At 38.3% G+C, this 57,671-nt stretch carries 49 protein-coding genes (1 of these 49 running past the window's edge); 24 read left to right on the plus strand and 25 right to left on the minus strand.

All coding sequences use genetic code 11. The features are described 5' to 3' along the window. Both Q0037_RS03875 and Q0037_RS03880 read right to left on the minus strand, forming a co-directional pair. A partial coding sequence (locus tag Q0037_RS03875) for a hypothetical protein (protein ID WP_297515726.1) occupies positions 1-210 on the minus strand: 210 nt, incomplete at its 3' end. Between the two features lie 10 nt (positions 211-220). Next, complete coding sequence (locus tag Q0037_RS03880; RefSeq protein WP_297515729.1) at positions 221-1,849, minus strand: hypothetical protein; 1,629 nt, start codon at positions 1,847-1,849, stop codon at positions 221-223. Positions 1,850-2,255: 406 nt separating this feature from the next. Here Q0037_RS03880 and Q0037_RS03885 point away from each other — a divergent pair, with 406 nt between their 5' ends. Beyond that, positions 2,256-2,978 carry an outer membrane beta-barrel protein gene (locus Q0037_RS03885; protein ID WP_297515733.1) on the plus strand — a complete coding sequence of 241 codons (723 nt, stop codon included), beginning with the start codon at positions 2,256-2,258 and terminating at the stop codon, positions 2,976-2,978. Here the strand turns inward: Q0037_RS03885 and Q0037_RS03890 are convergent. From Q0037_RS03890 to Q0037_RS03910, 5 genes are all read right to left on the minus strand, one after another. Continuing rightward, the gene (locus tag Q0037_RS03890) at positions 2,973-3,578 is read right to left on the minus strand and encodes a hypothetical protein (protein ID WP_297515736.1); all 606 of its coding nucleotides are present in this window, start codon (positions 3,576-3,578) and stop codon (positions 2,973-2,975) included. The two genes, Q0037_RS03885 and Q0037_RS03890, sit on opposite strands and share 6 nt — an antisense overlap. Positions 3,579-3,604: 26 nt before the next feature. Next, positions 3,605-5,071 carry an RNA polymerase factor sigma-54 gene (gene rpoN, locus Q0037_RS03895; protein WP_297515739.1) on the minus strand — a complete coding sequence of 489 codons (1,467 nt, stop codon included), beginning with the start codon at positions 5,069-5,071 and terminating at the stop codon, positions 3,605-3,607. A gap of 44 nt (positions 5,072-5,115) precedes the next feature. Further along, positions 5,116-5,490, minus strand: coding sequence for a GxxExxY protein (locus Q0037_RS03900; protein ID WP_297515742.1), 375 nt, complete (start codon positions 5,488-5,490; stop codon positions 5,116-5,118). A 92-nt stretch (positions 5,491-5,582) separates the two neighbouring features. Next, positions 5,583-7,016: an asparagine--tRNA ligase gene (asnS, locus tag Q0037_RS03905; protein ID WP_297515745.1), complete on the minus strand. Its 1,434-nt coding sequence runs from the start codon at positions 7,014-7,016 to the stop codon at positions 5,583-5,585. A 36-nt stretch (positions 7,017-7,052) separates the two neighbouring features. After that, entirely contained in the window at positions 7,053-9,473 is a 2,421-nt protein-coding gene (locus Q0037_RS03910) for an MMPL family transporter (RefSeq protein WP_297515748.1), read from the minus strand. Between the two features lie 187 nt (positions 9,474-9,660). Between Q0037_RS03910 and Q0037_RS03915 the strand changes: the two genes are divergently transcribed. Further along, complete coding sequence (locus tag Q0037_RS03915; protein WP_297515750.1) at positions 9,661-11,934, plus strand: cation:proton antiporter; 2,274 nt, start codon at positions 9,661-9,663, stop codon at positions 11,932-11,934. Here Q0037_RS03915 and Q0037_RS03920 read toward each other — a convergent pair. From Q0037_RS03920 to Q0037_RS03935, 4 genes are all read right to left on the minus strand, one after another. Next, on the minus strand, positions 11,923-14,403 hold the full coding sequence (locus tag Q0037_RS03920; RefSeq protein WP_297515752.1) for a DUF5686 family protein: 2,481 nt from the start codon (positions 14,401-14,403) through the stop codon (positions 11,923-11,925). The two genes, Q0037_RS03915 and Q0037_RS03920, sit on opposite strands and share 12 nt — an antisense overlap. A gap of 95 nt (positions 14,404-14,498) precedes the next feature. After that, positions 14,499-15,062: a ribosome recycling factor gene (gene frr / locus Q0037_RS03925; RefSeq protein ID WP_297515899.1), complete on the minus strand. Its 564-nt coding sequence runs from the start codon at positions 15,060-15,062 to the stop codon at positions 14,499-14,501. Positions 15,063-15,077: 15 nt separating this feature from the next. Then, positions 15,078-15,785, minus strand: a complete 708-nt coding sequence (gene pyrH, locus Q0037_RS03930) for a UMP kinase (protein WP_073360840.1) — start codon at positions 15,783-15,785, stop codon at positions 15,078-15,080. A 77-nt stretch (positions 15,786-15,862) separates the two neighbouring features. Next, positions 15,863-16,645 carry a patatin-like phospholipase family protein gene (locus Q0037_RS03935; RefSeq protein ID WP_297515757.1) on the minus strand — a complete coding sequence of 261 codons (783 nt, stop codon included), beginning with the start codon at positions 16,643-16,645 and terminating at the stop codon, positions 15,863-15,865. Positions 16,646-16,716: 71 nt separating this feature from the next. On the opposite strand from Q0037_RS03935, the gene Q0037_RS03940 reads away from it, so the two are divergent. Further along, entirely contained in the window at positions 16,717-17,319 is a 603-nt protein-coding gene (locus Q0037_RS03940) for a thioredoxin family protein (RefSeq protein WP_297515760.1), read from the plus strand. Between the two features lie 11 nt (positions 17,320-17,330). Here Q0037_RS03940 and truB read toward each other — a convergent pair whose 3' ends face one another. Genes truB through Q0037_RS03960 form a run of 4 tightly spaced genes read right to left on the minus strand, consistent with a single transcriptional unit; the run spans position 17,331 to position 20,012 of the window. Beyond that, entirely contained in the window at positions 17,331-18,041 is a 711-nt protein-coding gene (gene truB, locus Q0037_RS03945; RefSeq protein WP_297515764.1) for a tRNA pseudouridine(55) synthase TruB, read from the minus strand. Beyond that, positions 18,038-18,850: an undecaprenyl-diphosphate phosphatase gene (locus tag Q0037_RS03950; RefSeq protein ID WP_297515766.1), complete on the minus strand. Its 813-nt coding sequence runs from the start codon at positions 18,848-18,850 to the stop codon at positions 18,038-18,040. Before Q0037_RS03950 ends, truB begins: the two co-directional genes overlap by 4 nt. A 29-nt stretch (positions 18,851-18,879) precedes the next feature. Further along, on the minus strand, positions 18,880-19,122 hold the full coding sequence (locus tag Q0037_RS03955; protein ID WP_297515770.1) for a DUF3098 domain-containing protein: 243 nt from the start codon (positions 19,120-19,122) through the stop codon (positions 18,880-18,882). Between the two features lie 14 nt (positions 19,123-19,136). Next, positions 19,137-20,012 carry an ABC transporter permease gene (locus Q0037_RS03960; RefSeq protein ID WP_297515773.1) on the minus strand — a complete coding sequence of 292 codons (876 nt, stop codon included), beginning with the start codon at positions 20,010-20,012 and terminating at the stop codon, positions 19,137-19,139. 172 nt (positions 20,013-20,184) lie between these two features. On the opposite strand from Q0037_RS03960, the gene leuS reads away from it, so the two are divergent. The 3 genes from leuS (at position 20,185) to Q0037_RS03975 (ending at position 24,619) form a co-directional block, all read left to right on the plus strand. Further along, the gene (gene leuS / locus Q0037_RS03965) at positions 20,185-23,055 is read left to right on the plus strand and encodes a leucine--tRNA ligase (protein ID WP_297515776.1); all 2,871 of its coding nucleotides are present in this window, start codon (positions 20,185-20,187) and stop codon (positions 23,053-23,055) included. 134 nt (positions 23,056-23,189) lie between these two features. Continuing rightward, a complete protein-coding gene (locus tag Q0037_RS03970) occupies positions 23,190-23,861 on the plus strand; it encodes a hypothetical protein (protein WP_297515779.1) in 672 nt (223 codons plus the stop codon). 68 nt (positions 23,862-23,929) lie between these two features. Then, the gene (locus Q0037_RS03975) at positions 23,930-24,619 is read left to right on the plus strand and encodes a zinc metallopeptidase (RefSeq protein WP_297515781.1); all 690 of its coding nucleotides are present in this window, start codon (positions 23,930-23,932) and stop codon (positions 24,617-24,619) included. A gap of 97 nt (positions 24,620-24,716) precedes the next feature. Here the strand turns inward: Q0037_RS03975 and Q0037_RS03980 are convergent, their stop codons facing one another. The 5 genes from Q0037_RS03980 to Q0037_RS04000 all read right to left on the minus strand — a co-directional run bounded on the left by Q0037_RS03980 (position 24,717) and on the right by Q0037_RS04000 (position 28,100). Beyond that, on the minus strand, positions 24,717-25,001 hold the full coding sequence (locus Q0037_RS03980) for a hypothetical protein (protein WP_297515784.1): 285 nt from the start codon (positions 24,999-25,001) through the stop codon (positions 24,717-24,719). Further along, a complete protein-coding gene (locus Q0037_RS03985) occupies positions 25,001-25,471 on the minus strand; it encodes an Lrp/AsnC ligand binding domain-containing protein (protein ID WP_297515787.1) in 471 nt (156 codons plus the stop codon). The genes Q0037_RS03980 and Q0037_RS03985 overlap by 1 nt, the downstream gene beginning before the upstream one ends. Before the next feature lie 83 nt (positions 25,472-25,554). Further along, positions 25,555-26,931, minus strand: coding sequence for a saccharopine dehydrogenase C-terminal domain-containing protein (locus Q0037_RS03990; protein WP_297515790.1), 1,377 nt, complete (start codon positions 26,929-26,931; stop codon positions 25,555-25,557). Between the two features lie 79 nt (positions 26,932-27,010). Next, the gene (locus tag Q0037_RS03995) at positions 27,011-27,337 is read right to left on the minus strand and encodes a hypothetical protein (RefSeq protein ID WP_297515793.1); all 327 of its coding nucleotides are present in this window, start codon (positions 27,335-27,337) and stop codon (positions 27,011-27,013) included. Between the two features lies 1 nt (position 27,338). Further along, complete coding sequence (locus tag Q0037_RS04000; protein WP_297515796.1) at positions 27,339-28,100, minus strand: DUF3108 domain-containing protein; 762 nt, start codon at positions 28,098-28,100, stop codon at positions 27,339-27,341. A gap of 117 nt (positions 28,101-28,217) precedes the next feature. Here Q0037_RS04000 and Q0037_RS04005 point away from each other — a divergent pair, with 117 nt between their 5' ends. Together Q0037_RS04005 and pckA are read left to right on the plus strand one after the other, a co-directional pair. Further along, a complete protein-coding gene (locus tag Q0037_RS04005) occupies positions 28,218-28,604 on the plus strand; it encodes a DUF423 domain-containing protein (RefSeq protein WP_297515799.1) in 387 nt (128 codons plus the stop codon). 82 nt (positions 28,605-28,686) lie between these two features. After that, positions 28,687-30,312: a phosphoenolpyruvate carboxykinase (ATP) gene (gene pckA, locus Q0037_RS04010; protein ID WP_297515802.1), complete on the plus strand. Its 1,626-nt coding sequence runs from the start codon at positions 28,687-28,689 to the stop codon at positions 30,310-30,312. 125 nt (positions 30,313-30,437) lie between these two features. Here pckA and Q0037_RS04015 read toward each other — a convergent pair whose 3' ends face one another. Continuing rightward, positions 30,438-31,196 carry a uroporphyrinogen-III synthase gene (locus tag Q0037_RS04015; protein WP_073360880.1) on the minus strand — a complete coding sequence of 253 codons (759 nt, stop codon included), beginning with the start codon at positions 31,194-31,196 and terminating at the stop codon, positions 30,438-30,440. An 8-nt stretch (positions 31,197-31,204) separates the two neighbouring features. Next, positions 31,205-31,870, minus strand: a complete 666-nt coding sequence (locus Q0037_RS04020; RefSeq protein ID WP_297515806.1) for a DUF4271 domain-containing protein — start codon at positions 31,868-31,870, stop codon at positions 31,205-31,207. 96 nt (positions 31,871-31,966) lie between these two features. Between Q0037_RS04020 and Q0037_RS04025 the strand changes: the two genes are divergently transcribed. The 3 genes from Q0037_RS04025 to Q0037_RS04035 are packed head-to-tail and all read left to right on the plus strand — an operon-like array spanning position 31,967 to position 34,416. Continuing rightward, positions 31,967-32,692 carry a polyprenol monophosphomannose synthase gene (locus Q0037_RS04025; protein ID WP_297515808.1) on the plus strand — a complete coding sequence of 242 codons (726 nt, stop codon included), beginning with the start codon at positions 31,967-31,969 and terminating at the stop codon, positions 32,690-32,692. 2 nt (positions 32,693-32,694) lie between these two features. Next, entirely contained in the window at positions 32,695-34,029 is a 1,335-nt protein-coding gene (locus Q0037_RS04030; RefSeq protein ID WP_297515811.1) for a dihydroorotase, read from the plus strand. A gap of 12 nt (positions 34,030-34,041) precedes the next feature. Next, entirely contained in the window at positions 34,042-34,416 is a 375-nt protein-coding gene (locus tag Q0037_RS04035; protein ID WP_297515813.1) for a DUF4296 domain-containing protein, read from the plus strand. On the opposite strand, the gene Q0037_RS04040 is transcribed toward Q0037_RS04035, so the two are convergent. Beyond that, positions 34,417-35,427, minus strand: a complete 1,011-nt coding sequence (locus Q0037_RS04040) for an NAD-dependent epimerase/dehydratase family protein (protein WP_297515816.1) — start codon at positions 35,425-35,427, stop codon at positions 34,417-34,419. A gap of 313 nt (positions 35,428-35,740) precedes the next feature. Here Q0037_RS04040 and tyrS point away from each other — a divergent pair, with 313 nt between their 5' ends. Then, positions 35,741-37,039 carry a tyrosine--tRNA ligase gene (gene tyrS / locus Q0037_RS04045; RefSeq protein WP_297515819.1) on the plus strand — a complete coding sequence of 433 codons (1,299 nt, stop codon included), beginning with the start codon at positions 35,741-35,743 and terminating at the stop codon, positions 37,037-37,039. Between the two features lie 115 nt (positions 37,040-37,154). On the opposite strand, the gene Q0037_RS04050 is transcribed toward tyrS, so the two are convergent. Beyond that, entirely contained in the window at positions 37,155-38,438 is a 1,284-nt protein-coding gene (locus Q0037_RS04050; RefSeq protein ID WP_297515901.1) for a nucleotide sugar dehydrogenase, read from the minus strand. Positions 38,439-38,468: 30 nt separating this feature from the next. Then, the gene (locus tag Q0037_RS04055) at positions 38,469-39,827 is read right to left on the minus strand and encodes an OmpA family protein (protein WP_297515822.1); all 1,359 of its coding nucleotides are present in this window, start codon (positions 39,825-39,827) and stop codon (positions 38,469-38,471) included. A 251-nt stretch (positions 39,828-40,078) separates the two neighbouring features. Between Q0037_RS04055 and Q0037_RS04060 the strand changes: the two genes are divergently transcribed. From Q0037_RS04060 to Q0037_RS04115, 12 genes are all read left to right on the plus strand, one after another. Then, complete coding sequence (locus tag Q0037_RS04060; RefSeq protein WP_297515825.1) at positions 40,079-42,979, plus strand: TonB-dependent receptor; 2,901 nt, start codon at positions 40,079-40,081, stop codon at positions 42,977-42,979. Between the two features lie 172 nt (positions 42,980-43,151). After that, positions 43,152-47,057 carry a T9SS type A sorting domain-containing protein gene (locus tag Q0037_RS04065; protein ID WP_297515828.1) on the plus strand — a complete coding sequence of 1,302 codons (3,906 nt, stop codon included), beginning with the start codon at positions 43,152-43,154 and terminating at the stop codon, positions 47,055-47,057. Between the two features lie 107 nt (positions 47,058-47,164). Then, on the plus strand, positions 47,165-48,412 hold the full coding sequence (locus tag Q0037_RS04070) for a glycosyltransferase (RefSeq protein ID WP_297515830.1): 1,248 nt from the start codon (positions 47,165-47,167) through the stop codon (positions 48,410-48,412). Next, the gene (locus tag Q0037_RS04075; protein WP_297515833.1) at positions 48,409-49,866 is read left to right on the plus strand and encodes an MOP flippase family protein; all 1,458 of its coding nucleotides are present in this window, start codon (positions 48,409-48,411) and stop codon (positions 49,864-49,866) included. Before Q0037_RS04070 ends, Q0037_RS04075 begins: the two co-directional genes overlap by 4 nt. Next, the gene (locus Q0037_RS04080) at positions 49,853-50,911 is read left to right on the plus strand and encodes a glycosyltransferase (protein ID WP_297515835.1); all 1,059 of its coding nucleotides are present in this window, start codon (positions 49,853-49,855) and stop codon (positions 50,909-50,911) included. Before Q0037_RS04075 ends, Q0037_RS04080 begins: the two co-directional genes overlap by 14 nt. Next, positions 50,908-52,029: a glycosyltransferase gene (locus Q0037_RS04085; RefSeq protein ID WP_297515838.1), complete on the plus strand. Its 1,122-nt coding sequence runs from the start codon at positions 50,908-50,910 to the stop codon at positions 52,027-52,029. Before Q0037_RS04080 ends, Q0037_RS04085 begins: the two co-directional genes overlap by 4 nt. Before the next feature lie 64 nt (positions 52,030-52,093). After that, entirely contained in the window at positions 52,094-52,783 is a 690-nt protein-coding gene (locus tag Q0037_RS04090) for a class I SAM-dependent methyltransferase (RefSeq protein ID WP_297515841.1), read from the plus strand. A 3-nt stretch (positions 52,784-52,786) separates the two neighbouring features. After that, positions 52,787-53,887 carry an acyltransferase gene (locus Q0037_RS04095; RefSeq protein WP_297515844.1) on the plus strand — a complete coding sequence of 367 codons (1,101 nt, stop codon included), beginning with the start codon at positions 52,787-52,789 and terminating at the stop codon, positions 53,885-53,887. A 5-nt stretch (positions 53,888-53,892) separates the two neighbouring features. Beyond that, entirely contained in the window at positions 53,893-55,083 is a 1,191-nt protein-coding gene (locus tag Q0037_RS04100; protein WP_297515847.1) for a glycosyltransferase family 4 protein, read from the plus strand. Next, a complete protein-coding gene (locus Q0037_RS04105; protein WP_297515849.1) occupies positions 55,080-56,180 on the plus strand; it encodes a glycosyltransferase family 4 protein in 1,101 nt (366 codons plus the stop codon). The genes Q0037_RS04100 and Q0037_RS04105 overlap by 4 nt, the downstream gene beginning before the upstream one ends. A 3-nt stretch (positions 56,181-56,183) precedes the next feature. After that, positions 56,184-57,194 (plus strand): acyltransferase, encoded by a 1,011-nt coding sequence (locus Q0037_RS04110; protein WP_297515852.1) that lies wholly within the window; start codon positions 56,184-56,186, stop codon positions 57,192-57,194. Then, positions 57,195-57,671 carry the 5' portion of a hypothetical protein gene (locus tag Q0037_RS04115; protein ID WP_297515855.1) on the plus strand. The gene runs 678 nt beyond the window's last position, so only the first 477 of its 1,155 coding nucleotides appear in the window; it begins with the start codon at positions 57,195-57,197; the stop codon falls past the right edge of the window.

Here is a 57,671-nt window from a genome sequence, read left to right on the forward strand (position 1 = left end):
AAAACACATTATTTTCATATAACTTATTTTGTGATTCCATGAACCAATAAGTTTTTGTGCATTATTTAAATGGTTTAGCGCCTCATTATAGTTTGATTCACTAAAATATTTTTCTGCATCTTCAAATTCAATTCGTGCTTTAATTTCATTGCTTTGAGAGAAAAGTAATTGGGTTGATAATATGGTCAGTAGGTAAAGAATATTTTTCATAGTATGCTTTTTAATCATTCCAAAAATCAGTCTTATGTTTTTTCGCTGTATTTTGTTTTTGTTTTTCTTTATTTTTAGTCTCCCAAAAATCTGTATCAGCATTCGATTTACTAGAATTACTCGATCTTTTTTTGCCTAAAAAAGTGAATAGTTGAATATTAATATTTGATTTGGTTGCAAAATCAATAAATGCTTTTTGCATTTCAATAGCCTTTGTTTCGTCTGTGTAATAACCAACTATATTCATTTTTTGATTGCATTTAGCACAGTTTTTCTTGATTTCTTGTGATACTGCATTTTTATAGGGCCAAGTATCATCATTTAATTTGTTAATAGGAAATACGTTTGATACAAATGAAGTTGCTTTTTCATTTTGAATACCATTAGAATCTAAAGCATAGGCAAAACAATAAACCGTATTGGTATTTAATTTATGTGATGACAAAGGCAACCCCCCCTCAGGAAAACTTTTAAGCAAGTGCATTCGCATTTTAAGAGTTGCTTCCCATTTTTTTTCCTTAATTTCTTTCTCAATACGTTCTCTTTCAGCTTTTAATTTTTCCTTAGCCTCCCTAGCTTCTCTCTCTGCTTTTGCATCTGCAATTAATGAATTAACTCCAACCGCTAGATCTTTTAATGCTTTTCCACTTTCATCTGCATCTCTGAAATAGTAGTCAGCGTTAGATTGAAAAGCGGCTTTACTGTTATCACTGACAATTAAAGATTGATTACTAATTGCATTATATTGAATTTGAAATGCTTGATTAAGCTCTTCTAACGATTCATAACTCCCATTTAGTTTAGATAAATTTTGTAATTCTTCTTTTGAATTTGTATATGCCTGAGCAGTATAGTAACTGGTTAGCATTAAATTTCCGTCACGTTCAATTTTTTTATTTCGCTCTTCAGTCGCGTTAAAAAAATCTTCGTCTTGTTTTTTTAGGTTATTAATTACTTGTTGCTTTTTGTCATTGAATGCATCTTGTGAATTTATACTATTCGATTTTGAGTTTTCAATTGTGACTGTTTTTGAATTAGAACTTGATTTATTACTGTTTGAGTTTTGAGATTGATTGGTATTTGAATTATTATTAGGTTTAGTTGTGCTAGTACCATTTAATTCCTTAATTTTCTTTTCAATATTTAATTTTTCAAACGCATTAATCTTAACACTCACACTAGATAGCTTTATATTACATTCTTTATTTGCGTCTTGCCGAACAATAACTTTTTGAATAGCACCTATATTCCGGAAGGGTAAGACTTTTGTGCCAGAATTATTACATTGATAACTTACCACTACAATTACCTCTTCAAATTTTTGGGGATTACAAACATTTCCTAACTCAGCATATGAGTAATAACGCGATTTTCCATTATATTCAAAAAAATACCCTTTAGAATCGGGTGACACACTCACAAGTTTAATTTCCCATCCACCCGAATTTAAGGCGCTATTGCGTTCAATTTTTGTGACGCTTACAGTTACGTTGTATGAACTTCCAGCACCCATTGCTTTCCCGTCATGGTAGCCACTTAAATTTTGACTAAATGCTACAAGATTAAAGAAATTGAGTAAAAAAAGAATTATAATAAATTTTGTTTTTAATTTAGTACGTTTCAATATATATGTCAGCATTTTCTTTGTATTTAATAAGAATATTCATTCAAGATTTAAATCAAAAATAATTAAAATTACTTATTGATACATGTATTATAACAAAATTAATATCCACAATATAAACAACTTAGAGTTAATAATATGTTCAGTTATATAGAGGCCGTTTAATAAGCTTAGTATTGAAATAAATGAAATGTTTGATTTCTTGGAATTTTAATACAATGAATTAAATGTATTTGCAATTGTCAATAGTGGGTTTGTTATTAAATTATTTTGGTAATTAATGTTAAAGTTTTCAGAAATATTTTTTTTCTATATCATCTAAAAAGGGCTTTGTTTTTTATTCTTCCTAATTTTATTACACACAATCCATCGTGGGCTTGCTGATTTTTTGTGTAGTTTTGTACATACAAATGGCAACGCCTTGAAAAAGTTTTGGACGTATTTATCTTGGGGGATTTATGGATTCCTATTGCCCTTTTCGCTGCAAGCGCAAGAGGAGCAACCGCTTGAACCTGAAATTAAAGTGGTGGATTCATTGTATCGCGAGGATCAGTTCTATTTTACCTTTACCTACAATAGTGCTGGAAATTTGGACGGCCTGTCTCAAAAAAAATTCTCTCCTGGGATTGGAATTGGATTTTTACGGGATATGCCGATTAATAAAGCGCGAACGTATGCAGTTGCGTTGGGATTAGGGTATAGCTTGGCAGTGTATAATCACAATTTGTACCAGTATCCAAATCTTACACCCAACAGCTCTGCCTATACGTATGAACTTATTTCTGGCGATACTTTTTTTCAACGCAATCGCCTTACACAGCATTTTATTGAAGTCCCTTTGGAATTTCGTTGGCGTGCTTCTACCTTGAGTAGTCACAAATTTTGGCGCATTTACACGGGCTTTAAAGTGAGTTATCTTTTAGCCGATACGTACCGTTTTCAAAACGATGTGCAATCGGTAACGTTTCGCAATAATCCCGATTTAAACAAACTTTTGTACGGCTGTTACGTAACTGCAGGCTGGAATACATGGAATCTATACCTTTATTATGGCCTAAATGCCTTGTATAAAAATGCAGAAGTTAATGGTGCGCCTATGAATTTGCGGAATTTGAATATCGGACTTCAATTTTATATCTTATAACCACGCATACCAAAGCGCCACTTGCGGGACAATACCACAGGCATACCCGATCATCAGCTCCAAAGTGGTATGCGCTTTCATATACAAACGTGAGGAAGCAATTAGTCCCGTGAGTAAAAATAGACTCGCTATCGGATACATGAGATTGATTTGAAAATGGACACTGAGTCCGATCACAAAAAAAGTCAGTGCACTAATCGCGACCATGTGAATACTTGCCTTGAATCGGATGTACAATAAAAGAAAGACAATAAACGTACTAACAAAACCGCCCAGAAAGAAAAAGTAAAGTTCGGGGAAGCGCTCTATCGTAATGCTTTTGTGAATTAAAATAAAGGTGAGTACCATTTGCATTACCAAAGGGATTTTTCGTTGCTGAACCTCCGACATCATGATGGAATCTACTTTCCCAAAGGTGCGCAATAGATAAAAGAACGATAGCGGCAATAAAAAGGTAATAATAACCACCTGAAACAACAATAGAAAGTACTGCTCTTGGGAATAAAATCGTTCGCTAAAGGCAATGTAAACTAGGCTTCCCAAAAGCGGAATGAAAATGGGGTGGAAGAGATAGGAAAAAAAAGGGAGCGTTTTTTTCACAAGTCGGTTGTCATTAGTTAGTTACCCTAAATTTTCTTTCGCATACGTGCCACAGGAATGTCCAATTGTTCCCGGTATTTGGCAATGGTGCGACGGGCAATTGGATACCCTTTTTCTTTTAAAATTTCAGCCAATTGATCATCAGGTAAGGGCTTACTTTTGTCCTCTTCTTCAATAACTGTTTTCAGAATTTTTTTGATTTCCAAAGTAGAAACATCTTCTCCTTGGTCGTTTTTCATGGCCTCTGAAAAGAATTCTTTGATCAATTTGGTTCCATAAGGCGTTTCCACATATTTGCTATTGGCTACACGCGAAACCGTAGAAATATCCAAGCCCACCATATCGGCAATGTCTTTTAAAATCATGGGTTTGATTTTCAATTCATCGCCTTCCAAAAAGTAATCGTATTGAAAATGCATGATGGCATTCATCGTGACAAACAAGGTTTCTTGCCGCTGTTTAATGGCATCGATAAACCATTTGGCCGAATCCAATTTTTGTTTGATAAACTGCACAGCGTCTTTTTGTGCCGCTGATTTATCCCGAGAATCCTTATACGTTTGCAACATTTCTTGATAGTCGCGGGAAACATGAAGCGTAGGTGCATTTCTACCGTTTAAAGTCAATTCGAGTTCGCCATCGACCACGCGAATCATAAAGTCGGGCACAATATTTTCAGTAACTCGGCTGCCTGAAAAGCTCCCTCCAGGTTTAGGATTTAATTTCTCGATTTCGGAAATAGCTTTTTTTAATTGCTCCTGACTGATGCTGTATTTTATGAGTAACTTTTCGTAATGTTTTTTGGTGAAAGCGTCAAACTGCTCGTCGATGATACGCGTGGCCAAAGCAATGGACTCTGTAGGGGTTTTGTGTTTCAACTGCAATAACAAACATTCTTGTAAATCACGCGCTCCCACTCCTGAAGGTTCCAACTCGTGAATGATGGATTTAAGGATCCGCTCTACTGTTTTTTCATCAGTGTAAATACCTTGCGTAAAGGCCATATCGTCGACCATGTCTTGGATACTTCGGCGAAGGTACCCATCGTCGTCTATCGACCCTACAACAAACTCGGCCACCTCCATTTCGGTATTATTCAAAATGAAGGTTTGCAATTGATTGAGTAAATCTTGGTGAAAACTAACCGCAGCAGCCAAGGGAGATTCGCGATCGTCATCGTCGTCACTGTAGTTGTTGGCCGTCAATTTATAATCGGGAATTTCATCGTCGCTGAGGTATTCATCAATATTGATATCGTCGGCTTCAATGGATTCATTTCCGTCGTATTCGTCGTATTCGTCTTGCGGATCAAACTCCTCTTTTTCATACAATTCCTCCTGCTCCGTGCTCCCTTCTAAAGCCGGATTTTCAACTAACTCTTCTTTCAAACGTTGTTCAAAAGCTTGGGTCGGCAACTGAATCAATTTCATCAACTGAATCTGCTGTGGAGAGAGTTTTTGAGAGAGTTTAAATTGTAGGTTTTGTTTTAACATCTAATTTTATTTTTGCCACAAAGTCACGAAGACCATAAGGTATTTTAATTAACAAATCGCTTAATTCCTTGTTTGATAATCGGCACATTAAAATTAATCAAAAAACCAATTTTTTTATTGGTTAATTTCAAATGACTAATGATTTGCGTATCCCAAACAGGGTTTGAAATTTCAACTGCTTTAACTTCTATTATAATGGAATCATTCACTAATACATCTAAGCGTAAGCTTTCCGTAAATTCAATTCCTTTGTAATTGATAGGAACTTTTGTTTGTCTTTTAACATCATAACCACAATTTTTCAACTCAAATTCAAGACATATTTCATATACTTTTTCCAATAGTCCTGGGCCTAATTGTTTGTGGATTAGATAGGCGCAGTGAACTACATCTTTTGCGATTTTTTCCAAATCTTCCATGGCTAATATTCAATTTTAAGGCGTTATACATTTTTCTGAATTTTCATTGGTGTCTTAATGTCTTGGTGGCCAATAAATTTCTGGGTTACGACTTAGAACTCGGCATTTTGTGGTGTACGTGGAAAAGGAATTACGTCACGAATGTTGGTCATCCCCGTAACGAATAATACCAATCGTTCAAATCCTAAGCCAAAGCCCGAGTGGATTGCGGTTCCGAAACGTCGGGTGTCCAAATACCACCACAATTCTTCTTCGGGAATACCTAACGCGTTCATTTTTTCGACCAATACATCCAAACGTTCTTCCCGTTGCGATCCTCCAACGATTTCACCAATACCTGGGAATAATATATCCATAGCACGCACCGTTTGTCCGTCTTCATTCAAACGCATGTAGAAAGCTTTTATTTTGGCGGGATAATCAAACAAAATTACCGGCGATTTGAAATGTTTTTCTACCAAATAACGCTCGTGTTCACTTTGCAAATCTGCTCCCCATTCTTCAATGATATATTGGAACTTCTTGTTTTTGTTGGGTTTTGAATTTTTCAAAATATCAATGGCTTCGGTGTAGGATATTCGAATGAAATTATTTTCCAATACAAAGTTCAATTTCTCCAACAAAGCCATTTCACTGCGTTCGACTTGGGGTTTGTTTTTCTCCTCCTCGATCAAACGTTGCTCCAAGAATTTCAGGTCATCCGCACAGTTTTCCATCGTATATTTAATCACATAACGAATGAAATCCTCGGCCAAATCCATGTTGTCGTTCAAGTCATTAAAAGCGACTTCGGGTTCGATCATCCAAAATTCTGCCAAGTGACGAGAGGTATTTGAATTCTCCGCACGGAATGTGGGTCCAAAAGTATACACCTGACCCAAGGCCATCGCATAAGTTTCGGCCTCCAATTGACCCGAAACGGTTAAATTGGTTTCACGACCAAAGAAATCTTCTTTGAAGTTCACTTTACCATCCTCAGTTCGCGGTGTGCCGTCAAAAGGTAAGGCAGAAACACGGAACATTTCACCGGCACCTTCGGCATCACTTCCCGTGATAATGGGCGCGTTGAAGTAGAAAAATCCTTTTTCATTGAAATATTTATGAACGGCATACGCCAACACTGAACGTACACGCATTACAGCACTAAAGGTGTTGGTGCGCACGCGTAAGTGGGCATTCTCACGTAAAAACTCAAGGGAATGTTTTTTGGGTTGAATCGGATATTTCTCCGCATCCGAATCGCCTAAAATTTCTAATTTAGTGACTTGGATTTCGTATTTCTGACCCGAACCTTGGCTCTCCACCAATATTCCTTGTATATCCAAAGCGGCGGAGGTAGTAATGCGTTTTAAAACAGCTTCAGGGGTGTTTTCAAAATCAACCACACATTGAATATTATGTATCGTCGAACCGTCGTTCAAGGCGATAAATTGCTTGTTGCGAAAGGTTCTAACCCAACCACGAGTGGCTACTTCCATGCCGCCTTTTTCACTTTCTAATAAGGCCTTAATCTTTGAATATTTCATGATGATTTCTTGATTTTCGAGTAAGACAAATATACTTTAATTCTTTTTTTCTTCGAGGGCATCCAATTCTTCATCGGAATGTTCCAAAATGTCAATGGTGGGTTCGATAAACTCTTGCTCGTTGGCCAAGGTTTTGTTTAGCGATAACACCAAGGAGGGCAGCAGCACCAAATTGGATAACATCCCAAAACAAAGGGTAATAGCGACTAATCCACCCAAGGCTACAGTGCCTCCAAAACCTGAGAGCATGAAGACTGAAAACCCGAAAAACAGGACAATCGAAGTATAAAACATGCTGATTCCGGCATCATCAAAAGTCGCAAACACCGATTTTTTAATCTTCCAATCGTTGCGCGATAATTCCAAACGGTATTGCGCCAAAAAGCGTAAGGTGTCATCGACCGACATCCCAAAGGCTATTCCAAATACCAATAATGTAGATGGTTTCAAAGGAATGCCCAAAAAGCCCATCAACCCAGCTGTCATTAACAAAGGAAGAAGATTAGGGATAATGGCCACCAACACCATTTTGACCGAACGGAACATGATAGCCACCAATCCTCCGGTAAGGAAAAAGGCAAACAACAAGGACGATAGAAGGTTGTCTAACAGGTAGTTGGTCCCCTTTTGAAACACCGAAGCCCGTCCTGTAATCACTACATTGTATCGTTCTTTGGGGAAAAGTTTGTCGGTTTTTTGACGAATCTGCTGTTCGATTCCCGGCATTTTTTCACCCGTTTCGTCTTTAATAAACGTTGTAATACGCGCAATCGATTTGTCGTCACTCAAGTAACTTTTAAAGAGATTTTCATTTTTACCTTTGGCGGTGTTTTTGATGTAGGTCGCTATAAAAGGTTCTTCTTGTGCGGTAGGCAATTGAAAATAATCGGGATTTCCATTGTAATAGGCTTGTTTGGCATACTTTGCTACACTGACAATCGAAAGTGGTTTGGACAAATCAGGGATGTCGGTGAGTGTTTTTTCCAATTCCTCAAGGCGACGGAGATTGGTCGAACGCAACGCACCATTTTTCCGTTTGGTGTCAATCATAATCTCCAACGGCATCACGCCATCAAATTCTTTTTCAAAAAAACGTATATCCTCAAAGAAGGCTGTTTTCTTGGGCATGTCTTCGATGATACTTCCCGAAATTTTGATTTCATAAATCCCGATAATGCCAAAAATCAAAAGGATGATCGAAACCATGTAAACACTCAGTCGGTTGTACTTGACGGTGTTGACAATCCACACAAAAAAGCCGGTAAGGTATTCGCGTTCCAGGTGCCCTAAGTGTCTTGGAATAGGGGCAGGGATGTAGCTAAAGAAGATGGGAATCAACAACAAACTCAGCACATACACCGCAATGATGTTGATCGTTGTAAGTACACCAAACTCCTGTAAGAGGACATTGTTGGTGGCCATAAACGTGGCAAATCCAACGGCAGTGGTAATATTGGTCATCAAAGTGGCGGTTCCCGTTTTGGTGATTACCCGTTGCAATGCCTTGGCTTTATTGGCGTGTTTATAATATTCTTGGTGGTATTTATTGATGAAGAAAATGCAATTGGGAATCCCAATCACAATCATTAATGTGGGAACCAAGGCTGTGAGCACAGTGATTTCGTAGCCCATCGCGCCCATGATGCCAAACGACCACATTACGCCGATAATCACAATAATCATAGAGATTAACGTCGCCCGAAACGATCGGAAAAAGAAGAAGAAAATCAATGAAGTAATCAACAAAGCCGCTCCGATGAACAGTCCAATTTCATCCGTAATGGTTTTGGAATTGTACGAGCGAATATAAGGCATTCCCGACACCCGAAGATCGACGCCTGTAGCTTGTTCAAACTGTTTAATCTTATCCGAAAAACGTCCGAGAATGTAGTCTTTACGCGCTTTGGTGTTGACCAATTCTTTTTTCATGTACACGACCGATCGCAGTGTGCTTTTATCTTTGCTGTACAATAATCCTTCGTAAAAAGGCAAACGTTGCGTCAATTCGGCACGCGCTTGTTTCAAATACGCTTCGTCTTGCAGCTGGACTTTATTCACAAAGGGCGCCAACTCAAATTGGGCCAAGGAATCATTTTTCCGCAGGACTTTAAGGTTCTCCAACGAAAGTACAAGTCCGATTTCGGGGTCTTTCGCCAAATTCCCCATCAAAGTCGTATACGCCTCAAAAACTTTGGGAGTAAATAATTTATAGTCTTTGGAACCGATGACAATCACATTCCCTTCTTCGCCAAAAACCTTTAGAAATTGGTTGTAATCCAAATTGACTTGGTCGGTGGCAGGAATCAGGTTGGCCTCGGTATTGGAAAATCGAATGTGTTTCCATTGCATAGCCAATCCGACCGTCAATAAGACAATCCCAAAAATAAATCCCAAACGGTTTCTCAGGATGATGCGAGCAATAATTTCCCAAAATCCAATGCCGAGTAATTTTTTCATAGGCGCAAAAAAGGTGTGCAAAGGTAGTGAAAACCGTTGAAAACAAACGGAGAAGGATGGAATCTTTTCCTTCAAATAAGGGATCACTTTTTTTGTTTTTTGAAATAGAATCTTATTCTTTACTAATAACAAACTTCAAGAAATTAACATACTTTTGTTCTCCAAGCGACAAAACAAGTTTACCCTTATGAAAAATCTCAAAAATTCATTGTTTTATTTAGGTGTAACAGGGGGATTTACCGCCCTTATGTTTTGGATTATTACCCAAGGGAAACAGTTGGAAATTGGCCGAAGAATCATTTCAAATGCTTCTAAAGACACCTTTTTCAATCAGTTTTTAGATGCGATTATTCACAATCTAAAACACCCTTTGGCGATTTTATTATTGCAAATCATCACCATCGTTATTGTAGCTCGTTTTTTTGGTTGGATTTTCCGAAAAATTGGACAGCCTACGGTGATAGGTGAAATCATAGCAGGAATTTTTCTCGGTCCTTCTGTGGTGGGGATGTATCTACCTGAATATTCAGCGATGCTCTTTCCTGTAGAATCTTTAGGGAATCTACAGTTTCTAAGTCAGATTGGCCTGATTCTTTTCATGTTTGTCATCGGGATGGAACTCGATTTGAAAGTGTTGAAAAATAAGGCCAACGACGCGGTAGTGATTAGCCATGCCAGTATTGTGTTTCCTTTTGCGTTAGGGATCGGACTCTCGTATTTCATTTACCATCGATTTGCGCCAGCCGGGGTGGAGTTTTTGGCGTTCAGTTTGTTTATGGGAATTGCCATGAGCATTACCGCTTTCCCTGTTTTAGCCCGTATCGTACAAGAACGCGGTATTCATAAAACGCGCCTCGGAACCATTGTCATCACCTGTGCTGCAGCCGATGATATCACAGCCTGGTGTTTGCTAGCGGCGGTAATTGCCATTGTCAAAGCGGGAACATTTATGAGTTCGTTGTACGTGATTGGAGGTGCCACGCTCTATGTATTGATGATGCTTTTTGTGGTGAAACCCTTTTTGAAAAAAGTCGGCGATTTGTATGCCAACCGCAATGAATTAAGTAAGCCAATTGTAGCTATTTTTTTACTTACCCTTATTATTTCATCATATTTGACTGAAGTGATCGGAATTCATGCGCTTTTTGGCGCGTTTATGACAGGGGCCATTATGCCCGATAGCACTAAATTCCGAAATATTTTTATTGAAAAAGTAGAAGATGTTGCCTTGATTTTATTACTGCCACTCTTCTTTGTTTTTACGGGATTACGAACGCAGATCGGACTCATTAGCGATCCGGAGTTGATGAAAATAACAGGCTATATCATCTTGGTAGCAGTAGCCGGTAAGTTCGTCGGATCGGCTTTGGCGGCTCGATTTGTGGGTCAAAATTGGCGCGATAGTCTTACCATTGGAGCCCTTATGAACACACGCGGTTTGATGGAATTGGTAGTGCTAAACATCGGGTTTGATTTAGGTGTTTTGTCGCCTGAGATCTTTACAATGATGGTGATTATGGCATTGGTAACTACTTTTATGACGGGACCGGCAATCGATATTATCAATTTCATTTTTAAACGAAAAGCGGCTATTTTACCTCAAGAAATTGTTTCCGAAGGGAAATTCAAAATTCTTATTTCTTTTGGGAACAATGAAAAAGGGAAATCCCTACTTCGTCTAGCGCACAGTTTTGTTAAAAAGCAAAAGGACCATTCGCAAGTCACAGCACTCCATTTATCGTTGAGTGATGAAATTCATTCCTATAACCTCGAAGAATACGAGCAAGAAACGTTTGCTCCCATTTTGGCCGAATCCAAGGCCTTGAATCAGGAGGTTACGCCGGTGCTCAAATCAACAGTCGACATCGAAACAGATATTGCCGAAATTGCCAATGAAGGAAATTTTGATTTGGTATTAATCGGTCTCGGGAAATCCATTTTTGAAGGTTCTTTGTTAGGGAAAGTACTCGGATTTACTACCCGAATCATCAATCCCGATCGCTTGCTGGATAAGTTTACAGGTAAAGAAGGGTTGTTTGAAAATTCACCCTTTGATGATCGAACGCGTTTTATCATTTCCAAAAGTAAAAAGCCCTTAGGAATCTTGGTGGATAAAGACCTTTCTAACGTCGATAATGTATTTGTTCCCATAGTAACCCCCGAAGACGTTTTTCTCTTGGATTATGCTCAAAAATTGATTTATAACAGCCAAGCCACAGTTACCTTTTTGGATGTAAATAATCATGTAAAGTCCAATTTTGTTATGGAAAAAGCCATCGCTGCGCTGCAACAGTCCTACGGTGTTGACAAAGTTACCGTGATACGTGAAGACGAAATGAAAGCGGGACTAATGGCCAAACAAGATTTAATGATGGTGAGTTTAGAAAGTTGGAAACAACTTGTCGATGCCCAGTCTTTGTGGTTGAGTACCGTGCCTTCGGTTTTAATTTTAAAACCCTAAATCGAGGTTGTAACTGACTTTCAACGAAAGGTTGTCTTCAAATTTAGGTAAACCATACGGGCCATAACGGGTAAAAAAGGTAATTCCAAAGCCTTTGAAGAGTTGGTTGACTTCAACACCACTCTCAAAATAGCCTTCCTCCAATGTCTTGTAGGCAAAACCTAAATGGCGTTCCCGATTTTCCATCGTACCAAAAGCCATCCTAGTGACCACTGAGATTTCAGGTTTGATGCGGTACGCAATTTTTACTTTGTTAAAAGTGTGACGGGCTTGAAAACTAATGTATCGACTGGAGAAAAATTCATTGAAAAACATGGTTTCAAAACTGTTTTTCCCCGCAATAGTAATTCGCCTTAACAACGCATCTCGGTTGAGGTTGTTGGGGGCAATACTGTACAAATGGGTCAGCGGCGCTTCACCAAACACCAAACCGCTTTGTAAAATAAACCCGGTTTCTTGTCCCGATAAATACTTGATTTCGTGATTGATGCGAAAATCAATCTTCGAAAACTGAAAATCAGCACCCAACAATTGATCGAACGCTTGGGTCAATTGCAAGGTAAATTTGGGATACCTTTTGTTGATTTCCAAACGCCCCGTAGACGTTTGCATATACGAACTAAACGGATTCCATTGCACTGCCAATTGCAAGGTCGTTAAGGTGTATTCACTGAGCAATCGATCGCCTTGTTGGTATTGGTAATCAAAGCGGGGAGCGATGGCACTACGGCTGATTCCGGCGTAAAGATCGGTTTTGGGGATGTATTTGCTTTCCCAATACGCTGACGCCGTTTTGTGGTTGTAAAAGGTTGAAATATTGATGGGACGTGGGTCGTAAATACGAAAACGTCGGCTTTCAGTGGCAAATTGTATTTGACCGATTTCAGCCACATCATCCGTGTAGGAAACAGACACCCAACTGTTGGTTTCGGCATCCAACAACAGCGAAGGAGCGATGTGGTATTTGAAGGCATCGTCTTTTAATCCGTAGGCGACATAGGCTCCAATTTTATATTGTTCAGAAAATCGGGTATTGGTTGTTCCCCCGAAACCAAGTCGGAACCCTTCATAATTGTTGTATTTTAAAACACTGCGAAGGTCCAAATCAAATTTTCCCAAAGGCAAATACCCGTTAAAAATTTTCCGCCCTAGAAAAATTTTATGCTCAATTTTTTCGGCGGTAGCCAGACTGTCAATGTTGATATACGTTGGCATTTTTCGACGGTCAATCGTATCCAGTTGCATGGTTCGCCAATAACCATCGGGTTTGCTCATGCTAGACTCGGGGACATCAATACGAATGGCATGTTGTCGCGTCACCACATTTTGATTGATTTTAACATCAAACGGTTTAGACTCCAATTTCAAATACATTCGATCGGAGGCATTTTGTTCCAATCCTTCAATGCTGGAATTGAACATAATCGTACCGCCAAACAATTTTAAGTCCTCCGAATTATCTCCTTTAACAACAATCAACTTGCGTTTCTCGGGAAACCAAATATTTTGTTTTGGCAGCCAATTGAAGGTATACGTGGCATTAATGTTTACCATTCCATATACCCGAAAAAAGGCTTTGGCAATCGCAAAATTTTCTGCGTCGATATACAATAAACCCCGTAATTTATTGGAGTTTAATTTTTTGGGTTGAAAATAAATTCGGTAAACGGTTCGGTCTTGAATTTTTAAGGTGTCGACCATTTTAAAGACAAACATTTTTCGCCCGTAGGAAGAAATCGGATTCTGTACGGTAACTTCCAAAATATCCAAATACCGATCGTACAATGAATACGAAATCAAGTTTAATCCCAAGTACTCGTAAAGCGGTTTTTTAAATCCCGCCATTCGAGAGGCCAGTACGGTTTCCTTGGTACCGTAATTGTTGAACTGAATTAAATTAACCTTTTCGGTTTGGTATAAATGCTGTTTTTCGACCAATTTTTTGAATTTGTAATTGGAAGAGTCCAAGACCATTTTGGGTTTGCCAAACCAACGAGGTTTGTAGGTGGTATCTATTTTGGTGGAAATAGAATCGGGATTGGCCGTCACCAAAAGGGTTTCATAATTTTTGTATTCGTAGGTTTGGAGGACCTTTTCCGGCTGATTTTTAGTGCGGTTATCGATCACTTTTTTTATAATCGCATTGGTTTCGCTATCCGTGTAAATTTCAACCGATTTTTGTGATAAGTCGGAAACCATTTTAATTAAAATGAAGGTTGCGCCTACACTGAGGTAATGATTTTTGTCGTGATAGCCCTTGTAACTCACCTGAATTGGCTTGGTATCTTTGTCAATGACCAATGAAAAACGCCCCTCCCAATTGGTATACACCGTTTGGTTTTGGTAGGTAACCATCGCAAATGCAATTGGGATTGTCGTGTCGTAATCGATCACTTGTCCCTGCATTGGTTTTTGCGCAATCAGGATTTGGGTTAGCCAAAGAAACCCGAAAATCCAACTGTTTTTCATGTATGTTTGTTTAGTTTGATGGGTACAAAAGTAGGAATAAAAAAATCCGTTAGCGGTAAGGATAACGGATTTTATAGTACGAACGTATTGGTTCGTTATACTTTCATAATTTCAGCTTCTTTGACAGCAAGATGTTCCTCAATTTTTTTGATAAAATTGTCGGTTAATTTTTGTACATCATCTTCTGCTTTTTTACACAAATCTTCCGAAACGCCCTCTTTTTCCAATTTCTTTATTTCTGTATTGGCATCTTTTCGGTGGTTGCGAATCCCGATTTTAGCTTCTTCTGCTTCGTTTTTGGCTTGCTTTACCAAATCGCGACGTCGTTCTTCTGTAAGCGGTGGAACACTAATGATGATAACATCCCCGTTGTTCATCGGATTAAATCCAAGGTTGGCATTCATGATGGCTTTTTCAATCGGCGTCAACATACTTTTTTCATAGGGTTGAATTGTCAAAGTGCGTGCATCAGGAACATTGACATTAGAAACTTGTGAAAGTGGTGTCATCGACCCGTAATAATCCACAAATACACTGCCCAACATTTGTGGGGAGGCTTTACCAGCACGGATGTTTAAAAACGATTTTTCAAGGTGGGCTACCGAAGCATTCATCGCATCTTTTGCTTCTTCCAAAATCAATTCAATATCTTCCATAATTCAGTATTAACAAAGTTAGATAGTTACAACAGTTCCTATGGTTTCGCCTTGGCAAATTTTCAATAAGTTCCCTGCTTTGTTCATGTCAAAAACCACAATAGGCAATTGGTTTTCTTGACTTAACGTGAAAGCCGTGGTATCCATTACATTGAGGCCTTTTTGAAGCACTTCTTCAAAGGAAATAAAATCAAATTTAACAGCATTTTTATCTTTTTCAGGATCGGCGGTGTATACGCCATCGACTCTAGTTCCTTTTAGAATAACATCTGCTCCCACTTCTACACCGCGAAGCACGGCTGCAGTATCGGTTGTAAAATAAGGGTTTCCTGTACCCGCACCAAAAATAACAATACGTCCTTTTTCTAAGTGACGCACCGCGCGACGTTTGATATAAGGTTCAGCAATCGACTCAATTTTTAAAGCCGTCTGTAAACGGGTTTGCATCCCTTTATCTTCCAAAGCGCCTTGCAATGCCATTCCATTAATTACAGTGGCCAACATGCCCATATAATCGCCTTGTACACGATCCATGCCGTTGCTTGCCCCTGCTACTCCTCTAAAAATATTACCGCCACCAATCACAATGGCAATTTGAACACCTTGATCATGGACTTGTTTGATTTCGTCGGCATATTCGGCCAAACGTTTCGGGTCAATGCCGTATTGACGGTCACCCATCAACGCTTCACCGCTTAACTTCAAGAGAATTCGGTTATATTTCATAAGAAGGTTTTGCTATTTTCTATTTTGCAATGCAAATATAGCGATATTCTAATGTTGTAAAAGTGCCCTGAAAAAAATTATCCCAAGACCTCCTGATATCGTTTTTGGGCTTCATCGTACCCAATTTGGAAAATTTCCTCCATTTTATGTTTGTTGGTTTCAAAGGTGCTGTAATTACACAGCGCTTCGGGTTCGATGATTAAATCGCAATTGCTGAATTTTTGTAAATGGGAGTGCGCATACAGCAAATCAAACGCTCTGCTGGTTACCGCTTTAATCGATCGCAATTGGTCGGCTTGAATTTTTTCAATCGGACTCACATAAATGCCAATAATATAATCGCATTCGTCGGCAATCAAGTCGGCGGGAAAATGATTTAAAATGCCGCCATCACTGTAAATATTTCCTTCAATAACATGCGGTGAAATGACACCCGGAAATGCCGATGAAGCCAAAACAGCATCGCTGATGGGCACATTTGCCTCAAAAACACAGAGTTTTCCTTGCACCATATCGGTAGCGGTGATGTACATTGGTAATGGAAAATCACCAATAGTTGCTTTCCCAAATATTTGGTCAAAATATTTTTTAAACGAATCCGAGTCAATTAATCCTGGTTTTTTTATGGTAAAATGGGTCCAATGAAAAAAATAAATCGATTGAAAAAACTCTAAAATTTCAATGGGACTTTTTCCCCAAGCATACAAGGAACCCACAATCGAACCCGCACTGGTGCCTGAAATAATCGCAGGACGAAGGCCTTGTTTTTCCAAAAAATGAAGGGCTCCTGCATGGGCCAAGCCTTTGGTGCCACCACCAGACAAAACATAGCCAATTCGTTGGGAAGTTAGGGTTTTCATAGGCGTGTAATTTAGGTTACTAACCAAATATACGAAATGCATTACCTTTGCCCAAACAAATTACTAAACCCATGAATTCAATTATTCAAGACAGTTTAAAAAATAGTTACACCTATGCCGCGTATCGGAACTTGATGCAAACCTATGCGCAAGAGGGAAAAACTACGGGGGAGCAAACGGAAGCTCATGTTCATTACACCCACTTAAACGAAGCGCGGATGCACCGTTTGGATAAAACGATCACTTTAACGCCTGAGGTCAGTCATTTCTTTGACCATTTGCAAAACGAGTTACTCTGGATTGTTTTGGCGGAAACGTGGTGTGGCGATGCGGCTCAAGTACTTCCTGTTTTGGACAAAATGGCTTCGCATACCCCAAAAATTGAGATGCATGTGGTGCTTCGCGATGAACACCCTGCATTGATGGATTTGTTTTTGACCAACGGCACCCGTTCCATTCCTAAATTAATAATGGTGGATAAAGTTTCTGGTGAAGTCATTGGGGATTTTGGACCCCGACCACAAGGTGCAAAACAGTTAATCGTGGATTATAAAGCCGCACACGGAGTGGTCGACGATGAAGCCAAAGCGGCACTGCAAAAATGGTATTTACAAGATAAAGGAGTCAGTATTCAAAAGGAGGTTGTAGCCTTATTGCAACCCGTAAAAGTATAAGGCAAAGGAGTTCATTCGGACTCCTTTTTTGATACTAATGCAACAAAGTCATCTGGAGTGAGTGCTTCATTGACCGAATACTCTCCAATTTTGGTGCGACGCAAAGCAGTTAAATGACCGCCCGATTGGAGCGCTTTTCCAAAATCAAACGCAAGCGAACGAATGTACGTACCTTTGCTGCAGGTAACCCGAAAGTCAATTTCTGGTAAGGCGATTCGGGTGATTTCAAATTCGTAAATGGTGGTTTTTCGGGCTTCAATTTCGACCTCTTCTCCCGCACGTGCGTGTTCGTACAAACGTTTTCCGTCTTTTTTTATTGCCGAAAAAACAGGCGGTTTCTGCATGATTTCGCCTTCAAAAGTTTGGGCTGTTGCTCGAATCAAATCTTCCGTAATGTGATTAACGGGAAAAGTAGCATCGACTTCGGTTTCTAAATCATAAGAAGGCGTGGTCGCTCCCACGGTTATCGTACCGGTATATTCTTTGGTTTGCCCTTGAATTTCGGGTATTTTTTTGGTGAATTTCCCCGTACAAATAATTAACAATCCCGTAGCCAAAGGGTCCAATGTTCCCGCATGTCCAATTTTAAAGGTTTTCGAAAATTGATAACGTCGCTTTAAGGCATACTTCAGTTTGTTGACCGCTTGAAAAGAACTCCACGTGAGCGGTTTGTCAATGAGTAGGACTTGTCCGTCTTTAAATGTTTCAGCCGTCCAACTCATGGTTTTACCAAGGTAAAGTACAATAACAAAGCGGTTCCTGCGATGATTCGGTAGTAGCCCCAGGGTTTGAAGCCATATTTTTTGATGATGCCGATGAAGAATTTTATCGCAAGAATAGCGACTACAAAAGCTACCGCATTACCCATTAAAAACAATTTTAGATGTTCGCTATTTTGCGTCAGCAATTCATAACCTTTCAGTCCCGTATTCTCGTACGTTTTTAAAAAAATCGAATACGTTGTCACCGCCAACATCGTAGGAACGGCCAAGAAAAATGAAAACTCAGCGGCTGCCGCTCGTGTAAGCCCTTGTTGCATTCCGCCAATGATAGAAGCGGCCGACCGACTCGTGCCTGGCATCATCGCCAAACACTGCCAGAGGCCAATAAAAAATCCTTTTTTATAAGTGATTTCTTCCTCAGAGGTAACCGTTGGATTTTGAAAACGGGTGTCTACAAAAAGCAAAACAATTCCCCCAACAATCAAAACAATAGCAATGGGAATAGGGTCGCCCAAAACCGCTTCAATTTTGTCGTCAAACAATTTTCCCAAAACCAAGGCAGGAATCACAGCGAAAGCCAATTTGAGGTAAAAACCGATTCTTTTAAAATCAAAAAACTTACGCCAATATAGCACAACTACGGCCAAGATGGCGCCAAATTGAATGGCTACTTGGAAGAGTTTTACAAAATCATCGTTTTGAATGCCAAAATAAGCACTGGTAAAAATCATGTGGGCCGTAGAAGAAACCGGTAAATATTCGGTCAATCCTTCTACAATGGCAATGAGAAGCGCTTGAAGTAAGTCCATGGTGTATTGTTAAGTCTCCCTTGAGCCGTTTATTCGGATTTTCCTTTACGAAAAATGGAATAAATCACAATTCCAAAACCCGCGAGCACTACCGTGGGTGCCAAACGAATACGGCGGAAACTCATGATGTCAGCATTCCATTCGGCAGGATTGTCATTGCTGCTGCCCGACATAAGGATAAATCCCAACGCGATTACGGCTAAACCGATGATTAAAACGGTATAGTTTTCTTTTTTAAAAAGGAAATCTGGTTTGTTTTCTGGTGCACTCATAAGGCCGTACGGAATTAATATAAATCGTCTGTTCGTAAATTTAAGAAGCGTTGGGTTGCAAAATAAGTGCTAATCCAAGTAATCAACACTCCCATGCCCAAAACGCCAACCAACACAATAATGGTGAGCTCCAACTGATTAAAAATGTCTAATCCAGGGTAATTGTTGGCAATATAAATTAGTAAAGAAATCAATGCAACAATCGCTAAAACACCACCAATAAGTCCAAGTAACATGCTTCGAAGAATAAAAGGCTTGCGGATAAACGACTTCGTTGCACCTACCATTTGCATGGTTTTAATGATAAAACGATTGGCATAAATGGACAAACGCATTGAACTGTTGATCAATAAAACGGAAATGACCATGAATACGCCCGATACGATTAAAACCCAGAAACTGATGTTTTTTACGTTATCATTCACCAAAGTAATCAACTGCTTATCGTAGACTACATCGGCTACAAAAGGATTTTTGCGAAGGGTTCGCTCCATAGTTGTAAACCCAGGGTTGGTCACATATTCGGCTTTCAAGTGAATGTCATAGGAATTTTGCAACGGATTCATTCCCAAAAACTGCATAAAATCTTCCCCAACCACTTCTTTGTGGGCTTTGGCAGCGGCTTCTTTGGAAACAAATTTGAAATCTTTGGCGTATTTCCCCGATTGAATCGTTTTTTCAAAGGCTTTGAATACGGTATCGTTGGCTTCGTTTTTGAAGAAAACGGTCATTACAATATCTTCCTTAAAATTATCGGATAATCGTTTGGAGTTCAGGATAAAAAGTCCCAAAGAACCCAACAGAAACAACACCAAAAAAACACTCAAAACGACCGAAAAGTAAGAGGAAATTAATCTGCGTTTCTGATATTGATCAAACGATGAGGCCATAGCTTTTGTTTTATGCCGTAAAAATAAAAAAGAAAATCATTTTACTCCTTTAATAACGCTCAAAGTTTTCTCTTCTTGTGTGAAAGGTGTAAATTTGCCTCTAATTTTTTTGTAATGCCTGAACATCCGTAGCTTATTCCGGATTCATGCATCAACCTTTTTTCGTTTACCGATGAAATATTTTCACGATCAAATAGAAGCCAAATGGCAAAAATATTGGGCCGAACACCACACGTTTGCAGCCTCCAATTCTTCCGACAAACCGAAGTATTACGTGTTGGATATGTTTCCGTATCCTTCGGGTGCCGGATTGCATGTTGGACATCCGTTAGGGTATATTGCCTCCGATATTGTGGCCCGTTACAAACGCCACCAAGGGTTCAATGTGTTGCATCCGCAAGGCTATGATTCATTCGGGTTGCCTGCAGAACAATATGCCATTCAAACGGGTCAACATCCAGAGAAAACTACCCGTGAAAATATTGCGCGGTACCGCGAACAGTTGGATAAAATTGGTTTTTCATTTGATTGGAACCGTGAAGTGCGTACATCCAATCCGGAATATTATAAATGGACGCAGTGGATATTCATTCAATTGTTTGAATCCTATTATTGTTATGAGGCGAACCAAGCGTTGCCCATCAGCAATTTGGTTGCTCTTTTTGAAAAAGAAGGGAATACCAATATTAATGTGGCTTGTGATGATGAGGTCCCCGTTTTTTCAGCTGGGGAATGGAACGGATTTTCTGAGGACGAAAAAGCACGTATGTTGTTGAAATACCGTCTAACCTATTTGGCAGAAACGGAAGTGAACTGGTGTCCGGCCTTAGGAACGGTTTTGGCGAATGATGAAATTGTCAATGGCGTTTCGGAACGCGGCGGCCATCCTGTGATTCGTAAAAAAATGACCCAATGGTCTATGCGTATTTCAGCCTATGCCGAGCGTTTGTTGGAAGGGTTGGAGGCCATCGATTGGACGGAATCCTTGAAAGAATCGCAACGCAACTGGATTGGAAAATCGGTAGGAGCTTCAGTGAAGTTTCAAGTTTCAGGTTCCAAGTTTCAAGTTGAAGTATTCACTACCCGTCCTGATACCATTTTCGGAGTTACCTTTATGACGTTGGCACCCGAACATGATTTGGTAGCACAAATTACAACACCTGAACAAAAAGCAGCCGTCGAAGCCTATATCGAAGCTACCGCCAAACGCTCGGAACGCGATCGTATGGCCGATGTGAAAACCATTTCAGGGGTGTTTACAGGAGCGTATGCCGAACATCCCTTCACGAAAGAACCGATTCCGGTTTGGATTGGCGATTATGTGTTGGCAGGGTATGGAACGGGAGCTGTAATGGCGGTTCCATGTGGCGATGAGCGTGATTATGCGTTTGCCAACTATTTCAAAGGAACGTTGGGCATGCCCGAAATTAAAAATATATTCAGCCCCCTAACCCCCGATGGGGGAATTGATGCTTCTGATGCGTGTATCGCTATGGAAGCCTTTTCTAAAAAAGATGGATTTCAATTTAAAAATTCCGATTTCTTAAACGGATTGGATTATAAAGCCGGTACGAAAAAAGTAATAGAGGAGTTGGAAAAAATCGTTGCCGGTAAAGCCAAAGTGAATTACCGTTTGCGTGATGCCGTTTTTTCACGTCAGCGCTATTGGGGCGAACCTTTCCCGGTGTATTATGTGAATGGCTTGCCACAAATGATTGACGCCCAACACTTGCCGATCGTATTGCCTGAAGTGGAGAAGTATTTGCCTACGGAAGACGGGCAGCCGCCTTTGGGGAATGCTAGCGTTTGGGCGTGGGATACAAAACAGTGTACAGTGGTCAGTAATCAGTTAATCGACCACATTACTGTTTTTCCTTTAGAATTGAATACCATGCCCGGTTGGGCCGGAAGTTCGTGGTACTGGATGCGCTATATGGATGCACAAAATCCAACTGCGTTTGCTTCTGAAAACGCCTTGAACTATTGGCAAAATGTCGATTTGTACATTGGCGGGAGCGAACATGCTACCGGTCACTTGTTGTATGCCCGTTTTTGGAACAAATTCTTGAAAGACCGCGGTTTTGCGCCTACGGAAGAGCCCTTTAAGAAATTGATCAACCAAGGGATGATTTTGGGGATGAGTGCGTTTGTGTACCGCTCGGAAGATTCTAAAAAATTGTATTCTAAAGGATTAATTTCAGGACTAAATGTTCACCCTATTCATGTCGATTTGTCTGTAATTAACGATATTACTAATGAATTAGATATTGAAAAATTCAAAGCACATCCGTTATACTCTGATTATGATAATGCCGAATTAATTTTGGAAGACGGCAAATATATTGTGGGCCGCGAAGTCGAAAAAATGTCCAAGTCCAAATACAATGTAGTCAACCCCGACGACATTTGCAACGAATACGGTGCCGATACCTTGCGTTTGTATGAAATGTTCTTGGGTCCGCTCGAACAAGCCAAACCTTGGAACACGGCCGGAATTACTGGGGTGTACGGTTTCTTGAAGAAATTGTGGCGTTTGTATTTTGATGATAACGGTTTGGTTGTAATTAATGACGAACCCACCGCGGATATGTACAAAACCTTACATAAAACGATCAAGAAAGTAACGGAAGATATCGAGAACTTCTCGTTCAACACTTCGGTATCGCAGTTTATGATTTGTGTGAATGAATTGGCGCAACAAAAATGCCGTCACCGAGCGATTCTCGAACCTTTAGCGGTGTTGATTTCCCCCTATGCGCCGCACATTGCCGAAGAACTTTGGAGTCAGTTGGGCCATGAGGGTTCAATTGCTACGGCAGCTTTTCCAGCGTTTGAAGCCCACTATTTGGTAGAAAGTGAGAAAGAATATCCGGTTTCTTTCAACGGAAAAATGCGTTTTACGATTAAATTACCGTTGGATTTGAGTGTCGCCGAAATCGAAGCAATTGTGATGGCCGACGAACGCACCCAACAGCAATTGCAAGGCCGCACACCCAATAAAGTGATTATTGTACCGGGGAAGATTATTAATTTGGTAGGGTGATTTATATGTCAATGTGGCAATGAGCCAGTAAAAAGGAATCCGTGGAGTGAATACTTCACGGATTTTTTTTAACAAAACGTTAAATCCAAAATCAAGTTGAGAATTGTCGCTTAATTTTATAAAAAAACAATCATATGAAAAAAATTGTACTTGTTTTAGGAATGGTATTTCCTGTGTTGATGAGCGCGCAGGACGTGGCTAAAGATTCGATCAAAAAGAAACCCGATGTCGACTTTTACATTGGTGTTTCGTTTAATGCAAATCAGTCCTTGAATTTGAATCAAAAATTAAGAGCCGGAAATTTACCCGAAATGCGTGATGTGGCACCGGAGTTGACTTTTGGGTTAAATATTTTGGGCGAAAAGTACTCCGGGGATATTGAGTTTGGGACTTCATTTATTGAAAATAAAAAAGGCGATAATACGCTCAAATACTTGGGATTTAACACACGGGCTCGTTTTCATTATAACTTAATTCACAAACCCAAAGTGACTTTTGCTGGTGGTTTGTCGTTGGCCTACCAAACCAATCGCTACGATATTTATAGCAATAATAATACCACCGATTTAAATGTGTTGGATCCTGCGCTCAATAGCGGACATGTTAATTTAGACAACCGTATGTTGTATGCCGGACCCAATGTGATGTTGTACTTGTTTAAAAAATCGTCGTTCAAAATTCGTATAAACGCCGGCTACGAGTTGGCTTTAACCCGAGGAAGATACCGCTCTGAATACGGTAGCATCACCAACAATATCCAAGAAAACGGTAACAACCGCTTTGTGTTTGGAATTGCCTTTCTGTAATGCCACTTTGTCAGCGTTTCAATTTTGGCCTTTAATTTGAAGTGGTTAGATAAAAATTTCTGAAAAAAATGGGATCAGGTTATATGATTTTGGCACTCCTCATTATGGGAGCCAGTTGGTTGGTCAGTAGTCGTTTGAAAAGTAAATTTGAACACTACTCCAAATTGCATTTAAACAACGGCATGAGCGGACGAGAAATTGCCGAACAAATGTTGCACGATCACGGGATTTATGATGTAAAAGTGATTTCTACTACAGGAATGTTGACCGATCATTACAATCCCGTCGATAAAACGGTGAATTTAAGTGAAGGCGTGTACCATCAACGGAATGCTGCCGCTGCTGCCGTAGCCGCGCACGAATGTGGTCATGCGGTACAACATGCTATCGGCTACAAATGGCTTACGATGCGTTCACAACTCGTTCCTGTAGTGTCTTTTGCTTCGAATATTGTGCAATGGATATTACTCGCAGGGATTTTGATGATTAAAGCGTTTCCCTCGTTATTGTTGGTGGGTATCGTGTTGTTTGCGGCCACAACCCTTTTTTCCATCATTACCTTGCCTGTGGAATATGATGCTAGTCACCGAGCTTTGACTTGGTTGCGCGACAAACGCATAGTCAATCAAGCAGAGTATGCAGGAGCGGAAGATGCTTTAAAATGGGCGGCGCGAACCTATTTGGTAGCCGCCATTGGATCGATTGCCACGTTATTGTATTACGTGTCTATTTTTATGGGTAGTCGGGAGCGGGAGTAATGGGGCAACCTGTCTGCCGTTAGGTAGGTGTGTCAATGAGCCGATGTGTCAATTAGACAATGAAATAGGAATCCGTGGAGGGAATGCTTCACGGATTTTATTTTTTACCCGAGGAAAATAAAAACAGGAGAACAAATAAAGCGACCCATGCAACGCCGTGAATCAACATGCATTTGGCGTAATTTTTTTTACCAAAAAGTTGCCGTATAAGATGATTCATAAAATAAATCAAGCTAATGGGAATAAACAAATACATCAGTGCGATGCCCATATTGGGATTTTCAGCATCGCCCGGGAAAAGTTCGTAGCAAATACCAGCCGCTAAAAAGTAGAGGATGTAAAAACCTAAAGCAATATTTTCTTTGGAGAATTTGTTGAGCATCAGAGTTGAATTTGTCGTTCGATTTGTTGTTCCAAGGAGATAAACGTTTCCGTACGTGAAACCCCTTCAATAGGTTGGATTTTTTTATTGAGCAATTGCATCAAATGCTCGTTGTCTTTGCAAATGATTTTCACCAAAATACTCCAATTCCCTGTAGTATAGTGGCATTCCAATACTTCAGGGATTTTCCGCAGTTCCCGCACTGCTTCCGAGTTACTCGAGGCTTTGTCCAAATAAATGCCCACAAAGGCCATCGTGCGGTATCCCAAAACTTTGGTGTTGAGGATGAATTTGGAGCCCGAAATCACCTGCGCTTCTTCCAGTTTTTTTAACCGTTGGTGGATAGCAGCCCCAGAAATCCCAATGCTGTGGGCAATTTGCAATATCGGTTTACGCGCATCTTCCATCAAATGGCGTAAAATCTCTTTGTCGATACCGTCGATTTCAATTTGTAACTGATTTGCCTTCATTATAAAAAAATATACAGCAAAAATAGAAATTACAATTTTATATTTTCCATAAAAACACCTTAAGGCTTATGTTTTAGCATTTGTTATGGGGTGCCAATAATTTTATCGGGATTGTAGCCAATGTACGGCAACTTAGTTTCTTTAAACACGACGCCATATTCCTCCAATTCGGCCAAAATCGGTTCATACACTTCTTTTCGAATCGGTAGTTGTACCCCTGGAGTGGTAATTGTTCCATTTAAAATATGCAAAGTCGCCATAGCCACCGGTAAGCCTACTGTTTTGGCCATTGCGGTATAGGTTTGGTCGTCACCGATACAGACCATCTTGGAATCAATTTGCTCTTCTTTCCCATTCAAACGGTAGCCAAATTTATGATACATTACAATCATGTCTTTGTCATGGGGGGCTAACGTCCATTTTTGGGTAAGAATGTGCTCTAGAATCTGAGCCGGGGTAGCGTTTTTGAGTCCAATTTTCTTATCGCTATTAAACAAATCCAGTTCAATGAGTTTTTCCCACATCACATCATCTTGTTCAATGCCCAATTGCAAACGCATTTTGATCTCTACCGAATCGGAGGGGTGGTAGGGGAGGAAGGAATTTATATAATCGCGGTAACTCATGTGTTCGGAGTTTTCCATCACATAGGTGTCATCGGTCATTCCGAGTTGCACAAACATATTCCAAGCGCGCGAATACCCTACACGACGAATGGTGCCGCGGTATAGCGTTAGCACATCATCCAACCCATACACACTGCGGTATTTCAAAGAATCCCGATTGGCATAAGCTTCAAATTTGCCATAGCCTTCAACGTGTAAAAACTCCGTGCGTCGGAACAAACGATGGTAAGGAATGTACTTGTATTTTCCTTCTTGAATAAATTTTGCTGCGCCGCCTTGTCCTGCCAAGACCACATTGCGAGGCGCCCAAGTGAATTTATAATTCCACAAATTCGTATCGGATTCAGGGGCCACTAAGCCACCACAAAACGATTCAAAAAGCAACATTTCACCGCCTTGTTCCCGTATGGCATCAATTACTTGCATGGCACTCATGTGATCAATGCCTGGGTCCAAACCAATTTCATTCATAAAAATCAAATTATGGGCTTTGGCTTCCCCGTCTAAAGCTTGCATCGCCTCCGAAATGTAGGAAGCGGTTACCATGTGTTTTTTAAAAAGAATACAGTCTTTGGCGACTTCGATATGCATGTGAGCAGGCAGCATCGAAATCACAAGGTCTGCTTTGGCTACTTCTGATTGACGCTGTGCCGTATTTTGAATATCCAATTGAATCGCCGTTGCATTGGGATGGTTTCGGGTTTTGCGTTGCGCTAATTCCAAAGACAAATCCCCAATAGTTAAATGAAGTTGTTGCGATTGGGATTTTTCCAATAAATAATTGATTAAGGAAGAGGCAGAGCGCCCAGCTCCGATGATGAGTACGTTTCTCATGACGTTAGTTTGTTGTGCGACAAATGTATAAAAAGCCCCACGTTAAAAACAAAAAAGTCTGCGTAAATGCAGACTTCAATTATTCAAGCTCTTTTTCTAAGTCTTCCAACTCTTGTTGGGCTTCTTGTTTCGCTTCCACTTTCTGTTGTTCAAACGCCGCATCTTTTTCAACGGTTTCCTCAATTAAAAAGGTTTTCCCCAACACGCCTAAAGCACAAATATAAGTCACAATAAACAAACGCTTTGGCCATTTTCGCTCCAAAGGCGAAGATTTCCAAAAGGCCAAACTGATGCACAAAAGCGCGGGAACGATAGCGACAAAGGCTAACGTATCTAGGGGCAAAATCGAAAACAGTATACTCAATACCGTAAACACATAAGCCAAAACCATGAAAACTTTTCTCATATTAAAGTCCCGTTGCTGAGGTTAGTTTTAATTCTCCTGTGCCTACTGGAATGCTGAATTTCATCAATGCGGGAACTTTATGTGCATCGGCAGTTAACCAAATGAGGTTTTTGTCTTTACCGCGGAGCGCATTGGTTTTGGCGCCAATGGATAATTTGTAGCACGATTTGGTGCCTAGATTTCCAGCGGCTATAGATTCAGTTCCCATAAACTTCAAGGTAACCGGAATCTCTTTTTCGTCAAAAACAATGGTAAACGATTTGGTTTGTCCCGATTTCATTTTTGAAAAATCAACCGTACGTAATTTGTACAACAGCGTAATCGCATCGACGGTATTTGCGCCTACAGTAAACGTGCGCGTCGTTTCAGGGCGTTTGCGTTTTTGAACGGTACTTGTAACCTGATTTCCTTTGAATACGTATTTTTCTTTTTTGGTATACCCCCCTTCATCAATGTTACGTTTGTACAAATTGGGTTTTAGACTACCAGGAGTTACATACGTTTCATAAAGGTCACGTATTTTAAAGAATTTGTCCCATTTACTAAAGGTAGACAACTCACAGCTTAAATGTAAGTATTGATTTTTGGATGTATTCACGTTTTCCGTACTCATCGTCACTTGTGCGATATGTGTCATGAGTCCGCTCATATTGTACGAGCCGGCATAGACCAATTTTTCACCCGCATCAATTCCATTTCCCTCATCCGCTTTAAAGGATACAAGGAACAATAAAAAAAAGGGCAACAATAGTATTTTTTTCATAATTAAAAATTGTTTGCAAATATAAAACTTCTTACACCGTTTTGCGTGAAAGAAAAGTCAAAATCCAATTGGTAATCGGGGAGATAACCGGTATTTTTGTAAAATATTGTTTGCGATATGGATAAAAAAATACTTTCTGCTGCAGGATTTTTCGGAATGACGGGCATTCTATTAGGGGCTTTTGGTGCCCATGGTTTAAAAACGTTACTTTCTGAAGAAGCATTGGTAACTTTCGAAACGGGGGTAAAATACCAAATGTACCATGCTTTGTTTTTACTTTTTGTGGGTTTGAATTCCCATTTGACTTCAACGATGCGAACCCTTTTGTTTCGATTAATTGTCTTCGGAATTATTTTGTTCTCGGGGTCTATTTATTTACTGGCTACCAAGAGTTTAACGGGTTTGGAGTTAAAGATTTTAGGTCCAATTACACCGGTTGGAGGACTTTGTTTTGCTGGGGCTTGGGGCGTGCTGATGTTTACCTATTTAAAGAAAAAAGCATAAAATTTCACTCAACTACAACGTTGTAATAATTAATTTTTACCTTTGTAGTCTAATTGAGGTTAACACAACAAACGCATTGTCAATGGATAACTACACCCCAACTACGAAATCGATTTCGTTGGAAAAATATGGGATTACAAATGTTCAAGAAATTGTCTATAATCCTAGCTATGAACAATTGTATCATGAAGAATTAAGTCCAGAGCTTTCTGGGTACGAACGCGGTCAAATGTCGGAGTTAGGGGCAGTTAATGTGATGACGGGAGAATTTACAGGACGCTCCCCAAAAGACAAGTATATTGTAAAGGATGCCGTGACCGAAAACACCATTTGGTGGAATTCAGACAAAGCGGCCAACGATAACAAACCGATTTCTCCAGCTACTTGGGATGCTTTAAAAGAAACAACGGTGCAGCAATTGTCAGGAAAACGATTGTTTGTCGTGGATGCGTTTTGTGGCGCCAACGAAAATACCCGTTTGAAAGTTCGCTTTATCATGGAAGTCGCTTGGCAAGCGCATTTTGTAAAAAATATGTTCATTCGTCCTACTGATGAGGAACTCGATCAGTTTGGAGAGCCCGATTTTGTGGTGATGAACGGTTCCAAGACTTCCTTTAAAGATTATGCTGCTCACGGGTTGAATTCAGAAGTATATATCGCCTTTAACCTTACCGAGAAAATGCAACTTATCGGAGGCACTTGGTATGGTGGTGAAATGAAAAAAGGCATGTTTGCCATGATGAATTATTACCTTCCTTTGCAAGGAATGGCTTCGATGCATTGTTCGGCCAATAAAGGAAAAGACGGGGATGTTGCCGTTTTCTTTGGGTTGTCGGGTACCGGGAAAACAACCTTGTCAACCGACCCGAAGCGTGAATTGATTGGTGATGATGAACACGGCTGGGACAATGAAGGTGTCTTCAACTTTGAAGGCGGTTGTTATGCCAAAACGATTGACTTAAGCAAAGAAAACGAACCCGATATTTTTGGGGCCATCAAACGCGATGCGCTTCTCGAAAATGTAACCTTAGATGCTCAAGGTATTATCGATTTTAAAGATGGTTCAGTTACCCAAAACACCCGAGTATCGTATCCGATTTACCATATTCATAATATCGTTACCCCGGTGTCTAAAGCGGGACATGCCACTAAGGTTATCTTTTTAACGGCCGATGCTTTTGGTGTTATGCCTCCGGTTTCTAAGTTAACACCCGAGCAAACCAAGTACTACTTTTTGTCTGGATTTACTGCAAAATTAGCAGGAACAGAGCGCGGTGTAACGCAACCCGAACCTACTTTCTCTGCATGTTTTGGGAAGGCATTCTTAACGCTTCATCCTACCAAATATGGAGAAGAGTTGGTTAAAAAAATGGATGCACACAAAGCCACTGCGTATATGGTTAATACAGGTTGGAACGGTTCAGGGAAACGAATTTCTATCAAAGATACCCGTGCTATAATTGACGCGATCTTAGATGGTTCGATTGAAAATACACCTACTAAAATGATTCCTATTTTCAATTTTGAAGTGCCAACTGCGCTTCATGATGTTAACGCTGCCATTTTAGATCCGCGCGATACGTATACAGATGCTCAAGAATGGGAAACGAAAGCTGAAGATTTAGCCGGCCGATTCATCAAAAACTTTGTGCAATACACCGATAATGAAGAGGGCACGCGATTAGTATTGGCGGGACCGCAATTGTAAATAAAAACAAACAAACTAAACTAACCAACGAAAAAGTCCAACATTAAGGTGTTGGGCTTTTTTTATGAGCAAAAAAAATCCCAAATGCAATTGAATTTGGGATAAAATGATAAAATTTATGAGAATTATTTTCCTTTATTGACTTCAGCGACATATTTTTCAAGCGCCATAGTCATGGAAGGAGTGTCGGGAGTTGGCGCCAGAATATCGATGCGTAACCCGTGTTCCAAAGCCTCTTTTTGCGTTGTGCTTCCGAAAACCGCAATACGCGTGTTGTTTTGCTTGAAGTCAGGGAAGTTTTTGAAAAGCGACTTAATTCCTGTAGGACTGAAAAACGCTAAGATATCATAGTAAACATCGGCCAAATCCGATAAATCACTCATCACGGTTTTGTAAAACGTTCCCGCTGTCCAATCAATTTTCAAATTGTTGAGCGTTTGAGGGATATCGGCATTCAATTGATCGGATGAAGGCAATAAAAACTTTTCGTCTTTATATTTTTTGAATAGCGAAGACATATCAGCAAAGTCTTTTTGACCCACATAGATTTTACGTTTGCGGTATACCACGTATTTCTGTAAGTAATAGGCAATAGCTTCCGATTGACAAAAATAACGTAAATCTTCAGGTACTTTATACCGCATTTCTTCAGCGACACGGAAAAAATGATCCACGGCATTTTTGCTGGTTAAAATGATTGCGGTAAACTGACTGAGATCAATTTTCTGAGCTCGGACATCTTTTGCACTCACACCTTCAACATGAATAAAAGAGCGAAAATCAACTTTCACTTTATGCTTTTGCATCAAATCATGATAAGGTGAATTCTCAACTTTTGGTTCGGGTTGGGATACCAAAATGGTTCTCACTTTTAGACTAGACATCGTTTGCTCTAATTTTTGGTAATCAAATAATATATGAAATAATAGGGCGCTATTTCAAGTGCGCAAAGATACAAAATAAAATAAAACAACTTTCCTGTTATAATATTTTGATGATTTTTTAAAGAAAACAGATAAGTTAATATGTTTATGGCGAGAATAGTGATAATAATTATAGAAATGAGTGTGTTTGTTGTGAAATCTCCATAAAACAAAATCAAAGAAATAGGGAAAAGCAGTAGTCCGATGTAGGTTCTGAAGTTAACTTTCTGTAAATTAAACTCATCGATAAGTTCTTCAACATCAAACGTAACTGCAATTATCTTTTCAATCAAAAACTTGGAAAGGATGAATACAAACAATCCGGTAAATACGCGAATGAAGAGTAGCCAATCTGTTTTTTCGCCCCATCCATTGTGTGCCAAAACGATTTGAATAAAAAAGGAGAGGGAAATTAAATTGACGACAAACAATAATATATTAAATCCACTCCATAAATGCGAGCTTTCGCGATATATTTTGGTGTATTTGTCCGATACCAAAAGACGGATATAGTCATTGAACCGACTTTCAAAAGCTGTTCGTGCAATGACAACCAAACCCAGCGCAACCACAAAAATGAGGGTTGCCCAATCGTAGGGTAAGACAATACGGGGTTGAAATTCGCAGGCTATCATGGGGTACAAAAGTAATGATTTTTTTACCCTTTTGTATTATGAAATTATTAGCGTTATGGGATTTAATTTTGACTATTTTTGCAAAAATATCACTTCATGGAGCAACGCATAATTATCATTCCCACCTATAATGAAATCGAAAATATTGAAGCCATTATTCGTGCTGTTTTTGCGCTCTCGATGCCCTTTCACGTGCTGATTGTTGATGACAATTCTCCCGACGGAACTGCGGATAAAGTTCGGGAATTGCAAGGTGAATTTTCTTCGCAATTGTTTTTGGAAGTTCGTACTAAAAAAGCAGGTCTTGGCACGGCCTATGTTCACGGTTTTCAATGGGCCTTACGTCAGCAGTACACATTTATTTTTGAAATGGATGCCGACTTTTCTCACAACCCAGAGGACTTACCGCGATTGTGGGAGGCTTGTGCTGTAGGTGGTGCCGATATCGCGGTGGGATCGCGGTATGTTACGGGCGTAAATGTCGTCAATTGGCCTTTGAGTCGTGTGTTGCTTTCCTATTTTGCATCGGTTTATGTCCGTTTAATTACAGGGATGAAAATCATGGACACCACGGCCGGATATGTATGTTATCGGCGTAAGGTACTAGAGACTATACCCCTACATGCTATCAAATTCGTGGGGTATGCGTTTCAAATTGAAATGAAATACCGTGCATGGGCCAAACGATTTATCATTAAAGAAGTTCCGGTCATCTTCACTGATCGTACCAAAGGACAATCCAAAATGAGTGGTTCTATTATTAAAGAAGCGGTTTTTGGGGTTTTGTCGTTACGCATAAAAAAACTATTTAACCAGTTGTAATCATGGAATCAACGCTCATAAAAAACGCAACGCTTGTCAATGAAGGACAAATTACCATAGCCGATGTTCTTATTGAAGGGGAACGTATTGTAAAAATAGGATCCGATTTATCGGCTAGTGGCGCACGCGTTATCAATGCTGAAGGACACTATTTGTTGCCGGGTATTATTGACGATCAAGTTCATTTTCGCGATCCGGGTCTCACCCACAAAGGCGATATTGAATCGGAAAGTCGGGCGGCAATAGCGGGCGGTATCACTTCCTATATTGATCAACCAAATACGGTTCCGCATGCGGTGACACAAGAGTTGTTGGCTCAAAAATACCAAAATGCCATGGGCCGTTCGTATGCCAATTATTCTTTCATGATGGGCGGTACCAATGACAATCTGGAGGAAATTTTAAAAACAAATCCACGCGATGTGGCCGGGTTGAAACTCTTTTTGGGTTCTTCAACAGGCGATATGTTGGTCGATAGTTCAGCAGCTATTGAAGCGATTTTTGAAGCGACACCCCTTTTGATCGCGGTGCATTGTGAAGATGAAACCACGGTGAAAACCAATTTAGCGCACTACAAAGAACAATTTGGGGAGGATATCCCCGTTCATTATCATCCTTTGATTCGAACGGAGGAAGCCTGTTATCTTTCTTCTTCGAAAACCGTGGCTTTAGCCAAAAAAACAGGGGCACGATTGCATGTGTTTCATATTTCTACCGCCAAAGAGCTCGACTTATTCGACAATACTTTGCCCTTGGAAGCCAAAAAAATTACAGCTGAAGTTTGTATCCATCATCTTTGGTTTACCGATGCTGATTACGCCACTCGTGGGAGTTTAATCAAGTGGAATCCAGCGGTGAAAACGGCAGCCGATCGAGAAGCCCTATGGAAAGCCTTGATTGACGGACGTATCGATGTAGTAGCCACCGACCACGCTCCACATACCCTAGAAGAGAAAAGTCAGGTTTACACCAAAGCGCCATCGGGTGGCCCCTTAGTACAACACGCGTTAACGGCGATGTTGGAAGCGGTACATAAGGGGAAAATTACCTTGGAAAAAGTCGTAGAAAAAATGGCACATAATCCAGCGGTATTGTTCAAAATTGAAGATCGCGGTTTTGTTCGGGAAGGGTATTACGCCGATTTAGTGTTGGTAAATCCAAAAGCTTCTTGGACGGTTACGAAAGAAAATGTGCTGTACAAGTGCGGTTGGTCACCGATGGAAGGCACGACTTTTCACCACCAAGTTACCCATACTTTTGTCAATGGAACGTTGGCCTATGAAAAGGGTACGGTGCACCCCATTCCGGCTGGAAAACGTTTATTGTTTAACCGCTAATCCTAAAGTTCCATGAAAAAAGGGATGTTCTTTCTCGCGTTATCCATACTGTTGTTTTCTTGTAAAGAGGATGTTTTACCTCCGCCCAAAAAGAAAGTGGATCGGGAAACCATGATTAATATATTGTATGATTTGGCGGTTTTAGAAGCAGCCCGCTCACAGTCCTTTTCCACACAAGTAAATTATCCTACCGCAGTCGTATTTGTCAAAGAAAAGTACAAAATTGACAGTTTAACGCTGGCCGAGAATACCAAGTATTATGCGTCTGATTTGAAGGATTATAAAAAAATGTATGAGGAAGTTCGAAAACGATTGGATCAAAATCGAAACATGGGTTCGTCTCCACCGCCTTCTTCAATACCAGATGCAGGAGGTGTGGTAAAATAATTATCGAAACGCCTCAATGATTTGGTCGATGTATGCGTCAATCGGTTGAAAGGTATAATCGAACGTGCGTTTAACTTTCTCGTTTGAAATCTGTTCTATACTACACAACGATGCCGCACTTTGACGGGATAATTTTCTGGATCGGCCGGAAAGTAAGGAGAGCAGTTTATCCAAGCGCCATCCCAAAGCAAGCATCCAAGGTTTGGCCTCAAAGCCAGGTTTTTTGACACCGAGTTTATCGGCAATGGTAAACTGAATGTCTTTAAAACTCCGATTCTCGGCCACCAAAGCGAACCGTTCCCCGTGGATAGGGGCTTCCATCACTTTTTTCATCAAAATCACTACATCTTGAACACTAATGTAAGCACTGAAACCTTGGGTGTAAAACGGTAATCCTTTTTTAATTGACGTAAATAAACTGCCACTGCCTTTGTGCGCGTCCCAATTTGAAGGATACGGGCCTAAAATTATTCCCGGATTGACAATAACCACTTGCAATCCCTCTTGTTGTCCACGCCATACTTCCATTTCGGCACCGTATTTTGTAAGGGCATAATCACTATGGAGTACTTCAGGATTCCATTCGGTTTCTTCATCGATAACCGTTTGATTTTGCAACGAGTCGCCTAAAGCTGCAATCGAACTGACATGACAAAGTTTTTGGATGTTTTTGTCGATGCATACATTAACTATATTGGCGGTGCCTTCGATGTTTATTTTTCGCAGCGCTGATTCATCATTAGGATTGAACGAAATTTGAGCCGCACAATGATAGACATGGGTTACCTTTTCAAAAGCGATTTCCAATGAAGGAATATTTGTGATGTCCCCCTCGACCCAATCAATGTGATCAAACAAAGTCTCTTTTTGGTACCAAGCAAATACACTGCGCGTTTTTTCGATTTGTTGGGTATCACGGTAAATGGCCCGCACAGGGGATTCACCCTCTTGTATCAAATGCAACAAAAGGTGAGCGCCCACTAATCCGGTACCTCCAGTAACCAAAATCATAGGTGTAAAAGTACATCAAATTCCTCACAAAAGTTGTTGTGTTAACAGGCTTCTTAAGAAACTAAACACAAAATAAAGTAGACGAGAACCGCAAACAATGCATAAACCGCAAATACTTTTAGAAATAATTTTTTCATGGCGAATAAAATAGCGTTTGAACTTAGTTTCAAAGATAGCGTCTCATTTTAGCATTTTGGTATGCAAAAAGTGTCGTCTTTGTTAAAATTTTTCTCTGTTTTTTGAAGCATCCAATGTATGGGTTGGCACGAAAAAAAGATTATTTTCACCTATCTTTGCGCAAATTTTTTTACCCATGAACAATTTAGTAGCCGAATTACAATGGCGGGGATTGGTGCACGATATGATGCCCGGCACCGAGGAGCAATTGATGAAAGAGCCCACATCGGTGTACATCGGATTTGACCCTACCAGTGATTCTTTGCATATTGGGAGTTTAGTCCCTATCATTTTATTGGTTCATTTGAAAAATTTTGGCCATCGTCCCATTGCTTTGGTAGGGGGTGCGACAGGAATGATTGGCGATCCTTCTGGGAAATCCGATGAGCGAAACCTGTTGGATGAAGCTACGTTACAAAAAAATGTGGACGGCATCAAAGGGGTGTTGTCACGTTTTTTGGATTTCAATGCCGAAGGCCCTACCGCTCCTGTTTTGGTCAACAATTACGATTGGATGAAGGAGTTTTCATTTATCGCTTTTGCCCGTGATGTAGGGAAACGAATTACGGTAAACTATATGATGGCGAAGGATTCGGTGAAAAAAAGGCTAAGTGGTGAAGCGGCTGCGGGGATGAGTTTTACCGAGTTCACCTATCAGTTAATTCAAGGGTATGATTTTTATTATTTGCACAAGCATTACCATTGTTTGTTGCAAATGGGTGGCTCTGATCAGTGGGGCAATATTACTACGGGAACTGAATTGGTGCGTCGTATGAATGATGAACATGCGAAAGCGTATGCGATGACTTGTCCCTTAATTACCAAAGCCGACGGTTCAAAATTTGGTAAAAGTGAAGGGGGCAATGTTTGGTTGACTGCTGATAAAACTTCGGTGTATAAATTTTACCAATTTTGGTTGAACACGACCGATGCGGATGCGGAGAAATACATCAAAATATTTACGTTTTTAGATCAAGAAACGGTGGCAGCATTAATTGAAGAGCATCTACAAGCTCCCCATCTTCGGGTATTGCAAAAGCGTTTGGCCGAAGAAGTGACGGTTTTTGTGCATGGCCGTGAGGAATACGATAAAGCGGTATTTGCTTCGGCAGCCTTTTTTAGTCCCACGATGGAAGAACTAAAGCAGCTCGATCAACAAACCTTTTTGGAGGTGTTTGAAGGGGTTCCAGTGGCCAATTTACCAACATCGGCGATTGCAGATAACGGTTTGGATATGGTAGGCGCTTTAGCCGCAAAAACCAATTTTTTAAGCTCCAATAGTGAAGCGATGCGCGAATTAAAACAGCATGCCATTTCTTTGAATAAAGTCAAAGTGACTCAGGAGCATAAAATTACTTCCCAAGATTTAATCCATGGCAAATATGTATTACTTCAAAAAGGGAAAAAGAATTATTACTTGATTGTTGTCGAATAAATGAGAAGGTCCGAAAGGGCCTTTTTTTAGAACGAAAAGACAATATTTTACCATTTATCCCTATTTGATGCTTTATCTATGCTCTTGAGAAGGCTTTGGACTGTCTTAAATTGACTTATAATTTTCCATCAACTTCGCAGGATAGAAAACTTTTAACATCATATACAACCGATTTCTTTTTTAAGTAGAGAATGGGGTCAAAAGTTTTGAATTCATCATGCTTTACTGCAAGAACTGCGACGTGATACTTTTGATTTTTTGGAATTTGCTTCAAGAGATTAATGTTAAGCGTCTTTTTAACTTCAATTTTATCGGCAATGGGGTCGTATACATCTACTAAAAATCCAAATTCTACCAAGGATTTATATAGATCAATCACTTTCGTATTTCGAATATCATTGCAGTTTTCCTTAAATGTTATTCCTAACAGCAATAATCTAGCATTTTTAATTTTAATCTTCTTCTCAAGAGCAATTTTTACGACTTCGTAGGCAATATATGTACTCATACTATCATTCATTCTTCGGCCTGAGAGAATAATTTCGGGATGATATCCGAGTTCTTGTGCTTTATGGGCTAAGTAATACGGATCAACGCCTATACAATGTCCACCCACCATTCCAGGTCTAAAATTGATAAAGTTCCATTTTGTAGAAGCAGCATCTAGGACTTCATTGGTATTAATTGCCAAGAGATTAAATATTTTAGCCAATTCATTTACAAAAGCAATATTGATGTCTCTTTGCGCATTTTCGATGACTTTGGAAGCTTCGGCCACTTTAATGCTTGATACAGGGAACGTTCCGGCTGTAATTATAGATTTGTATAAATTGTCAATTTTTAAAGCAGTTTCTGGTGTTGAACCAGAAGTAATCTTAACAATATTTTCAAGGGTATTTACTTTGTCACCAGGATTAATTCGTTCTGGAGAATACCCTACGAAAAAGTCTTTATTGTAATGAAGAGAACTGTTTTTTTCAATTACAGGAACACAAATTTCTTCGGTAGCACCGGGATAAACAGTAGATTCAAAAATTACAATAGCTCCTTTATCTATTACTTTACCCACAGTTTCACTCGCTTTTATAAGTGGCGTAAAATCAGGGTTATTAAATTTATCAACTGGAGTTGGAACAGTTACGATGTAAATGTCTGCTTTTCGAATATCATCGATTTTACTTGTGAAGAAAATTCCTTGTGATGCATCTAAACTTTGTTTTGTTACGCATTTTAAATCATTTGCCGTAACTTCATTTGTTTTGTCGTTGAACTGACCTAATTCAACTATTCTTTTTCTATTAATATCAAATCCAATGACATTATATTTTTGAGCAAAAAGAACACCCAAAGGCAGGCCAACATAACCTAAACCAATAACTACAATTTTCATTTTATCGATGCGAGTGAAAGTCTTCTAAATGGTTTAAAACTAATTAAGTTTAAAAATTACTCTTCGTACTAGTTTTCGGGCTTCAGAAGCATTGACGTCAACAGTTTGATCCATGCCTCCAGAAATTGCGGTTATACGATTGGATTCAATCCCCGATTTTTCTAATATATCTTTTACATTGTTGGCTCGAGCCAAAGCAAGTCTTTTATTGTATTCTTTGTCGCCTTTTGCGTCAGCATAACCAACAATTGTGATATTTGCTGAGGGGTTTTGTTTCAAATAATTCAAGACAAAATAAATACCATCATAGGATATAGCATTTGGGGTTGCACTATCAATATCAAACAATATTGAAATGTAGCCCTCATCAATCGATCGTTTGAAGAACTCAGCAGATTCTGGATCATTATTTTTTGCTATTGTTTTGGATTGTTCTACACTTCCATACTTCGTTTCTAAATAACGCTCTAATTCATCCGGCACACCGTTTTTGTTTACATCAATCATTACTCCTCTCGTATCAACGGCTACACCAGCGACTGAATTATTTTCGATATCAAGATAATCAGGTACGCCATCTTTATCAGCATCATTCATTTTTATTTCCAAGTCTTCAACACGTTTTTTTAACGCATTATTTTTTGCTTCTAGGTCAACGATTTCTTTGTTATCAGATTTCCATTTTAATTGTTTTCCAAAAGAGTATGAAAAACCAAGAGACACATTAATCATGTGTCCATATAAATTCTGATCTGGATTTGAATACACACCATCCCAAGTATAATGTTGTCTAAAGTTATGAATTGTAACCAAGTCCAAATGAACAAAGCCTTGTTTGGTGATGCGATACATAGGCATCAATCCTAAGACAACCCCACCATTGAGTTCGCGTCTTCCTGAAATAGGGTTTTTATCGGAAGTAACTTCCTGAAATGTTGATAAAACAATACCCGAATGAAGCATAAATTTAAAACGTGAATCTTCACTATTAAACTTTAGGAAAGAATTCAAGTCAACCATAGCTTCAATCCCTAAACGAAACTGAGCGGTTTCAAAGGGTTTGCTTTTATTTTCCTTTTCTCGAAAGCGATCAAAAGCAAAGGTGCCTCGGATACCGATAGTTCTATTTAAGGTATATGTTGCTCCAATAGTGTAGGAGTTTATGTCAAGGACACCGAATTTCTTCTTATTATTCGTTGAAAAGTAATTTTCTGAATAAGGCGTAATTCCTTTACTCTCGCCGACTGAAAATTCAAATCGCCAACGATAATTATTTAGTTTTGAAATAGTGGAGTCAATTTCTTTTCCATTTACACTGTCTAACATCGCTACATTTTCTTGAGCGGATGCCCATTGAAAAATTAAGGACAAGAATAAGAATTTGAAGGTAGTTTTCATGAATTTAAAATGAATTTAGCGACAAATATAGTAGTTAAACCTTACGGATATAAATGAAACAAATTACATAATATATAAGAAACATTTTGTTAACAAAAAAAGTAGTTTTTATGGTTTTTTACCCGCTTGTTTTTTTGTAAGTAAATCAAAATCAATAATATACATAAATTTTAACACATTAAAAAATGTTAATTTTCAGTTAACTTTTATTTTTTCTTATTGTTCTTATTTTGGGCAATTAAAATTTAATTATGAGAACAATTTTAGTTTTTTTGTTTACTCTTTTAAGTTCGATAGCGGTTGCTCAAAATGGTTCGATCAAAGGAACCCTTATCGATGCTAAGAACGCAACGACTTTAGTTGGCGTTAATGTTATAATAAAAGGAGCAAATAAAAGCACCATTTCAGATGGTGAAGGAAAATTTGTCATCACAGGATTAGCCCCTGGAACGTATGAAGTTGAATTTTCGATGATTGGTTATTTGCCCAAGCAAGTGAGTGAGGTAGTCATTAATGCTAATGAGGTTACGAATTTAGATGTAACTTTAGAAGAGCAAAAGAATACACTTGAAGAAGTAGTCATTACCAAAACAAGGGCCAAAGCAGAATCCGTAAAATCACTTTTGACACAGCAAAAGAATAATGCAAGTGTGTCTGATGGTATTTCGGCTGAGACAATAAAAAAGACCCCTGATAGAACGACTTCAGATGTGCTAAAACGAATTAGTGGAGCGAGTGTACAAGATAATAAGTTTGTTGTTATTCGTGGACTTAATGACCGATACAATGTAGCCTTTTTGAATGGAGCACCCTTACCCAGTTCAGAATCAGATCGAAAAGCCTTTTCGTTTGATATTTTCCCCTCCAATTTGTTGGATAACTTAGTCATTACTAAAACTGCCACCCCCGATCTGCCCTCTGATTTTGCTGGAGGAGTTGTACAAATCAATACCAAATCTGTTCCAGATCGTAATTTTCAGACGCTTTCCATTGGTAGTGGTTTTAATACCATTACTACTTTTCAAGAACAACGAACCTATCAAGGAAGTGGTACAGATTGGTTAGGTTATGACAATGGTGTAAGAGCTTTTCCTTCTACGTTGCCTAGCACCGAGGTTTTTAATGTACTTACTTTTCAAGAAAAAGCTGAATTAGCCAAGACCTTCGAATATGACTGGGGTATTCAATCGCAAAAGTTTGCACCTAATTATAATTTCCAGTACAGTATTGGAAGAAGTATCAAATTGGGAGAGAAAACTTTAGGGATGATATTTTCGGTATCCAATACTAAAACAAATAATTTTAATGACGTAGAACGTTTTGATTATGATAATCCAGATCCCACATCAACGCTTTTGGTGTCAAGTTTTAAAGACAATAATTATACGCAACAAGTATTAACCGCAGGCTTGGCCAACGTATCCTTCAAGTTCAATGAAAACCACACTGTATTTTTTAAGAATATTTACAGTATAAATTCAACGGATTTAGTTGTGGAACGAAGAGGACAGCGAGATGTTAACGACACGCGTTTTCTTTTAGCCGATGTGCGGTGGTTTACTAGTAATAAAATTTATTCTGGACAATTGGGCGGGGATCATACGTTCCAAAATAAAAAAATCAAGTTAAGTTGGAATGCATTTTTAAGTGATATTCAAAGAAGTATTCCTAATTTAAGACGTAATATTTATTCGATTGCTGACCCTAATAGTAGTGATCCTACTCAAAATAGTCCTCGCGCCGAGATAGCATTCAATAATGGTGGGCCTGATTATGGAGGTGGTATGTTTTTTTCAGAAACTAATGAAGATATTAAAGGAGGAAAGTTAGATTTAAGTAAAAAATTTAATTTAGGTAAAGATTTAATCAATGAAGTGAAGATTGGTGGAATGTATCAAACGAGAGCAAGAGATTTTTTTGCACGTCAGATGCAATATAACGCACTTACTTTAGGGGGTTCATTTGATTCTAGTTTGTTGAGTTTGCCTAATGAGCAGATTTTTAATGTGGCCAACATGGGTGTAATATCTCCCGGTGTTAATGGGTTTACGATTGCTGATTTCACCAAGTTTACCGATGCTTACACCGCAGGTTCAGATTTAAAAGCGGCTTATGTTATGTTCGATAATCGATACAAGTTCATCCGATTTGTTTGGGGTGTTCGATTTGAAGAATATACACAGCGTATTAATGCTCGTCTAACAGAGCTTGATTTTTTGGCATTAGAGGATGTTCAGGATAAATTATTGCCATCGGCTAATTTAATTTTGTCTTTAAGTTCCAAACAAAATTTGCGTTTCAGTTATTCCAAAACGTTGAACAGACCAGAGTTCAGGGAGTTGGCTCCTTTTGGTTTTTACGATTTTACCAATCAGTTCTTTACGCAAGGAAATCCCGACTTAAAACCTGGAGAAATCACCAATTTTGATATTCGATATGAGTTTTATCCCGGTAAAAACCAATTATTATCGGTTTCTTATTTTAGAAAGAACTTTATCAATCCTATCGAGATTCAGCAACAAGTGAACAATAAAACGATTACCTATGTCAATGCAAATGCTGCCGTGAATAGTGGGATTGAGTTGGAGTTTAGAGCGATGTTGAGTAGTTTGTTGAATTTTCCTGGATTGCCCTTTTTGGAAGATATTACGGTATTCTCAAATCTAGCGGTAATCAATTCAGAAGTTGATATTTCCAATTTGAATACGGCCAATATTGATACTAAACGACCTTTGCAAGGGCAATCACCCTATGTGGTCAATGCGGGTATTCAATATTTAAACAATGACAACGGATGGTCTGTTTCAACCAATTTAAACAGAACCGGAAATCGTATTGCATTTACCGAAAGTGAGGTTCGCCCTGCAATCTGGGAGAAGGGGAGAACTTTTATTGATATGCAAATTTCAAAAACCATCAAAAAGAAGATGGAGATTAAACTCAATATTCAAAATCTTCTTGCGCAAGATTTGATTTTTTACCAAAATAATTATAAGAACTCTGTTCGTTATGGTACGCTTGAAACCCTTGCAAATCAAATTTTTACAGGGGATTATCATTATCAAGACGGATTTAACGCCAAAGAGGATGATGTAATATGGAGGACTCGATTTGGACAAAGCTTTTCATTGACATTTACGTATAACTTTTAGACAAAATACTATTTACTATAGTCTAAACGGCATTCTGTAAAGAATGCCGTTTTTTTTAACATTTAATTTAAGTTTCATTAACTAATTGATGACAATATCGTAATGCAAAATTTTCAAAGGCTAACCCCTTTAAAATTAGTTTTGTATATCAAATAAACCTAAAATATTAATTATGAAAAAAAATTATTTTTTGCCACTTTTGTTGCTTTTTGTAAGCTTCATTAATGCGCAAATTGACCAAACCTCGTACCGAGGTGCATTTGCTCCGGCTCCAACGCCAATGTGGACCGATTCTTGGACCAATTTTGATCCAAAAAATGAACCTTATCCTGATGGGACAGTGGTTAATGTTGCTACAGACATTACTGCCAACACTACTTGGACCACTGGAAAAACGTATTATCTTACAGGATTGATTTATGTGCGTAACAATGCTACGTTAACTATTCAGCCAGGTGTAGTGGTAAAAGGGAACTTTACCAACTCAGGAACGGCTTTGATTGTAACTCGTGGGGCAAAGCTTAATGCTGTAGGAACTGCTTTAAATCCAATTGTTTTTACCTCTGCTAAAACAGTAGCACAAGGAAGACAACCTGGTGATTGGGGTGGAATTGTGCTTTTAGGGCGTGCAAAATTTAATATCAACAATGGAGTAAACAACATTGAAGGAATCACCGCTTCTGTAAATACTGAATACGGAGGAGGTACATCTCCAATCGATAATGATAATTCAGGTACATTAAAATATGTACGTATCGAGTTCGGTGGATATGTGTTTTCACCAAATAACGAAATCAACGGTTTAACCATGGGTGCAGTGGGAAGCGGAACGACGATTGACTATGTTCAGGTTTCTTATGCTAATGATGATGCATTTGAATGGTTTGGTGGATCTGTAAATTGTAAGCACTTGGTTGCTATGAACAATTTAGATGACGATTTAGATGCTGATAACGGATTTAAAGGTGCCGTTCAGTATGTATTGTGTGTGAAAGATCCTGCTTTAGCAGATAATCCAGCTGTTTCAACTTCTGAAGGTTTTGAGGTGGATAACAATCCAGCTGGAACAACGGTTTCTGCACCAAATGACAATACTTCGGCAATTTTCACCAACGTGACAATGATTGGGCCTGCTGTAAGAGCTACATTGTCACCTGCAACTTCTTTGGCTTCAGGTCATGAGCGTGCGCTTCGTTTGAGAAGAGCATGTCAAATTAAAATTTACAACTCCATCTTTATGGATTTCAAAAACAACTTCGTATTTATCGATGGTTCAGCTACGGTTGCCAATGCAAACTCTGGGTTGTTGAAATTCAAGAACAACATTATTGCGGGTACACCTAACGCTTCTTTTGCTGCTGGGATTAATCCTACTTCATTAAACTCTTGGTTTACTTCAAATGCGAATACATTCTTATCTTCTAGTAATGGTTTATTAGCGTTACCTTACAGCACCACCAATACCTATTTAGGATTGGATTACCGTCCAACAGGTGTTGCCGCTTCAGGGGCTGATTTTACAGATAGTTCATTAGCTCCATTTGTTACCATTGTTGCAGGTTCCACTCCTGTTGCCAATAATGTATCTTATTGTAAAGGTGCTTTAGCATCGCCTTTAACAGCGACTTTGACTACTACTGGTGTTTCATTACGTTGGTATACGTTGGCTACTGGAGGTACAGCATCAACTACAGCACCAACTCCTACTACAACTGTTGTTGGTACGAAAACTTTTTATGTATCACAAGTGGATACTAATGGAGTTGAGAGTGCAAGAGTTCCTTTGGTTGTGACTACTTTAGCATTGCCAACAGAAGTTTTGGGTTCTATTACTGGTGTAGGGCCTGTAGGTTCAACTTCTGCAACAGCAGTAGGATTTTATATTGGAACAACGGATCAATTTACTTATTCAATTCCATCGTTTGTTGATTCCTCTTTAACGTATTTATGGACCGTTCCTAATGGAGTAAACATTGTTTCTGGTCAAGGAACTAACTCAATTGTTGTTAATTACAATAACGTTCCTCCAGGAAGAGGTAATGTTGGTTCTATTCAAGTTCAAGCCGTAAATGCTAATGGATGTAGAACATTGGCCAAAGCATTACTTATTACAAAGGCTTTACCTGCTGCTCCAACTACAATGAATTTCTTCGACAGAGCAAGTACGACACCTACTACGGCATTAACTTCTTATGCACGTTATATGGGGTCAAATACTCCTATTACAGTTGTTGCAAGTACAGTAGAAACAGCAAGAAATTACGAATGGGAATTGCCTGCTGGGGTAAATTTAGTATTACCCGCTGGAACTCCTGCGCCTGTGGTAACTACAGTAACATACACTGCAGAACCTTTCTTTGCACCATCATCAACTCCTACACAGTCAGGAAATAAGTATTGGGTAGTTACATTCAATACCTATACTGTAGATGTGAATGGTGAATCTACTCAAATTGTAGTGTCAACGTGTCAACAACGCATCTTTGGTAATGCTGCTTATGGGGGTATTACATCGCAAAACTATCCAAGATATGGGACAAAAATTGTTTCTAACAAGCCTTCTATTTTGGTTAACTTCTCAGGGGTAACAAATCCTGCTACTACAGCGTTGTACTTTGGTGTGAAATCAGTAAATGGCGTTGGAAGTTCTTCAACTTCAAACACCAGTAATGCTGATGTTGTTGCGGGTAATATTATTCCTGGCTTGTATTATACATCTTACAATGAGGTGTATACTCCAATTGTACCACCAAGTACCAATGCTACTTCCGTATTTTCTGTTGCAAGTACAATGGAAATTAAAAATTCATATTTGAAAAAGTTAGTAGCTGCTATTCCAGCGGCTCCAACAACAATTAAGTTATTCAACGATGCCGTGAGCACAACAACTGCTGTAACTGTTGTAAGTCGATTAATTGGTACAACAACACCATTGCGTTTGTCGGCTGCTGTATCACCTACTGCATCCTCGTATCAGTGGGAATTACCAGCGGGTGTAAACCAAATCAGTGGTGGAAACTCTAACGAAATTATAATTAATTTTGCTGGTGTTGCTCCAGGAACAACTTCGTTATACCTTGGGGTAAAAGCGGTAAATGGAATCGGTTCTTCAATTACCAATAATGCGGCTTTGACTCCTGCAACTTCTTCTCAAGCTAAGTTATTGAAAGTTACAGCTACTGTCCCTGCAGCAGTTACTGCTATAACAGGTCAAATTGCTGGTATCTGTGCTGATCAAACGTATACTTATAATTTCCCCGCCTCTCCATTGGCAAATTCTTATGTAATTACAGGTCCTGCTGGTTCAGTAGTTACTTCGCCAAGTAATGCATCAAATACAGGCAATGTATTATCAACTAGTGATTTGTCATTTACTGTATTAATGCCTTCTAACTTTGCTTCGGTTACTCCAAAAACAATTGTAATCAGTTCAGTAAATGGTGTAGGTTCAAGTACCACTACTCGTTCAGTGACCTTGTCAACTGCTGTTGCCGCTATAGGTACACCAACAAGTCCAACTGGCGTTACAACATTCAACCGTTGTGATACTAAAACGATTACTGTTCCTGCAGTTGTGGGTGCTACTTCGTATACTTGGACTACAGTGGCAGGTGCTGAGATTGTGAGCGGTCAAGGAACTAACACAGCGGTTATCAGTTTTGCCAATGTTGCTAGTACAGTAACTTCAAACTTAGTAACTGTTGTGGCTACAAATGCTTGTGGTGTTTCTAGTACAGCACGCAGAATTACATTAACAAGTTCTTTATGTGCTCGTGAAGCAGAGTTTGTTGAAGAAACCCCGGTACAAGAAGTAGCTATCGTTCGTTCTGAAATTTATCCTAACCCAACTTCTGGAGTTATTACAATAGCTGTTGAAAACGAATTGAAAGGTTCGGTTGAGTTAGCTATTTACTCTATGGATGGATATTTAGTTGCTGCTTCAAAAACTATTCAATTAGAAGAAGGACTTAACTCAATCACAGAAGACTTAAGTCGTTTAGAAAAAGGAATTTATATTGTGAAATTAATTTCTACTTCTAATAAAGAAGTGGTGGTTAAAAAAGTAATCAAACAATAAGTTCCCACTAGTTTAAATTAAGTTTAGGTCACCTTTTCAGGTGACCTTTCTTATTTATAGAGAGGTTTTAATCAATAAAAGTCTTACTTTTATACAAAGAAAAAAGAATGAGTAAAAAGATATTGGCATTAGGATTAGGACAAAATAATTTTTTATCCTATCTCTACGCTGTCTTAAAACTAAAGTATCCTGATTATACTGTTGCGGCTCCTCTAATTAAAGATTTAAACGAAGAAAAAAAGGACGAATCTTGGATGTATAATAATCAACAGGTGCGTTTAAAACCGTATTTTTTTCATTATGTATTAGCAAGCGGTTCCATTTTTTTTAATCGATATCTATACATTTTTTTTCATTACATCTTGTTGGTAGAAAAAAAACCCTTTAAAGCCTTCCATTTTGCAGTCTCATTTTTTAAAGAGTATGCTTTTTTGATCGCTAATAAAGATTTCAAAACGTTTGATGTTTTACATTTTCATTTTATGCAATACAGCTACCTAAGGTCGCTTTTTTTATTGTCCAAGGAAGCAAAAGTTATCTGTTCTTTTTGGGGTTCTGATTTATTACGCACCGCCGATTCCTTTAATCATTTTGTTGTTTATCGAGCTATGCATAGAGCTTATCTAATTACTTGTCAGACGCCTGAGATGAAAGAAATTATTTTGGCCAAATTTGGTAGAGATTTGGAGCCAAAAATTAGAATATGTTTGTTTCCTCTTGACCGAATTACCTATGAACACATTGACCAATACAGAAATGATGAAAATGAAATAAAACGGTTTAAAGAAAATTTTGGCTTTCATTCTACCAAAAAAAATGTATTGATTGGGCATAATGGAAACCCTGCCAATCAACAGATTAAAACACTTCAATGTCTAGCAGCATTTGCGCAATATGAAGAATATCACTTTGTCATCAATTTGAATTACGGTTGTCCTCCGAATGAACTTGTGGCATTTAAGCAGGAATTAATTCAACATTTAGATTGCTTGAAAGGAAGTTACTTCATAAACGAATTTTATTATTCAAAAAAAGAATTAGCCCTATCTCGTTTAGCAACCGATATTTTTATACATGTACCCATTTCAGATGCGTTAAGCGGAAGTGTACTTGAAATGCTTTATGCAGAGACAACAGTTATTACAGGATCATGGTTGAATTATAAAACATTTAAAAAAGCGGGCCTACAGTATCTTGAAGTAGAAACCCTTGATGATATCCCCAATCTTTTCAGGAATCCTGACTTGATAAACTCCATGACCAAAAACCAACATGATAATCAATCACCAATAAATACCCATTTTAGCAATGATAAAATTATTGTTAACTGGCATGAAGCTTATCAAGAATTATGAGCCTAAAACAGAAAGTTAAAAAAAGTTTATTTTGGACTTTTTCGGATCAAATCGTGGTTCAATTCGCCAATTTATTTTTTGGTTTATTTATTGCGCGTTTATTAGGTCCTGAATCTTTTGGCATAGTAGGTGTCGTGTTGATGTTTACAAATTTTGCTCAGTTATTTGTAGATATGGGTTTTGGGGCCGCAATTGTTCAAAATCAACAATTGACTTCCCAGCAATATGCTTCTGTTTTTTGGCTAAATTGTATTATGGCAAGTTTTATTTATTTGCTATTGTATTTTTTGTCCGATTTTGCAGCTCTTTTTTTTAATCAACCCATACTTTCCTCAGTAATCAAGGTGAGTAGTCTCACCATTATTCTTAATGCAACCTCCATTGTACAATTTAATGTATTAATTAAGTCATTAAATTTTAAAAAGAAGGTGATCATCAATTGGGGATCTTTATTTTTAGGGTATGTTACTGCTATTGTTATGGCATTGAATGATTATGGTGTGTGGGCCATTGTAGCCATGTATTTAGTAAACAGTATTGTGCAAGTATTTATGGTGTGGGTGGATTCAAAATGGTATCCAACCTTGCGTTTTGAAATGGCTGTTATTCGTTCAATTTGGCACTTTGGACTGCCAGCTTTTGGGGATAATGTATTGAATTATTGGTCAAGAAATTTTGATAATTTTATCATTGGTAAATGTCTTGGCACAACGCAACTAGGTATATATAGCCGCGCCTATTCCTTAATGTTATTGCCTGTAAAGAATTTGTCATCGGTAGTTTCTAAAGTTTTTTTTCCCGCTTTTTCCCAACGACAAGATGACCTAAGCATACTAGCCGATAATTATTTAAAATTAATCAAATATATAGCTGTACTTACCTTCCCTATGCTTTTTGGATTGTCTTTGGTTTCAAAAGAATTTGTCCTTTTATTTTTGGGCGAAAAATGGTTGTCAATGATTCCTGTTTTATCTATTTTATCGATAGTAGGTGCTTTACAGTCTATTGTTACCTTAAATGGTGTGATTTATTATTCTTTGGGAAAAACCAAAATTGCTTTTCGAATATCGTTATTGGTCAACTTTGTTCTTTTAGTAAGCTTTTTTGTAGGAGTTCAGTATGGAATCAAGGGCGTTGCTTGGAGTTATCTACTGGCCAATATTTTACTTTTTTATCCGGTGTACACCACGGCTATAAGTTTGTTGAACTTGAAAATTTCAAGAATATTTACCACGTTGAAGTCGGTTATTGCCGCAACCTTTGCTATGGCTGTAGGGGTTTATTTGATAGCACTTATCTTAAATGTAACGCTTCTTCACGCTTTTATATTAAAAGTTAGTTTTGGATTGTTTATCTATTTGTGGGTGCTGTATCAATTAGAACCCAAGTTTATTGAAACAGTACTTTTGCAAATTCAAATGCAAATCAAAAGGGTCAGAAATGAAGATAATTAGATTGACAACACTTTTAGATTTTGGGGGGCAAGAACGAAAGTATTTGTCCTTTACGCTGCATAAAGAATGGTTGCAGCACGAATTTATTTTTGCGGCTATTGGTACCGGAGGTTACACTTCGCAAGAGCTAATCCGTAGAGGATATTCTGTAAAAATTTTAAATTTAAATATTCATTTGATTCGTTGGAAGACCTTATGGGAAGTTTACAAATGGATTAAAAAAGAAAAACCAGATGTAGTTCATACAGCAGCTGTTGAAGCCAATTTTTATGGAGTACTTGCTGCAAAGTTAGCAGGCGTTCCCGTAATTATTGCAGAAGAAATTGGTATTCCCAAGCATTCTCGAAAGACGCAATGGCTGATGCGTTTTATTTACCGATTTACAAAAACAGTAATTTGTGTGTCAAAAGCCGTTCATGAGTATTTGGTTCAAATTCAAGAAATTCCTTATTCCAAAGGGACCGTTTTATATAATCCAGTCGATGAAAAACCTCGGATTAAATCATCAAATTCGAAAAAAACAATTGTAAGTGTTGGTCGTTTGGAAAAAGTTAAAAATCAAAAGCTTTTACTAGAAGTTTTACCCCAATTGAAAGACCCTACCCTACATTTAATTTTAGTTGGGGAGGGAAGAGAACGTCATATTTTAGAACAATTAATAGATTCGTTAAAAATTCAAAATCGCGTTACAATTACGGGCTTTGTTTCCAATCCTGAACATTATTTAGCCCAAGCTAATTTATTTGTTCTTCCATCCTTGTCGGAGGGGTTTGGTATTGCCGTACTTGAAGCCATGCAGCAAGGTATTCCGTGTTTGTGCACACGAGTGGGTGGAATTCCTGAGTTTATTGAAGATAATGAAAATGGTTGGTTGTTTGATCCAACAGATAAAACGGAGTTAATTCATAAAATCAACTTTTTCTTCGATTTGCCTGTTGATATTCAGGAGTCTATGGGTGAGCGCGGGAGAACGTCCGTTTTGAATCGTTTTTCAGTTGAGGAATACGTGACTCAGTTACAAAATCTTTATACCCGTTGGCAATGATTCGAATCCTTCATATTGTTGAGACCATTGGTTCTGGGGGTGTTGAACGAAGACGCTTATTGCTGTGTAAAAATTTGGACCCTCAAAAGTATAAACAGCTTGTGGTATGCACACAAGCCTACGGTACATTTAAAGAGGAGTTTTTGAAATATGGTGTGGAGGTCATTGAAGTCGGAGTCCTAAAGTCACCATTGGATTTTAAAATTCACAGAAAAGTGCAACGTATCATTCGGCAGTTTCAACCCGATATAATACATGGAGCCGTTTTTGAAGGGGTAACGCTAGCGGCCCTTAATGGATTTATTTGTAGGGTGCCGTATCGAATTATTGAGGAGACTTCTGCGCCTACAAATCGAAGTAAAAAGGCCAATTTATTGATGCAATTATTTGCCTTTCTCTCCCATCGTATCGTAGCCGTATCTCCTGCCACGCAAGGGTATCTTACGCAGCAGCTTCAGCTGCCTCAACGTAAATGTGTATTAATTAACAATGGTGTAGCAATGCCTACTTTTTTATCGAATGAGCAAAAATTGCATTTAAGGAATCAGTTATCTCTAACTTCAGAAGATTTTGTTATTGGAAGTGTAGGTCGAATGCACGATGATTCGGTAAAACGATTCTCTGATTGTATTCGTGTAACTGCTCTTTTGAAAGCTCAAGGTGTCTCTGTAAAGTTGTTGTTGGTTGGCGGTGGTCGAGAGAAAAAAAGATATGAAGCTTTAGTTGAAGAATTAAGTCTATTCAATGAGGTGATTTTTACTGATTATCAAAATGATGTTCAGCCCTATTATGAGATTATGGATTTATTTCTGTTGTTGTCGTCTACTGAGTCATTTGGGTTAGTTTTAGCAGAAGCAATGCTTCATAAATTACCTGTTGTTGCCACTAATGTTGGCGGAATTCCGTATTTAGTTGATGATAATCATACCGGAATACTAATTAAAAATTATTCCCTAGAAACGATAGCAAGCCAAATCATTACCTTACAAGCCAATGTTTTCACAAGGAAAGAAATGGGTGAAAATGGGTTTCAAAAAGCGATGTCGAATTATACCGAAACTGCTTATAGTCAGTCTGTTGAGCGATTGTATTTAAGCTTAATGGAAACTTTGAGTTAATAAATTATTATTATTTTAATACCGAGAATTTACCTACTATTTTCATTTTATTTTTGAGAAAAAAATGAATTTTCTCTTTTATAAAGTACTAGGTAAATTATTTAATTTCAGAAATGAGGAAGTACCTTCTTTTCTGTTACATGAATTGGTGCATCAAGGAGAAAACTTTCTACCTTTTACTACATCTAGCCTAAAGTTTCGCGCATTAGCATGTATTTGCAACGATTTAGTGGTAAATCAAAGAAAAAATTATCTGGAATTTGGCGCTGGTTTATCCACCATACTTATAGCCCGATTAATTAAAAAAAACGGATTAGAAGCGCATGTTTATTCCCTTGAGGAAGATAAAGGTTGGATTGAGTACATTCAACACATCATCGATATAGAAGGACTGACGCAATTTGTTACTCTTTTTCATCTTCCCACACATCCTTCTTCATCACTTTCTCAGGCGTATATATATGATTTTGAAATACTTAAATCGCAACTAGATCCGTCAACACATTTTGACATCATCCTTGTTGATGGTCCTGCCGCATGGGAAAAACACAAAGTAAACAGTCGGTTAGGGAATGCTCAATTTATTGCAAATGCTATTGCTCCTGAGGCGACCGTCTTTATTGATAATGCCAATCGTGAAGGGGAGAAAAAATTAGTAGCGAAGCTATCCCAAGATTGTCAAGTAAAGCCAATATACATCGATCCTACTTTTGCCGTTTTAGTAAAAGGAAAACATTACAATTTTATTGTTTAATCCATGAGTAAGGCAATTTATTTTTCAGGATTAAATGGAATACGAACAATTGCAGCTTTAGCTGTCGTGTTTAGTCACATCAATAATCGACTGCATTATTTTGGAGTGCCCAATTTACCCTTATTGGATATCGCCAATTTTGGGGTTACCATTTTTTTTACTTTAAGCGGATTTTTAATCACCTATTTATTATTAGAGGAAAAAGAGAAAACCGGTACGATAGCCCTTAAAAAATTTTACTGGAGAAGAGTTTTACGCATTTGGCCACTTTACTTTTTTTATTTGATACTTGTTATCTTATTAAATGACCCAAATACATTACAATGGGCTATTCTCTTTTTTGTTTTTATGGTTCCAAACTTTAGAAACTCATTTAAAGAAACGATAAATACGGTGCCGGGGAGTCATAATTTGACCTATATGATTGGCCATTATTGGTCGTTAGGTGTTGAAGAACAGTTTTATCTCTTTTGGCCACTGCTTGTTAAAAAGCTTAAAAGTATTTTGATTTTTGCCTGTGTTTTCCCCCTTATTTTTATTGTGTTTAAGCTTATTTTAAAAGTAACACAAGCACCCGAAGGATGGCTTACCTTTTTCCATTACACTCGATTTGGGTGTTTAGTCATTGGGGCGTTAGGGGCCTATTGGGTAAAGTATCAATATCAATCGATCCTTACATTTTTTACAAAACCCATAGTAGACTTGAGTTGCTGGTTGTTTTTATTGTTTTTGTCGTTGAATCAATTTCATATCGCTTCGATCATTGATCATGAAATTGTAGCCATAATAACACTTGGAATAATTTTTAATCAAGTGGTCAACCCGCGTCCATTGATAAATTTGGAACAGCCCTGGTTGGATTTTTTAGGTAAAATTTCCTTTGGCTTATATGTTTACAACCCTTTGGTGATTTATCTCGTCGCTTTGGGTCTTAAAGATTTTGATTTTGGGTCAATCTACCTTCGCTATGCTTTGATTTATGGGACTACAATTACAGTATTAATCGCAGTATCTTTTATTTCGTATCAATTTTTAGAAAAAAGGTTTTTAAAACTCAAATCAAAGTTCACAGTTGTTCCTAGTTTCTCGAGTAAATTACAATAATTAGAATGAAAAAAATATTATTTATAAGTTGGGATGGTGCAGAGACCAATTACATGGAAGGCTTGTTTTTACCTATATTTCATGCTATTCAATCCAAAAGCGATTATCAATTTCACGTTATTCAATTTTCATGGAGCGATCCGTATAAAATAAGCAAGATTAAGGAGACAGCTTCAACGTATCAGATTTCCTACCAACATTTACCCGTTTATAAAAAACCTACGAACTTAATTGGTAGCGTTTATTCATTATTTAAAGGGAGAAAATTTGTCGAATCCTATATCATTAATAACGCTATCGATATTGTAATGCCTCGAAGTGTAATGCCTGCTTTTTTGGTAAATAAACTCCGAATTAGAGGATTTAAATTGGTTTTTGATGCCGATGGATTGCCATTAGAAGAACGTATCGATTTTGGGGGATTAAATATGAATAGCCGCCATTATCGTTTTTTAAAGAAACAAGAGGATAAAATTTTAAGCCATTCCGATTTGGTGATCACGCGTTCAAAAAAATCGATTAATATTCATGCAGAGACCATAGGCGGAAAATCGTTGGAGAAGTTTTCAAGAGTAATTAATGGTAGGGATGTTAATTTTTTTAAACCCAATAAAGAGGCAAGAAAAAAGATTCGGGAAGAGTTAGGTGTTTCATCAAAAGATAAAGTTTTTGTCTATTGTGGCTCGCTTGGACCCCAATATTGTGTGGAGGAAATGATTGAAATTTTTCGCCAATATTATGATAAAACAAAGTCTGGATATTTTTTGGTGTTAACCCCTAATGTAAATTTTATTCAAGAACGAATTCCACAGGAATTAAAAAGAATAATAATTGCAAAACAAATAAATTACCAAGATGTGCCCGCCTATCTTTCGGCAGCAGATATCGCCTTTTCCTTGCGTATTCCACGGTATAGCATGCGCGGAGTTTTTCCGATAAAGTTAGCGGAGTATTTGTTGATGGGATTGCCTACGATCACCTCCAAAGGTATTGGCGATACGGAAGACCTACTGAAAGATGCTCCAGGGTGCTATATATTCAATCATTTTTCACGGAAGTCGATGATTTTGGTTGCTGATTTTGTAGAGAAATCGGAAACATTTGATAAGAATAAGATTAGAGATTTTGCCGAGAAAAATTTTTCAATAGAAAAAAGTGCAAAACAGTATATAAAAACCTTAGATAAACTGGTATGAACATAATTTATTTAACCAAATATTCGCGCTTAGGAGCGAGTAGTAGATTGCGTAGTTATCAGTTTGAAGATTTGTTTTCTGATTGCAATATAGAAGCAAGCTATGCCCCTTTTTTTGATGATGCGTATTTAAATTCGCTATATTTTAAAAAGCGAGTTGCCGTTCCTAAATTGTTGTTCTATTACATCCGACGTTTTTTGTTGTTATTCAAACTTTTTCAGTACGATAAAGTAGTTATTGAAAAAGAATTGTTTCCCTATTTACCTCCGGTTTTTGAAAGGCTAATCCGTTTTTTGGGTATTCATTATGTTGTCGATTATGACGATGCTATTTTTCATAATTACGATTTGCATCCCAGTAAATTAGTACGATTTTTACTTAAAGATAAAATAGCAGCGGTAATGAGAAATAGCAGTTTGGTCATGGTGGGAAATGACTATCTTAAACAATATGCGCTCCAAAGTGGTGCAAAAAATGTGATAACATTGCCTACTGTAATTGACCTAGATCGCTATACAATGCCGAGTTTCAAGGATGAAAAATCTAAAGTTGTTATTGGTTGGATGGGAAGCCCTACAACGTTTAAATATTTTAAATCACTGGAAAATGTCATTGTAAAACTCAATCGGAAATATGATCATCTTGAGTGGCATATTGTAGGGTCAAAATGGGATGATATGCCTAGTGATATGCAGTCCATTTATTGCTATGATTGGTCTGAAGCGTCAGAAGTGACTCAGTTAAATCGAATGGATATTGGCGTGATGCCATTATTTGAAACTCCTTGGGAAAAAGGAAAATGTGCCTATAAATTAATTCAATATATGGGTGCAGGATTACCTGTTATTGCTTCACCTGTGGGTAAAAATAACGAAGTAGTATATGAAGGGATGAATGGATTTTTGGCCGAAACAGAAACGGATTGGTTAAACTACTTGGAAGTTTTAATCCTCAATCAAAAGTTAAGAACTGAACTTGGAGCCAAAGGGCGATCAATAGTAGAGCAACACTATTCAAAAGAAATCAACTTTAGAACGCTTTTTGAAATTGTTACATTGCACAAAAATGTCCCTATACATTGCGTTAAATTTCAGTAACTCATGACCAATGATAAACTTCATGTTTTACAAAGCTTTAGAGGAATAGCAGCTTCAATGGTTGTTGTTCATCACGCTTTAAACGCCATGTTGTATTATCATCCTATTCGTTCTAATTTTTTACTTTTTTTATGTCATTTAGGTAAGTATGGTGTCGACTTTTTTTTCGTTTTATCAGGGTTTATCTTAACCTATGCCTATTCGCAAAAAAAACAAAATCCAATGCCTTGGCATCGGTTTATAACTGCTCGATTTATTCGTGTTTATATTCCTTTTTTACCGATTAGTTTAGCACTATACTTCTTTTATACCTATTATCCACAATTTTCTAACGGTTCAAGGGATCTAAGTTTGTGGACATCTTTGACTTTATTTCCTGCTGGAAAGCCATCCTTGTCAGTGGCATGGACATTAAGTCATGAAATGCTTTTTTACCTTTTATTTAGTATAATGTATATTGGCGAGAAGTATTGGAAAATTCTTTGTGCTATCTGGGTCATTGGAATTGGCATTGTGTATGTTGCTTTTTATGAAAGTACCAAGAATACTTTCTTTAGTTTTCTTTTTTCACCCTATACTATTGAATTTCTTGTCGGTTATGGCGCGGCCAAGTTCTATCTTCAAGGGAAATCGATTGCTAAAGAAATTTATCTTGTTTTGCTTGTATTGTTTTTTTCTTTGGTTGTTTATTTTCTTTGGAATCATTGGTATCCGATTCGGTTTTTAACCAATTTTCTCGTTGCCCTTATGAGTGCCATGTTGATTTTAAAATACATTAATAGTAAGAGGTCACCGTATCGAATATTTCTATTTTCTGGCACGATTTCTTATTCTATTTATTTGATTCATAATCCAATACAGATTTTTATTATCCGTTTTTTCCCTGAGATTAATTCTATGACTTTAGTTTTTTTAGTGTTGTTGCTAATCCTATTCGTCGTACATTTGATGGCTTGGGTATATTTTCAAATTTTTGAGAATAAAGCCACAAGCATGATTAAAAAGTGGCTATAAATGGATATACTTTTTTTGATACTACTTGCTGTAGCAAGTTATATTTACTTCTATAAAGTACAAAAAAATTTAAGTAAGACTAATTTTATCAATTTAGTCTACCTCTATTTCTATCATTTACTTTTTGGTTTGTATTACTATTTTTTTGTTTTTGGCGACTCTATAGGCTTTTGGAATCAATCCTCAATTTTAAGTTTTGAAACCTTTGTTTATTGTCTAACCGAGCAAAAAGGAACTTTATTTATTTATGCACTGAATTACATTCCCGCCAATTTATTAGGATTAAGTTATTTTACGGGAACTATGATTTACACTTTTATTGGGTTTTTAGGAGTTAGTTATTTCTACAGATTGAGTATCGTTTTGATTCCTCAAAACCCCAGAATCAATTCGTATTCACTATTTCCACTACTATTTTTCTTACCTAATCTTCATTTCTGGAGTTGCGCTGTAGGCAAAGATACGCTACTGTTTTTC

The organism is Flavobacterium sp. (assembly GCF_027482425.1).
Classification (GTDB): Bacteria; Bacteroidota; Bacteroidia; order Flavobacteriales; family Flavobacteriaceae; genus Flavobacterium.

Excerpts from the sequence above, each read along its gene's own strand:
- Q0037_RS03880 (WP_297515729.1), bottom strand. The coding sequence starts at position 1,849 with ATGCTGACATATATATTGAAACGTACTAAATTAAAAACAAAATTTATT.
- rpoN (WP_297515739.1), bottom strand. The coding sequence starts at position 5,071 with ATGTTAAAACAAAACCTACAATTTAAACTCTCTCAAAAACTCTCTCCA.
- Q0037_RS03900 (WP_297515742.1), bottom strand. The coding sequence starts at position 5,490 with ATGGAAGATTTGGAAAAAATCGCAAAAGATGTAGTTCACTGCGCCTAT.
- asnS (WP_297515745.1), bottom strand. The coding sequence starts at position 7,016 with ATGAAATATTCAAAGATTAAGGCCTTATTAGAAAGTGAAAAAGGCGGC.
- Q0037_RS03910 (WP_297515748.1), bottom strand. The coding sequence starts at position 9,473 with ATGAAAAAATTACTCGGCATTGGATTTTGGGAAATTATTGCTCGCATC.
- Q0037_RS03915 (WP_297515750.1), top strand. The coding sequence starts at position 9,661 with ATGAAAAATCTCAAAAATTCATTGTTTTATTTAGGTGTAACAGGGGGA.
- Q0037_RS03920 (WP_297515752.1), bottom strand. The coding sequence starts at position 14,403 with ATGAAAAACAGTTGGATTTTCGGGTTTCTTTGGCTAACCCAAATCCTG.
- pyrH (WP_073360840.1), bottom strand. The coding sequence starts at position 15,785 with ATGAAATATAACCGAATTCTCTTGAAGTTAAGCGGTGAAGCGTTGATG.
- Q0037_RS03935 (WP_297515757.1), bottom strand. The coding sequence starts at position 16,645 with ATGAAAACCCTAACTTCCCAACGAATTGGCTATGTTTTGTCTGGTGGT.
- Q0037_RS03940 (WP_297515760.1), top strand. The coding sequence starts at position 16,717 with ATGAATTCAATTATTCAAGACAGTTTAAAAAATAGTTACACCTATGCC.
- truB (WP_297515764.1), bottom strand. The coding sequence starts at position 18,041 with ATGAGTTGGACGGCTGAAACATTTAAAGACGGACAAGTCCTACTCATT.
- Q0037_RS03950 (WP_297515766.1), bottom strand. The coding sequence starts at position 18,850 with ATGGACTTACTTCAAGCGCTTCTCATTGCCATTGTAGAAGGATTGACC.
- Q0037_RS03955 (WP_297515770.1), bottom strand. The coding sequence starts at position 19,122 with ATGAGTGCACCAGAAAACAAACCAGATTTCCTTTTTAAAAAAGAAAAC.
- Q0037_RS03960 (WP_297515773.1), bottom strand. The coding sequence starts at position 20,012 with ATGGCCTCATCGTTTGATCAATATCAGAAACGCAGATTAATTTCCTCT.
- leuS (WP_297515776.1), top strand. The coding sequence starts at position 20,185 with ATGAAATATTTTCACGATCAAATAGAAGCCAAATGGCAAAAATATTGG.
- Q0037_RS03970 (WP_297515779.1), top strand. The coding sequence starts at position 23,190 with ATGAAAAAAATTGTACTTGTTTTAGGAATGGTATTTCCTGTGTTGATG.
- Q0037_RS03975 (WP_297515781.1), top strand. The coding sequence starts at position 23,930 with ATGGGATCAGGTTATATGATTTTGGCACTCCTCATTATGGGAGCCAGT.
- Q0037_RS03980 (WP_297515784.1), bottom strand. The coding sequence starts at position 25,001 with ATGCTCAACAAATTCTCCAAAGAAAATATTGCTTTAGGTTTTTACATC.
- Q0037_RS03985 (WP_297515787.1), bottom strand. The coding sequence starts at position 25,471 with ATGAAGGCAAATCAGTTACAAATTGAAATCGACGGTATCGACAAAGAG.
- Q0037_RS03990 (WP_297515790.1), bottom strand. The coding sequence starts at position 26,931 with ATGAGAAACGTACTCATCATCGGAGCTGGGCGCTCTGCCTCTTCCTTA.
- Q0037_RS03995 (WP_297515793.1), bottom strand. The coding sequence starts at position 27,337 with ATGAGAAAAGTTTTCATGGTTTTGGCTTATGTGTTTACGGTATTGAGT.
- Q0037_RS04000 (WP_297515796.1), bottom strand. The coding sequence starts at position 28,100 with ATGAAAAAAATACTATTGTTGCCCTTTTTTTTATTGTTCCTTGTATCC.
- Q0037_RS04005 (WP_297515799.1), top strand. The coding sequence starts at position 28,218 with ATGGATAAAAAAATACTTTCTGCTGCAGGATTTTTCGGAATGACGGGC.
- pckA (WP_297515802.1), top strand. The coding sequence starts at position 28,687 with ATGGATAACTACACCCCAACTACGAAATCGATTTCGTTGGAAAAATAT.
- Q0037_RS04015 (WP_073360880.1), bottom strand. The coding sequence starts at position 31,196 with ATGTCTAGTCTAAAAGTGAGAACCATTTTGGTATCCCAACCCGAACCA.
- Q0037_RS04020 (WP_297515806.1), bottom strand. The coding sequence starts at position 31,870 with ATGATAGCCTGCGAATTTCAACCCCGTATTGTCTTACCCTACGATTGG.
- Q0037_RS04025 (WP_297515808.1), top strand. The coding sequence starts at position 31,967 with ATGGAGCAACGCATAATTATCATTCCCACCTATAATGAAATCGAAAAT.
- Q0037_RS04030 (WP_297515811.1), top strand. The coding sequence starts at position 32,695 with ATGGAATCAACGCTCATAAAAAACGCAACGCTTGTCAATGAAGGACAA.
- Q0037_RS04035 (WP_297515813.1), top strand. The coding sequence starts at position 34,042 with ATGAAAAAAGGGATGTTCTTTCTCGCGTTATCCATACTGTTGTTTTCT.
- Q0037_RS04040 (WP_297515816.1), bottom strand. The coding sequence starts at position 35,427 with ATGATTTTGGTTACTGGAGGTACCGGATTAGTGGGCGCTCACCTTTTG.
- tyrS (WP_297515819.1), top strand. The coding sequence starts at position 35,741 with ATGAACAATTTAGTAGCCGAATTACAATGGCGGGGATTGGTGCACGAT.
- Q0037_RS04055 (WP_297515822.1), bottom strand. The coding sequence starts at position 39,827 with ATGAAAACTACCTTCAAATTCTTATTCTTGTCCTTAATTTTTCAATGG.
- Q0037_RS04060 (WP_297515825.1), top strand. The coding sequence starts at position 40,079 with ATGAGAACAATTTTAGTTTTTTTGTTTACTCTTTTAAGTTCGATAGCG.
- Q0037_RS04065 (WP_297515828.1), top strand. The coding sequence starts at position 43,152 with ATGAAAAAAAATTATTTTTTGCCACTTTTGTTGCTTTTTGTAAGCTTC.
- Q0037_RS04070 (WP_297515830.1), top strand. The coding sequence starts at position 47,165 with ATGAGTAAAAAGATATTGGCATTAGGATTAGGACAAAATAATTTTTTA.
- Q0037_RS04075 (WP_297515833.1), top strand. The coding sequence starts at position 48,409 with ATGAGCCTAAAACAGAAAGTTAAAAAAAGTTTATTTTGGACTTTTTCG.
- Q0037_RS04080 (WP_297515835.1), top strand. The coding sequence starts at position 49,853 with ATGAAGATAATTAGATTGACAACACTTTTAGATTTTGGGGGGCAAGAA.
- Q0037_RS04085 (WP_297515838.1), top strand. The coding sequence starts at position 50,908 with ATGATTCGAATCCTTCATATTGTTGAGACCATTGGTTCTGGGGGTGTT.
- Q0037_RS04090 (WP_297515841.1), top strand. The coding sequence starts at position 52,094 with ATGAATTTTCTCTTTTATAAAGTACTAGGTAAATTATTTAATTTCAGA.
- Q0037_RS04095 (WP_297515844.1), top strand. The coding sequence starts at position 52,787 with ATGAGTAAGGCAATTTATTTTTCAGGATTAAATGGAATACGAACAATT.
- Q0037_RS04100 (WP_297515847.1), top strand. The coding sequence starts at position 53,893 with ATGAAAAAAATATTATTTATAAGTTGGGATGGTGCAGAGACCAATTAC.
- Q0037_RS04105 (WP_297515849.1), top strand. The coding sequence starts at position 55,080 with ATGAACATAATTTATTTAACCAAATATTCGCGCTTAGGAGCGAGTAGT.
- Q0037_RS04110 (WP_297515852.1), top strand. The coding sequence starts at position 56,184 with ATGACCAATGATAAACTTCATGTTTTACAAAGCTTTAGAGGAATAGCA.